Source organism: Ruixingdingia sedimenti, assembly GCF_031432425.1.
Classification (GTDB): Bacteria; Pseudomonadota; Alphaproteobacteria; order Rhodobacterales; family Rhodobacteraceae; genus Ruixingdingia; species Ruixingdingia sedimenti.
Genome location: NZ_JAVKPH010000009.1, coordinates 55,499 through 111,790, shown reverse-complemented (window position 1 = coordinate 111,790; position 56,292 = coordinate 55,499). Strand labels below are relative to the sequence as shown.

Here is a 56,292-nt window from a genome sequence, read left to right as displayed (position 1 = left end):
GCAGGTCGGGATAACCCGGCGCGCCCAGATCGCGGTAGACCAGAACCGACCCCGCCGCCAGCGCCAGAAGCAGCGCCAGCGCCAGCACCCATACCCCCGGCCCCCCGGCCCCCGTTCCCCCCTTGGTCGCCGCCTGCAAGGCGCGGTCGGCGTCGAGCATGCGGCGCGAGATTTCCGTCCGGGTGCGTTCGGCATCGGCGGGCGCGATCAGGCCGCGGGCCAGATCGCGGTCGATCTCGCGCAGCTGGTCGCGGTAGACCTGCAGGTCATAGGCCGCGGCCGGCACGCCCTCGCCCCGCCCGCGCAGCATCGCCCGCAAGATGACGCCCGCCACCGCCGCGAGCATGACCGCCACCGCCACCCAGAACCAGTTCATCCCGCCTCCATTTTCCGCCCCTTGGCATGTAGCCCGCCCAAGGCCCCGGCAAAAGGCCCAAAGCGTCGCATCCGCCCGGCGGTGGTGCGGATGGAGAGTGCGGGAGCCTCCGGCGGGGATATTTAGGGACAGAAAATGAACAGGGTCGCATTCTACTCGGCCCCGTTCATTTTCTGTCCTTAAATATCCCGGGGTCCGGGGCAGCGCCCCGGCGCCGACCGAAGGGCCGGGCGCTACGCCGGAAGGGCGGCCAGGATCCGCGCGGCCTCGGCCCGGGGATCGGCAAGGGGGGCGCGGTCCTCGCCGGGGAAGAAGCGGGCGCGCAGCGCGGTGGGCATCGGTGCGGGTGTTTCGATCACCACGCGCGGGCCGGTCCTGGCGGTTTCCGCCTGCCAGCTGCGGGCCAGCGCGATCTGCCCGGCCTTCGTCGCCCCATAGGCGCCGAAGAAGGCCGCCCCCCCGCGCGGGTCGTCTAAGAACAGCGCCGTCCCGGCAGGCGACGCGCGCAGAAGCGGTTCCACCATCGGGATCAGCATCCCGGTCGCGCGCAGGTTCACGGCCAGCGACTTGTCCCAGTCCTTGGCGTCGACATGGCCGGCGGGCGACAGCGGCGGCGCGTGGATCGCCGTATGCGCCCAGAGGTCCACCCGCCCCCAACGGTCGTGCACCGCGCGGCACAGGTGGCGCATCGCGTCGTCCTGGGTGATGTCCATCGGCGCCAGCGTCGCCGCCCCGCCGCGCGCCTTGATGCGGTCGTCCAGTTCCTCCAGCGCGCCGGTGGTGCGCGCCACGGCGACCACATGCCAGCCCGCGCCCGCAAGCACCTCCGCCAGCGCCGCGCCCAAACCGCGCGAGGCGCCGGTGATCAGCGCGACCTTCGTCTCGCCGCCGCTCATTCCGCCGCCGCCTTCATCTCGAACCCGCGTTCAAGCATGTCCGCGGGCGCGACCGGATAGTCGCCCGAGAAACAGGCATCGCAGAACTGCGGCGCCTCGGGGTTGCGCCCCTTCGCCTCGCCCGCCGCGCGGTAGAGCCCGTCGAGCGAGATGAAGCGCAGGCTGTCCACCCCCAGATAGTCGCGCATCTGGTTCTCGGTCATCGAGGCGGCCAGCAGTTTCGACCGTTCGGGCGTATCCACCCCGTAGAAACAGGGCCAGGCGGTGGGGGGGCTGGCGATGCGGAAATGCACCTCTGCCGCGCCGGCGTCGAGGATCATTTCCTTGATCTTGCGGCTGGTCGTGCCGCGCACCACCGAATCGTCCACCAGCACCACCCGCTTGCCCGCGATCAGCGCCCGGTTGACGTTGAGTTTCAGCCGCACGCCCATGTTGCGGATCTGTTCCGTCGGTTCGATGAAGGTGCGGCCCACATATTGGTTGCGGATGATCCCCATGCCGAAGGGGATGCCCGATTCATGCGCATAGCCGATGGCCGCCGGGGTGCCGCTGTCGGGCACGGGGCAGACCAGATCGGCCTCGACCGGCGCCTCGCGCGCCAGTTCCACGCCGATCTGGCGGCGGGTTTCATAGACCGAGCGGCCGCCGAGGATGGAATCGGGGCGCGAGAAATAGACCTGCTCGAAGATGCAGAAGCGCGATTTGGCGGGGGCGAAGGGGCGGTGGCTGTTGACCTTGCCGTCCTCGATCACCACCATCTCGCCCGGCTCGATCTCGCGCACGAATTCGGCGCCGATGATGTCGAGCCCGCAGGTTTCCGACGACAGCGCCCAGCCATCGCCCACCCGGCCCAGCACCAGCGGGCGCACGCCCAGGGGGTCGCGCACGCCGATCAGTTTCGTGCGCGTCATGGCGATGACGGAAAACGCGCCCTCGACCCGGCGCAATGCGTCCTTCAGCCGTTCGGCGATGGTCTTTTGAATGGACCGCGCCATCAGGTGGATGATGCATTCCGAATCCGACGAGGACTGGAAGATCGACCCGCGCTCGATCAGTTCGCGCCGCAGGGCGGCGGCGTTGGTCAGGTTGCCGTTATGCGCGATGGCGCAGCCGCCCATGGAAAATTCGCCGAAGAAGGGCTGCACGTCGCGGATGGCGGTGGCGCCCTTGGACCCGGCGGTGGAATAGCGCACATGGCCGATGGCGATCGGCCCCGGCAGCGTCTGCATCAGCGAGGCGCGGGTGAAATTGTCGCGCACATAGCCGAATTCGCGCACGGAATGGAAACCGCCCGCAGGATCGTGGCTGACGATCCCCGCGGCTTCCTGCCCGCGATGCTGCAACGCATGCAGGCCGAGCGCCACGAAATTCGCCGCATCGCTGACGCCGACGACACCGAAGACGCCGCATTCCTCGTGCAGGCGGTCATCGTCGAAAGGGTGGCTCAGGAAAGGCTGCATCTGCCGGTCCTCCGGGTACGGGGCGCGCTGGTGCGCCCTCCTTATCGCCTTGTCACGTCAGTGTCACGGGCTGCGGTGCAGCGCCGCGTCAATTGCCGGTGACCGGGGCCGGGGCGGGTGCGGGGGTGACGGGCTGCACGGGCGTGACGGGGGCGGCGCAATCGCCCACCAGCGCCTCGTAGCGCTGCACGATCCAGCCGGGGGCATCCGAGGGGATGTTGCGTTCCAGCCGCTGCTGGAAGCTGGCGAACACCTTGTGCGACCGCGAATCGTTCACCATCGCCACGGTGTCGGACGCCACGGCGCGGTCGTAGACGATGAAGGCCACCGCCACCAGCACCACGCCCCGCAGCACCCCGAAGAGAAAGCCGAGCGCCTGGTCCACGCCGCCGAGGACGGATCGTTGCACGATGGTGGAAAACAGCGGCGTGAACAGCGCCATGATGACAAGGCCGATCGCAAAGACCACGGCGAAGGCCGCGATCAGCGACAATTCGCAACTGTCGGCGAGGAAATCGTTCAGCACCGGGATTTCGCGGATCAGCGGCTGTGCCTGCGGGGCAAAGATATAGGCCAGCACCGCGGCGCCCACCCAGCCCGCGATGGCCAGTGCCTCGCGCACCAGCCCCCGGGAATAGGCGAGAATCGCCGAGAGCACGATCACCGCGGCCACCACCGCGTCGATCAGGGTAAAGCCTTCCATCCGCCTGCTCCTGTCTTCCGGCCGCAGCAGGGGCAGCGGCGGGGGTCAGCCCGCCCCGAACATCTCGCCCACCACCGCGGCGAGATCGGCCATCTCGCGCACCTGCATCCCCTCGGCCCCTCCGGTGCGCGACCGGGCGGGAAGGGTTGCCTGTGTGAAACCAAGTTTCTGCGCCTCTTTCAACCTGTTTTCGGTCTGGCCCACCGGACGCAGGGCGCCCGACAGGCTGATCTCGCCGAAAAGCACCATGTCGGGCGGGATCGCCACATCCTCGCGCGCCGACAGAAGGGCGGCGGCCACGGCAAGGTCGGCGGCCGGTTCGTTGACCCGCATGCCGCCCGCAACGTTGAGGAAAACGTCGAGCCCGGCGAAGGGGATGCCGCAGCGCGCCTCGAGCACCGCAAGGATGGTGGAGAGTCGCCCCGAGTCGAGCCCCACCACCGTGCGCCGGGGCGTGCCCAGAGGCGAGGGCGCGACCAGCGCCTGGATTTCGGTCAGCACCGGCCGCGTGCCCTCGATCCCGGCAAAGACCGCCGATCCGGGCGCGGGCGCGTCGCGTTCCGACAGGAACAGGGCGGAGGGATTCGTGACCTCCGCCAGCCCCGCGCCCGTCATTTCGAACACGCCGATCTCGTCGGCGGCGCCGAAGCGGTTCTTGACCGCGCGCAGGATGCGGAACTGATGGCCCCGCTCGCCCTCGAAATAAAGCACGGTGTCCACCATGTGCTCGACCACCCGGGGGCCGGCGATCTGGCCTTCCTTGGTGACATGGCCGACGAGGATCACCGCCACCCCGCGCCGCTTGGCGAAGGTCACAAGCTCATGCGCCGCCGCGCGGACCTGACTGACGGACCCGGGGGCGCTGTCGACGGTATCCAGCCACATGGTCTGGATCGAATCGATCACGGCAAGGGCGGGGCGTTCGGCATCCAGCGTCGTCAGGATGTCGCGCAGGTTGGTTTCCGCGCCAAGCGCCACCGGCGCATCGGCAAGGCCAAGGCGCTGCGCCCGCATGCGCACCTGCGCCGACGCCTCTTCGCCGGATATATACAGGCACTTCAATCCCTTGCGGGCGAAACTTGCGGTGGCCTGCAACAGCAGCGTGGATTTGCCGATCCCCGGATCGCCGCCCACGAGGATCGCCGATGCCGCCACCAGCCCGCCGCCCAGAACGCGGTCCAGTTCCTCCATCCCCGATGCCGCGCGGGGCGGCGGCGCCTCGGCGCTGGCAAGGTCGGTCAGCGCGATGGCCTTGCCGCGCGTGGCAAGGCTGCGCCCGCCGGGGCCGGCGGACAGGGGGGCCTCTTCGACGATGGTGTTCCAGCCGCCGCAGGATTCGCAGCGCCCCGCCCATTTGCGATGGGACGCGCCGCAGGCCGTGCAGGTGAAGGAGGGGGATTTCGCCATGCCCCTTCATGCCCGCCCCCGCGCGCGGCGGCAAGCCGGTTCAGCGCCGCAGCCGTTCGGTGATCAGCGACAGCGCCAGCGAGCCGACCACGCAGGCGGTGAACAGCCACATGCCCCAGCCGATGGTGATCCGCCCGCCGTCCAGCCCCTTGAACAGCGCCACATAGACCGCGATCAGGAATACATCCGCCATCGCCAGCCGCCCGATGAGGTAGAGCGCCGGTTCAACCCGCACGGACAGAAGGCCGAGATGGATCAGCGCCAGCCCCGAGACCTTCGCCACCGGCGCCAGCACCGCGAAAAAGGTCAGCACCAGCGCCAGCGCCGGATCCGACCCCCAGACCCCTTGCAGGGTGGAGACGACCGACAGATCCGTGCCCTCGGCCCAGAACTTCAGCGTCACCTTCACCGTCATCAGGGGCGCGAACCATGCGACGGGCAGCGCGGCCAGCAGGACCGCATCGGCCAGCAGCAACAGGCGGGGATAGGGGCGGTCGGTCATCGGCACCTCCGGGCAGGGCAGATGTGCCAGCCATGCCGCGCCCCCGCAATGGAAAACCCCGCCCGGGCCGCGCCGGGCGGGGTTTCGGGCCGTGCCTGCGACGGGATCAGTTGTCGAAACCGACCTCTTCCATGATCTTCAGCGCCGTCGGGCGCAGCTTGGCCAGCTCCGTCAGGTTCAGCGCATCCGGCGTGAAGTCGCCCCAGCTTGCCACCAGATCCGACCGTTTCGCGCCTTCCAGCACCGGGAATTCGTGGTTCACCTCGGCATAGATCGCCTGCGCCTCGGGCGAGACGAGGAATTCCATCAGCTTCACCGCCGCGTCCCTGTTCGGCGCCGCCTTGGTCATCGCGATGCCCGAGACGTTCACATGCGTGCCGCCGCCCTCGAAGGTCGGGAACACGATGCGCACCGATTCCGCCCATGCCTTCTGGTCGGGGTCCGCCAGCATCGCGCCCATGTAATAGGTGTTGGTCAGCGAGATGTCGCATTCGCCGGCCCAGATCGACTTGACCTGCGAACGGTCGTTGCCCTCGGGCTTCTTCGCCAGGTTCGCCTTCACCCCCTCGGCCCATGCCCTGGCCTTTTCCGCGCCATCATGGGCGATCACCGCGGCCAGCAGGGCGAGGTTGTAGTCATGCACCCCGGCGCGGGTGCAGATGCGGCCTTTCCATTTCGGGTCGGTCAGATCCTCGTAGGTCGTGACCTCGCCATCGGCCACGCGGTCCTTGCTGGCATAGATCACGCGGGCGCGGGTGGTCAGCGCGAACCACAGGTTGTCGGGGCTTTGCAGCGCCTCGGGCACCGCGGCTTCCAGAACCGCGCTGTCCACGGGTTGCAGCACATCGGCCTCGACGATCTGGTTGAGGTTCGCGATGTCCACCGTCATCACCAGATCGGCGGGCGAACGGTCGCCTTCGGATTTCAGCCGCTCCACCAGCCCCTTCTCGATGAAGGCGAGGTTGACCTTGATGCCGGTTTCCCTGGTGAAGGCCTCCATCACCGGCTCGATCAGGAAGGCCTGCCGGGTGGTGTAGACGTTCACCTCGTCGGCCAGCGCGGGCAGGCCGAGCGCACAGGCGGCGGTGGCCAGCAAAGTGGTGCGGATGGTCATCGTGTCCTCCGGGGTTGGGTTCCTGCCCATAAGCCGGCAAAGGGCGGTTGCGTCAATCCTGAATCTTTCTCTCGGGATCCTGCGGGGCACGTTCCTCTGCCTTGGCGCGGTTCCACAGCGCGTCCATCTCCGCCAGATCGCTGTCGGCCGGGGCGCGGCCGGTTTCGGCCAGCCAGTCCTCGATCCGGGCGAAGCGGCGGGTGAATTTCGCGTTCGCGGCGCGCAGGGCGGCTTCGGGGTCCACCTCCAGATGGCGGGCGAGGTTGGCCATGACGAACAGAAGGTCCCCGAATTCCTCGGCCAGCGCATCGGGGCCGAGGGTGTCGCGCGCCTCGGCCAGTTCGCGCGCCTCTTCCAGCATCTTGTCCAGCACCTCGCCGGTGGTGGGCCAGTCGAAGCCCACCCGCGCCGCGCGCCGTTGCAGCTTGACCGCGCGGGTCAGCGCCGGCAGGCCCATCGCCACACCGTCGAGCACGCGGGCCCGCGCGCCGCGCTCGGCGGCCTTCAGCGCCTCCCAGTCGGCGGTCTGCTGTTCGGGGGTCTTGTCGCGGCTCTCGGTGCCGAAGACATGGGGATGGCGGGCCACCATCTTGTCGGAAATCGCCCGCACCACATCGGCAAGGCCGAACATCCCCGCCTCTTGGGCCATCTGCGCGTGATAGACCACCTGCAACAAAAGGTCGCCCAGTTCGCCCGGCAATTCGCCCCAGGCCCGGCGCGCGATGGCGTCGGCCACCTCATGCGCCTCTTCCAGCGTATAGGGGGCGATGGTGTCGAAATCCTGCGCGATGTCCCAGGGGCAGCCGGTTTCGGGGTCGCGCAGGCGGCGCATGATCTCTGCCAGCCGGTCGATGCCGCCCTCGGGGTCGTGGATCGGGTCGGGTGCGGCGGGGGTATCGGGCATTGCGGCCTCGGGGTTCGGAAGGTTAAGGAGGCATACGCCCGAACCGGAACCGGAGTCCACCATGCCCGTCCTCAACCGCATCGCCGGCCAGACCGCAGAGATGACCGGCTGGCGCCGCCACCTGCACCGCATGCCGGAATTGCAGTTCGACTGCAGCAGGACGGCGGCCTTCGTGGCCGACCGGCTGCGCGACTTCGGCGTGGACGAGATCCACGAGGGCATCGCGCAGACCGGCGTGGTGGCGATCCTGAACGGGCAGGGCGATGGCCCCACCATCGGCCTGCGCGCCGACATGGACGCGCTGCCGATCCTCGAGGCGACAGGGGCGGATTACGCATCCGAAGTGCCCGGCGCGATGCATGCCTGCGGCCATGACGGCCATACGACGATGCTTCTGGGGGCTGCGAAATACCTCGCGGAAACGCGGCGGTTCGCGGGCCGCGTCGCGCTGATCTTCCAGCCGGCAGAGGAAGACGGCGGCGGCGGGCAGGTCATGGTGCAGGAGGGGGTGATGGACCGCTTCGGCATTTCGCGCGTCTTCGGCATCCACAACGCGCCGCATATCCCCTTCGGCCGCTTCGTCACCACGCCGGGGCCCCTGCTGGCCGCGGTCGATACCGCGACGGTGCGCATCTCCGGGCGCGGCGGGCACGGCGGCGCGCCGCACAAGACGGTGGACCCGATCCCGGCGGTGGTGGGGATGGTCGGCGCGTTGCAGACCATCGTCAGCCGCAATACGGCGGCGGCGGAGGAACTGGTGGTCTCGGTCACGCAGATCCATGCCGGAACGGCCTCGAACATCGTGCCGGGCGAGGCGTGGTTCTGCGCCACGATCCGCAGCTTCGACGCGGGCGTGCGCGATATGGCCGAACGGCGGTTCCGGGACATCGTGGCGGGCCACGCGGCCGCCTATGGCGTGACGGCCGACGTTGACTACGACCGCGGCTATCCCCCCACCGTGAACCACCCCCAAGAGGCCGCCTTCGCCGCCGATGTGGCGCGCGAGATCGCCGGCGACGCCATGGTCGAGGCGAACGGCGCGCGCGAAATGGCGGCGGAGGATTTCGCCTATATGCTCCAGGCCCGCCCGGGCGCCTATCTCTTCCTCGGCACCGGCCCCGCCGCGGGCGCCCCCCCGGTCCCCGGCCTGCACCACCCCGCCTATGACTTCAACGACGAGGCTGCGCCCCTGGGCGCCTCGTTCTTCGCCCGGCTGGTGGAACGCGCGCAGCCCCTGGCCTGAGCGCCCCCGCCCGGCGGCGGTGCGGGTGACGGGGGCAGGGGCCTCCGGCGGGGATATTTAAGGGACAGAAAATGTGCGGGATCACGCCCTTCCCCGGCCCCTTCTTCATTTTCTGTCTCTAAATATCCCGGGGTCCGGGGCAGCGCCCCGGCGCTCCCCTGAACGCCCGCACCCCGGCCCGGATCAGAACCCCAGATCCCCCGTGCCCTTCGTCTGCAGGATCGCGCGCGCCTCGTCGGGGGTGGCGATGTCCAGCGACAGCTCGGTCAGGATGCGGCGGATGCGGGCGACCTGATCGGCGTTGCTGCGCGCCAGTTCCCCGCGCCCCAGATAAAGGCTGTCCTCCAGCCCCACGCGCACGTTGCCGCCCAGGATCGCGCCCATCGTCACCATCGGCATCTGGTGGCGCCCCGCCGCCAGCACCGACAGCACCAGATCGTTGCCGAAGAGCCGCACCGCGGTGTCGCGCATGTGCAGCAGATGTTCGGGCCGCGGGCCGATGGCGCCGAGGATGCCGAAGATCGCCTGGACGAAGAAGGGCGGCTTCACCACGCCGCGGTCGACGAAATGCGCGAGGTTGTAGAGATGGCCCACGTCGTAGCATTCGTATTCGAACCGCGTTCCCTGATCGCCCACGCGGCGCATCGCGCCCTCGATCTGGGCGAAGGTGTTCGACATGATGAAATCGGTCGTCCGTTCCAGATAGGGCCGTTCCCAGTCGTAGCGGAACTGTTCCACCCGCCCCGCCGCGCCCGAGATGTTGAAGTTGAACGAGCCCATGTTCATCGACGCCAGTTCCGGCCGCGCCCACAGCGCCGCGGCCAGCCGTTCGTCCATCGTCATCCCGAGACCCCCGCCGGTGGTGATGTTGACGATGGCGCCGCAGCGGTCGCGCACCTGCGGCAGGTAGAGCGCGTAATGTTCCGGCAGCGGCGAGGGGCGGCCCGTGTCGGGGTCGCGGGCGTGCAGGTGGACGATGGCGGCCCCGGCCTCTGCCGCCGCCACGGCCTCGTCGGCGATCTGCTGCGGGGTGACGGGCAGATACGGCGACATCGAGGGCGTGTGGATGGATCCGGTGACGGCGCAGCTGATGATGACCTTGGGCATGGTTCCCTCCGGGATGCGGCGGGGGCAGGCTAGCCGGGCGGGGGCGCGCGCGTCAAAGCCCGAATGGCTGGACAGGCGCGCGCAAAGGCCCGACAAGTCGCAAAGGGGCAGGGGGCGCGGATGGCACTGGAAGATGCGGGCAAAGAGGTGGATGCGGCCTTCACCGCCGGGGGGCTGCGGGGGCTGGCGTTCGAGAATGCCTTCGGGGGTGCGGCATCCTTTCTGCGGCGGCGCTATACCAAGGATCTGACGGGCGTGGATCTGGCGGTGACGGGGGTGGCCTTCGACCAGGCGGTGACGCATCGCGCCGGCGCGCGGTTCGGCCCGCGCGCGATCCGCGAGGCATCAAGCCTGCAACCCTTCGACCCGCCCTGGGGCTGGGGCTATTCGCCGCTCGACGAACTGGCGGTGGTGGACTACGGCGATCTGGCCTTCGACTATGCGAAGGTGGCCGATTTCCCGGCGGCGCTGAGCGCGCATATCCGCGCCATTCTGGCGGCGGGGCCGGGGGTGATCACGCTCGGCGGCGATCACTACATCACCCTGCCGATCCTGCGCGCCTATGCCGAGCGTTTCGGGCCGCTGAGCGTGATCCAGTTCGACGCCCATTCCGACCTGTGGCGCGACGACGACATGGACCGGATCGACCACGGGACGATGATGTACAAGGCCATCCGCGCGGGGGTCGTGGACCCTGCGCACAGCGTGCAGATCGGCATCCGCACCGAATGCGACGACTATCTGGGCATGAACGTGATCGACGCGCGCGCGGTGCACGAACAGGGCCCGGCGGCGGTGGCGGCGCGGGCGCGGGCGATCGTGGGGGACCGGCCCTGCTATCTGACCTTCGACATCGACGCGCTGGACCCGGCCTTTGCCCCCGGCACCGGCACCCCGGTCTGGGGCGGGCTGGCCAGCTGGCAGGCGGCGGCGATCCTGCGGGGGCTGGCGGGGGTGAACCTCGTGGGGGGCGATGTGGTCGAGGTTTCGCCGCCCTACGACACCACCGGCGCCACCGCCATCGCGGGGGCGCATGTGGCGCATGAGCTGATCAGCCTTTACGGCTGGACGCGGCGGCGCTGAACCCCGCCGCGCCCGATGCCTCAGATCAGGCCGAGCGCGCGCATCGCCTCGGCCACGCGGACGAAGCCGGCGATGTTGGCGCCCAGAACATAGTCGCCCGGCGCGCCGTATTCCTCGGCCGTCTCGTAGCAGGCATCGTGGATGCCGCGCATGATGACGGCCAGCCGGGCCTCGGTCTGATCGAAGGTCCAGCTGTCGCGGCTGGCGTTCTGCTGCATCTCCAGCGCCGAGGTCGCCACGCCCCCCGCGTTCGCCGCCTTGCCCGGCGCGAACAGCACGCCCGCCTCCTGGAAGATCTTCACCGCATCGGGGGTGGTGGGCATGTTCGCGCCCTCGCCCACCGCGATCACGCCGTTCTTCACCAGTGTGCGGGCATCCTTGCCGGTCAGTTCGTTCTGCGTGGCCGAGGGCATGGCGACATCGCAGGACACGTCCCAGATCGAGCCGCCGGCGATGTAATGCGCCCCGGTGCCCTTGAGGCGGGCATATTCGGAAATCCGTTCGCGGCGGACCTCCTTGATTTCCTTGACCAGATCCAGGTCGATACCGTTCTCATCGACGACATAGCCGTTGGAATCCGAACACGCCATGACCTTGCCGCCGAAGGACTGGACCTTTTCCATCGTATAGATGGCGACATTGCCCGAGCCCGAGACGACGACCTTGCGGCCCTCGAAGGTCAGGCCGCGGGTGGCCAGCATCGACTGCACGAAATAGGTGTTGCCGTAGCCCGTCGCCTCTTTGCGCGCACGCGAGCCGCCGTAGCTGAGGCCCTTGCCGGTCAGCACGCCCGCCTCGTAGCGGTTGGTCAGGCGCTTGTACTGGCCGAACATATAGCCGATCTCGCGCCCGCCCACGCCGATGTCGCCCGCGGGCACATCGGTGTATTCGCCCAGATGGCGATAGAGTTCGGTGATGAACGACTGGCAGAATCGCATGATTTCCGCATCCGACCGGCCCTTGGGGTCGAAGTCCGACCCGCCCTTGGCGCCGCCGATCGGCATGCCGGTGAGCGCGTTCTTGAACGTCTGCTCGAACCCGAGGAACTTGATGATGCCCACGTTCACCGACGGGTGGAACCGGATGCCGCCCTTGTAGGGGCCGAGCGCCGAGTTGAACTGGACCCGGAAGCCGCGGTTGATGTGCGCGCGGCCCTTGTCGTCGGCCCACGGCACGCGGAAGATGATCTGGCGCTCGGGTTCGCAGATGCGTTCGATCAGCGCCTGTTCGGCATATTCGGGCCGCTTCGCGATCACGCGGCCCAGGCTTTCCAGAACTTCGTGCACCGCCTGGTGGAACTCGGGCTCGCCGGCATTGCGGCGCAGAACCTCGGTCAGGATCGGTTGCAGCTTTTCGTCGAGATGTACCAAGATCGTCTTCCTCTCGGATGCGCACACAGAATCAGCAAAACGCGCATTGCGAGGGCGGTCTAGGACAAATCCTCGGCAGACAGAACAATAAAACGGCAAAACGCGCTATAATTGCGCAGTTTCTTGCGGGGATCCGGGGGGCCGCGCGGCGGCGCGCGAATAGTCTTGCGCGGGCGGGCGGCCGATGGGCCCGGCGACGCCGCCCCTTGACCGCGCCCCGCGCGGGGGGCACATCGCGGGGATGCTTCCGCGCGACAGACTCGACCAGATCACCAGCCGCTTCGAATATCTCGAGGCGCGGCTCGGCGCGGCCCTCGGGCCCGCGGAAATCGCCGCGCTGAGCCGCGAATATGCCGACCTGCGCCCCGTCGTCGCCACCATCGCCGAATGGAAGCGCGCGGAGGCCGACCTGGCCGAGGCCGAGGCCATGCTGGCCGACCCCGAGATGCGCGCGCTGGCCGAGGAAGAGATCCCCCGCCTGCGGGCGCGGCTGCCGGGGCTGGAACAGGCGCTGCGGCTGGCGCTTTTGCCGCGCGACGCCGCCGATGCGCGCCCCGCCATCGTGGAAATCCGCCCCGGTACGGGGGGCGAGGAAGCCGCGCTGTTCGCCGCCGACCTGCTGCGCATGTACCAGCGCCACGCCGAACGGCAGGGGTGGGATTTCCAGCTGCTGGAACTGGCGGAAACCGAACTCGGCGGCGTGAAGGAGGCGATGGCGCGCATCGCGGGCGAGGGCGTGTTCGCGCGGCTCAAGTACGAATCCGGCGTGCACCGGGTGCAGCGGGTGCCGGAAACCGAATCCGGCGGGCGCATCCATACCTCGGCCGCCACCGTCGCCGTGCTGCCCGAGGCCGAAGAGGTCGATATCGACATCCCCGCCGCCGACATCCGCATCGACACGATGCGGTCGTCCGGCGCCGGCGGCCAGCATGTGAACACCACCGATTCCGCCGTGCGCATCACCCATATTCCCACCGGGATCGTCGTCACCTCGTCGGAAAAGTCGCAGCACCAGAACCGCGCCAACGCCATGGCCGTCCTGCGCGCCCGGCTTTACGAGATGGAACGCACCGCCAAGGACGCCGCCCGCGCCGCCGACCGCAAGGCGCAGGTCGGATCGGGCGACCGTTCGGAACGCATCCGCACCTACAACTTTCCACAGGGCCGGATGACCGATCACCGGATCAACCTGACGCTCTACCGGCTCGATCAGGTGATGCAGGGCGATCTGGCGGAAATCATCGACGCGCTGGTGGCCGACGATCAGGCCCGCCGTCTGGCAGAGATGGAGGGATGAGCGCCGCCCCCCCGTCACCGACACCAGCGCTGGCGCTGCGCGCGGCCGTGGCGCGGCTGGCGGCGGCGGGGGTGGCGGGTGCGCCGCGCGATGCGCGCCTGCTGCTGGCCGATGCGATGGGGGTGGATCCGGGGCGGCTGACGCTGCACCTGCACGACGCCTTGCCGCCAGAGGCCGCCGCGCGGTTCGAGGCCGCGGTGGCGGCGCGTGCCGGGCGGCGCCCGGTCAGCCAGATCCTCGGCCGGCGCGCCTTCTGGGGGCGGGATTTCCGCGTGACGGCGGATGTGCTCGACCCGCGGCCCGAAACCGAGGTGCTGGTGGCGCTGGCGCTGGCGGAGCCGTTTTCCTGCGTGCTCGACCTCGGCACCGGCACGGGGGCGATCCTGCTGACGCTGCTGGCGGAACGGCCGGGGGCTGCGGGGGTGGGCACGGATGTGTCGCCGGCCGCGCTGGCGGTGGCGCGGGGGAATGCGGCGGCGCTCGGGGTGGCGGCGGATTTCCTGCTGTCGGACTGGTTTTCCGGCGTGACGGGGCGGTTCGACCTGATCGTGTCGAACCCGCCCTATATCGCGCTGGCGGAAATGGCCGCCCTTTCCCCCGAGGTCCGCGACCATGAGCCGCACCTTGCCCTGACCGATGGCGGCGACGGGCTGGCCGCCTACCGCGCCATCGCGGCGGGGGCGGCGGCGCATCTGGCCCCCGGCGGGCGGATCCTGCTGGAAATCGGGCCTACGCAAGGGCCTGCGGTGGCGGCATTGCTGGCCGGGGCCGGGTTCACGGGCGTCGCCATCCACCCCGATCTCGACGCCCGCGACCGCGTGGTGGCCGCCCGCGCCCCCCTTGCCTGACGTTTCCGCGTCACAATCGCGCGGGATCGGGCATTTTTCCGCACATCGGGCGCAGAATCCGCTTGCGACGACCCGCAGCGCATGTTTATTGCGCATCAGGCGACGCTGCGGGGACCCGCCCCCGGCGCGCTGGCAAGCCGCACATGCAGCCGACAATGACCCCGCGCGGGCCCAGGGTCGGGCGACAGCAGGCAATCCGGGTTGCCGGATTCAGGCCGGAAAACAGGACAGATGAGATCCTCCAAGTCACGTTCGCGTTCAAAGCAGAACCGCCCGCGTTCCATCGGGAACATCATCAACCGGGTCTTTGACAGCTCCGGCCCCGAAGGCAAGGTGCGCGGCACGCCGCAGCAGATCATCGAGAAATATCTCGTGCTTGCCCGGGATGCGCAGCTGTCCAACGACCGGGTGGCGGCAGAGAATTTCATGCAGCATGCCGAGCATTACACAAGGATGCTGGGCGAGGCGCAGCGCGAGATGGCCGCCGAACAGGAGGCCCGGCGCAACAACGGCCAGAACGGCCAGGGCGGCGAACACCGGGGCTATCCGCCCCGCGTGCGCGACGACCGCGAGGAAGACACCGCCGAACGGTCCGAGGGCATGGTCCCCGTGCTGCCCTTCGAGGACGAGCCCGAGGGCGACAGCGGTCTGGTCGAGACGCCGGAAAGCCAGCCCCGCGCGGCCCGGCAGGAACCCCGGCAGGACCCGCGCCCCGAGCCGGAACCGCGAACGGAACGCCCCGAATCCCGGCCCGAACCGCGCCCCGAGGCGAAACCCGATCCCGCGCCCCGCAGCAGGGGCGGCGAACGGCGCAGCGAACCGTCGCGCCGCAGCACCCCGGCCCCGGCCGAACCCGCTGCCGCCCCCGCCGCGCCCGAAGGCGAGGCCGCGGACAAACCCGCCCGCAGCCGCCGCCCGCGCAAACCCAAGGAAGCGGCCTCCGCCCCGTCCAAGGACGCGGCCGCCGAATGATCCCGGCCCCCGGGCTTCGGCCCGGCGGTCAGCCCGCCTGCGCCTTCACGGCGCGGGCCAGCGCGCAGAACGCCTCCAGCGAAACGGTCTCGGCCCGCGCGGTGGGTTCGATCCCGGCGGCGCGCAGCAGATCCTCGATCCCCGGCGCCACGCCCTTCAGGCTCGACCGCAGCATCTTGCGCCGCTGGTTGAAGGCCGCCGCCGTGATCCGCCCCAGAACCGCCGGATCGGCGGGGTAACGGGGCGCGGGCAGGGCGGTCAGATGCACCACCGCCGAATGCACCTTGGGCGCGGGCACGAAGGCCTCGGGCGGCAGGGTCAGGGCGATTTTCGCCTCGGCCCGCCACTGCGCCAGCAGCGCCAGCCGCCCATAGGCGGGGCTGCCGGGGCGGGCCACGATGCGCTCCGCCACCTCTTTCTGGAACATCAGCGTCAGGCTTTGCCAGAAGGGCGGCCAGTCGGGCGGGGTCAGCCAGCGCACCAGCAGTTCGGTGCCCACATTGTAGGGCAGGTTCGCCACCACCCGCACCGGGGGCGTCAGATGCGCCGCCACGTCCAGCGCCAGCGCGTCGCCCGCGACCACCGTCAGCCGCCCGGGATAGGCGGCGGCGATTTCCGCCAGCGCGGGCAGGCAGCGCGCGTCCTTTTCCACCGCCAGCACATGGCGCGCGCCCTCGGCCAGCAGGCCGCGCGTCAGCCCGCCGGGGCCGGGACCCACCTCCAGCACGTCGCAGGCACTCAGATCGCCCGCCACCCGCGCGATGCGGGCGGTCAGGTTCAGGTCCAGCAGGAAATTCTGGCCGAGGCTCTTCTTCGCCGCCAGCCCATGCGCCGCGATCACTGCCCGCAGCGGCGGCAGTCCGTCAATCGCGGCCATGCGCGCCTCCTTCGACGCAAGCCCCGCGCCTGCGCCACTTTCTGTCTCTAAATATCCTCGGGGGGGCGCCGGCTGGTGCGCCACTGGTTCGAGAACCAGCCGGCGCGGGGCAGACAGCCCCCCGGCGCCGACAGCAGCCACAAACCCAATCCTCACCCATGCCGCCCCGCCATCCCCGCCGCCATCCGCAGCGCCGCGATCAGCGACGACGGATCCGCCACCCCCTTGCCCGCAATGTCGAAGGCCGTGCCGTGGTCGGGCGAGGTGCGCACGAAGGGCAGGCCGAGCGTCACGTTCACCCCGCCGGCGAAGTCGATGGTCTTGATCGGGATCAGCGCCTGATCGTGATACATGCAGATCGCCGCATCATAGCGCGCCCGCGCCGCCGGATGAAACATCGTGTCGGCCGGCAGCGGCCCGGCGATCGCCATCCCCCCGGCCCGCAGCCGGTCCAGCAGGGGCGCGATCAGCGCGATCTCCTCGCCCCCCATCGCGCCGCCCTCGCCCGCATGGGGGTTGAGCCCGGCGACGGCAAGCCGCGGCGCGGGCAGGCCGAAATCGCGGATCAGCGCGGCATGGGTGATGCGGATCGTGGCCTCCAGCCCCTCGGCGGTCAGGGCGCGCGGCACCTCGGCCAGCGGGATATGGATCGTCGCGGGCACCACGCGCAGCCCCTCGCAGGCCAGCATCATCACCACGCGGTCCACCCCCGCCAGATGCGCGAGGTATTCGGTATGGCCCGGAAAGGCGAAACCCGCGCCGTCCTTCAGCGCCTTCTTGTGGATCGGCAGGGTGCAGACCGCCCCGGCCGCCCCCGCCTGTACCAGATCCACCGCCCGGGCGATGGCGGCGATCACGCCCGCCGCATTTTCAGGGCGCGGCTCGCCCGGGATCGCGGGGCCCGCAAAGCGCAGGGGCAGGACGGGCAGCAGATCGCCCGGCACCTCGGCCGCCGCGGCGGGCGTATCGACCGCCTGCCAGCGCGCATCCCCGGGCAGGTGCCGGGGATCGCCGATCCAGACGAAGGGCAGCGCCGCCCCCAGTACCGCGCGGGCCTTCAGCGCGATTTCCGCACCGATGCCGGCGGGTTCGCCGCAGCTGAGCGCGACGGGAAGCGGGCGGGGGCCGGCCATGGGCTCAGGGCCGGCGGATATGGGTGTTGGCGCGCAGCTTTGCGAGATAGATCTCTGCCATCGCCGACAGGCGTTCGTTCATGATCCGCTCGCGCACCGCGTCGCGGTCGGCGGGGATGGCGCTGGCCACGCGCTGCGAACACAGCATCAGCAGCACCGTATACCCCCCCCGCACCAGCGCCAGCGAGGATTCGCCGGGGTCGAGTTTCGCCAGTTCCGCCGCCACATCGGCGGGCAGGGCGGGTCTGGCCACCTTTTCGCGGATCAGCCGTTCCGGCGGCAGGCCCCTGGCGACGGCATAGAAGTCGTCGCAGGCATCCACCTGCGCGCGGATGCGCAGCCCCTCGGCCAGCGCCTCGGGCGTGCGCGCGCCGGGGATCAGGAACATGGCGTAATCGACCTCGGTCAGGCCCGGGGTCACGGCGTCGTGCTGTTCCAGCCCGCGCAACTGGTAGACGGCGATGCCCTCGGCCACCCGGACCGGCTGCGACACCGCGCCGACGCCGAGGCCCGACAGCTGCGCCACCACCGCCTGCGGCAGGTTGCCCGCGGGCACCCAGCCCACCAGCCCGCCCTTTTCGGCGCTGTCGGCAATCGAATGTTCGCGCGCGGCGGCGGCGAAGGCGGCCTCGCCCCGCACCGTATCGGCCAGTTCCTGCGCCAGTTTCGTGCGCGTCGAGGGCAGGACGATTTCGGCGATCTCGGCCCGCATCAGGGGGCCCTTCTGCGCATCGACCGACAGCGCGCGGTCGATCTCCGCCTCGCTGACGGACCCCACGCTGCCGGAAAACCGGCCGCGCACGATCTCGCGCCAGATCACCCCGGCGGCGACGAAATCGCGGAAGGTCTGCGCCGCGACGCCGTTTTCTTCCAGCGCGGCCACGAATTCCTCTGCCGTCAGCCCGGCGCGGCCGGCGAATTCCTCCATCCCCGCGCGGATCGCCTCGGGCGAGGGTTTCAGGTCCACGCGGCTGGCGTCCAGCATGCGCAGCCGGTCCTCGATCAGCGCGGTTTCCGCCATCTCGTCCAGATCGCCCTGCGCACCCAGAAGTTCCAGGAACCGGCGGCGCTGGTCGAATTCGAACCGGGTGATGACGCTTTCGCCCACCAGAAGCCGCGGCGCGAAGGGGTTGGCGCGGACGGGGGCGGGCAGGGTGGTGCCCAGAAGGCCCAGGCCCAACAGGGCGGCGGAAAGGATGTTAAGGCGCATCTTGTCGTTCTGCTCGCATTCCGTCTGTGCCCCGGGGGGCTTTGTCTGACCACGGGGCCCGGGCGGGCCCGCGGTGCCTGCGGCGGGTCATCCCCGGCACGCCCGGCCTGCGGGTCCGGCCGCACTGCCCGCGCCGAACCCCACGAGATCGACCGAAAGGCCGAAATCGGTGGACGCCCGTACACTAGTCGAGGACGTGAAGCGACGCGAGAGAGAAAGATCGACCCGCAGGCATTCGTTGGCGAATTCCAGCCCCAGACCGGCCTCCGTCGCGCGGTCGGCGGCCAGATCGTAGCGCCCCGACACCCGCGCCGCCCAGGTCGAGGACATCTGCCAGCGCCCGTCCACCACCCATTCCGAGGTTTCGCGCAGCCGGTCTTCGGCCGCATCCGCCGCCGCCCAGACCCAGGCCGTGGCCAGACCATAGCGCGACCGTTCCAGCCGCAGGCGCAATTCGCTGCGCGACAGTTCCACCTGGTCGTCGAAGGCCACCCGCCCCTGCACCGCCAGCCCCCCGGGGGTGCTGACGAACATCGACACCAGCCAGTCCGACCGCGCGCCGCCAAGGCCCGAGGCGCGGGTGAACTGGCCCCGGTCGTCGGCGCGCAGCACCCGGCCCACCAGCCCGCCGAAGCTCAGCCCCTCGCCCGTCAGCCGGCTGTAGCCGAGGCCGAGGTTCAGCCGCGTGCCCTGCTCGCGCCGTTCGGCGCCGGGAAAGCGGTTGAAGGCGAACAGGTTGCCCTCGTCGAATTCCAGAAGGCGGCTGTCCTCGTTCGGCACCGTGCCCTGGATATGGCTGCGGCTCCAGACCAGTTGGGCCACGGGTTCGATCACCTCGACGCCGCCATCGGCGCGCCCGCGCGCCCAGGGCCAGCGCAGTTCGGCCATCGCCGCCGGGGTTTCCACCCGCGCGCTGCGCCCCAATGCGCCGGACCCGAGCCCATAGCGGTAGTAATCCGCGCTCGCCCGCAGTTCGGCGGCGGCCAGCAACCCGCCGGGCAACAGCCAGTCGCGGCGCCAGTCGGCCTCGATGGTCAGCCGGCGCAGGCCCGCGCCCGCCACCTGCTGGCTGGCCGAATAGCCCCCGCCCTGCAACCGCAGCCCCAGAACGCCCATCCCCCGCGGCAGGGCGAAACGGCGGCGCAGGTCCACGTCGCCCACCACCGCGGGCAGGCTGTTGTTCGCCTCGCCCTCGCGGATGGAATGGAAATGCACCAGCCGCGCCATGACATATTCGTCGCGCCGGATGCGCCCGACCGAGACGCGGCTTTCCAGCCGGTCGGTGTCGGACAGGCCGTAGTCGGCCAGATAGCCCCGGTCGCTGACGGTTTCGGCATCGAAGCGCAGCACATAGCCGCGCCCCAGATCGAACCGCCCGGCGGCGGTGGCATGGCCGCGCTGCCCTGGCACCAGCCCGTCATGCGCGGTGGTGCCGGTCAGTTCGATCTCGCCGTTCGCGAAAGCCTGCCGGTAGCGCAGCCCGAAGGCGCGGGCGCCCTTGGTGGACAGGAACGGATAAAGGGTGACATCGCGCGTGTCGCCGAGGCGGATGAAATAGGGCGTGCCGATCCCGAAGCCTAGGCCCGAGGTGCTGCGCATCACCGGCATCAGAAAGCCCGTCGCCCGTTCCAGCGTCGGGTCCGGCATGCGCAGGCGCGGCAGCCAGGCCACCGGCAGGCCGGCGATGCGGAATTCGGCGTTCTGGAAATAGATCTGGCGTTCCTCGGCGTCGTGGATCACGCGGCGGGCGCGGATTTCCCACAGCGGCGTTTCCGACCCCGCGCAGACCCGGCAGGACGACGCGACGACGCGGCTGGCCTGGGTATAGCGCCCGCCGACGCGGCGCAGTTCGGCCGCGGCGATCTGCAACTGGCGGTCCAGCACCATCCGCGCGCTTTGCAACAGCCCCTCGCGCAGGTCGGACGACAGTTCCCCGGCATCCGCCAGCACGATGGTGCCGCCCCCGGCCTCGGTCAGCACGATCGGGCCTTCGATCGCCAGCGTCCCGGCCGTGCCGTCATAGCTGACGCGCGCCGCGCGCAGGCGGCTGCCCTGATAGAGCACCTCGACCGCGCCGGTGGCCACCAGCAGATCGCCGCGCTGCAATTCCACCCGGTCGGCGACCAGCGTCGCCGGCCCCTCTGCCGCCGGCGCCGGCACGGGCAGGGCAAGCGCCGCGGCCAGCAGCAGCGCCTTGACCCTTCGGAATGCGGGGCGCGGGCGGGGGGTCATCCTTCCTCCAGATGCAGCAAAAGCGACAGCGCGAACAGGATCGCCACCACCGGCGGGCTCCATGCCGCAAGCGCGGGGGGGATCTGGCCGTTCTCGCCCAGGATCTGCGCGAAATTGCGCAGGAAGAAAATGGCAAATCCCGACAGCACCGCCAGAAGCACCAGCACCCCCATGCGCCCGAACCGCACATGGCGCATGGTGAACCCCGCCGCCACCAGCACCATCGCCGCCAGCAGCACCGGCAGCGCCAGTTCCATCTGCAACCAGACCCGGTGTTTCTGCGAGGTGAAGCCCGCGCGTTCCAGCCCGGCGATGAATTCCGGCAGATCCCAGATCGGGATCGCGGCGGGGGTGCCGAAACTGTCGCGGATCGAATCGACGGTCAGGTTGGTGGCCAGTTCGGCGGTCTCGTAAAGGCGGGCGGACACCTCGGGGTTGTCCTCGTTCAGGTGCCATTCCTTGGCCCCGGCCAGCCGCCAGCGCCCGGGTTCCAGCACGGCTTCCTCGGCCTCGATCCGGGTGACGGGCAGGCCGCCCTCGTCGAAGGCGAGGAAGGTGACGGCGAACAGATGCGTGCCGTCGCGGCTGGCGCGGGCGGCGCGGATCACCGTCTGGCCATCGGGGTTGCCCTGACGCAGCCACATCCCCTCTTCGCTGATCGACAGCACGCTTTGCGGCCCGCGGCGCAGTTCGGCGGCATATTGGTCCGACGCGCGCCCCGTCGCCGCGACCAGCGGATTGATGAGCGCGACCCCGACCGCCCCCAGCACCAGCGCCGCCGCCACCGGCGACACCAGCGCGCCGAGCGCCGACCGCCCGGCGGCGCGGGTGACGACCAGTTCGCTCGACCTTGCCAGCGCGAGGAAGAGCGCGATGGAGCCCAGCATCACCACCAGCGGCAACACACGGTAGAGCGCGCCGGGCATGTTCAGCAGCGCCAGCTGCGCCGCCTGGCCGAGGCTCAGGTCGCTGCCCGCATAGCGGCGGATCTGTTCCACCATGTCGATCAGCATCAGGATCCCGGCAAAGACCGCCAGCACCACCCCCACCGTCAGCGCGAACCGCCGCGCGAAGTAAAGCCACAGCGTCATGCCGCCGCCTCCGGCGCGACGGCGCGGCCCGCCCGCCACCAGCGCGGTCCGCGCGGGCGCTGCGCCAGCGCCAGCAGCACCACCACGACCGCCGCCCCCAGAAGCGGCGCCGCCCAGGCCAGCGGCCACAGCCGCTCGTCCCGGATCCCGAGGTTTTCGGCCGCGTTCGCCGTGAACTGCAACAGCACCAGCAGCAGCGTCGCCCCCAGCAACTGCCGCCACAGGCCGAACCGGCTGAACGCCCCCAGAAGCAGCGTGGCAAAGCCGATCAGCCCCGCCACCGTCGCGAGGAAGGGCTGCGCAAGGCGGTTGTGCCCTTCGTAGAGCAGCACGGCGCGCGGGCGGCCCGTTTCCGTCAGCACCTCGGGCGTGGGGGACAGCAGCAACCGGGTGGGCAGCGACGCCTCGTCCCGCCGGCTGAGCGTGCCCGGCGCCAGGAGCGCGCCGATGTCATAGCTGAAATCGGCAAAGCGCGTGACCGACAGCCGCCTGTCCGCCAGCGTCAGCCGCTGCGCCATGCCGTCGAACAGCAGCAGCCGCGGCCCCGAGTCCGTCCGCATCAGCAGGGCGCTGCGGGCGGTATAGGTCACGCGGCTGCCCGCGTCGCGGCCGTCCGACAGGAAGATGTCGCGCAATTCGCCCGTCTCGTCGATCTTGCGGATGTAGAAACCCACGCCGTCGGCGGGAAACTGGAACACGCCCTCTTGCAGGAACCGCGCGGTCATGTCCTGGGCGATGTCGGCCTGGCGCTGGTTCAGCGCGGTGCGGCTGGCGGGAACCAGCACATGCATCAGCACCGCCATCATGCCCGCCACGATCAGCCCGTAGACCAGCACCGGCCGCGCCAGCCGGAAGGCGGAAAAGCCGGTGGCCTGCATCACCACCAGTTCGGATTCGGTCGTCAGCCGGTTGGTGACATAGGCGGCCGCGGCAAAGGCCGCCACCGGCAGCACCAGCCGCATGACATTGGGCAGCGTCAGCGCGGTCAGTTCGAGGAACACCAGCGCCGACTGGCCGTCGCCGATCAGCCGGTCGAACAGCGACACGGCGCGGTTCACCCAGTAGACCGCCACCAGCACCAGCGCGAAGAACCCGAACAGCGTCAGCAGCTGCGACAGGATGTATCGGTCGAATCGCGACACCCCCGCACCTCCCTGACCGGCCGCCCCTCGGGCGCGGACCCTAGACCAAATATCCGGGCGGGAAAACTGCCATCTGGTCATCGCGCGGGGCGGCGGCTAACCTCCGCCCCGGCGCCGGCCCGGTGCCGCACGGCCCTTTCCAGCGGAGACACAGATGACCCATCCCGTCGCGATCCATTTCAAGGCCCCCGACCTGACCCAGCTTCCCGACCTGCCCGGACGGCTGGTGGTGCTGGTCGGCGCGGACGGCAGGATGGGGATGGGCGCGCGGGCGGTGAACCGGCTGACGCGCGGCGCGCTGGCGCGGTTCGCGGGCTCGCCCGCCTTCGCGCGGCTGAAACCGGCAGAGGCGGCGGACCTTGCCTTTCCGGCCGGGCTTGCCTGCGAGGCGGTGCAGGTGGTCAGGATCGACCGCACCGCCGATGCCGCGACCGCGCGGCGCGCCGGCGGCGCCATCGGCGCGAAACTGACCGAGGCGGGGGCCTGCGTGCTGGCCGACGGGCTCGTGCGGGCGGCGGATCTGTCCTTCGGGATCGCGCTGCGCGCCTATGCCTTCACCGCACACAAGACCGGCGAGACGAAGACCCCCGGCCCCGTCACGCTGATGGTGCGCGAACCCGAATCCGTCGCCGCCGCCGCGCAGCCCATGGCGGCGCTGGCCGAAGGCGTGTTCTTCACCCGCGATCTGGTGAGCGAACCGGCCAACGTGCTGACCACCCACGATTTCGCCGCCCGGCTGGCGGCGATGGGGGAACTGGGCCTCGATGTCGAGATCCTCGAGGAAGAAGACATGATGCGCCTCGGCATGCAGGCGATGCTGGCCGTGGGGCAGGGGTCGGAAAGCCCCTCCAAGCTGGTGGTCATGCGCTGGCGGGGCGGCGGGGACGAACCGCCGCTGGCGCTGGTCGGCAAGGGGGTGGTGTTCGACACGGGCGGCATTTCCATCAAGCCCGCCGCGGGCATGGAAGAGATGACGATGGACATGGGCGGCGCGGGCGTCGTCGCCGGGGTGATGCGGACGCTGGCGCTGCGCAAGGCGCGGGCGAATGTCGTCGGCGTCGTGGGTCTGGTGGAAAACATGCCCGACGGGCGCGCGCAACGCCCCGGCGACATCGTGAAGTCGATGAAGGGCGACACGATCGAGGTCATCAACACCGACGCCGAGGGCCGGCTCGTGCTGGCCGATGTGCTCTGGTACACGCAGGACCGCTTCGCCCCTTCGGGCGTGATCGACCTCGCGACGCTGACCGGGGCGATCATCATCGCGCTCGGCAACGACAACACGGGCGTGTTTTCCAACGACGACGCCTTCTGCAACGCCTTCCTGCGCGCGGCGGCGGCAGAGGCCGAGGGCGCCTGGCGCATGCCGCTGGCCGAAAGCTATGACGCCAAGCTCAAGTCCGATCTCGCCGACATGAAGAACGTGGGCGGGCGCGAAGCGGGGTCCATCACCGCGGCGCAGTTCCTGCAACGCTTCGTCAAGCCCGGGACGCCCTGGATCCACCTCGACATCGCGGGCACGACGCTGGCCAAGGCCGACGGGCCGCTCGCGCCGAAGGGGGCGACGGGGTGGGGGGTGCGCGCGCTCGACCGGCTGATCCGCGACCGCTACGAGGGCTAGGGCGCTTGGGCACCGCGATGTTCTACCACCTGACGCGCTCGGCCCCCGAGGCGCTTTTGCCGCAGCTGATCGGGCGGGCGCAGGGGGCGGGATGGCGCGTGGCGGTGCGCGGGCGCGACCGGGCGCGGCTGGAATGGCTGGACGAACGGCTGTGGCTGGTGCCCGAGGACGGGTTCCTGCCCCATGGCATCGCGGGCGGGCCGCATGATGCCGACCAGCCGGTGCTGCTGACCGACCGGGCCGACATCCCCAACGGCGCCGCCTGCCTGATCGCGCTCGATGGCGCCGAGGTGGGGGCGGCAGAGGCGGCGGCGCTGGAACGGGTCTGCATCCTCTTCGACGCCGCCGACCCCGCGGCGCTGGCCACCGCGCGCGACCAGTGGCGCACCCTGACCGGCGCCGGGATCAAGGCGCAATACTGGTCCGAGGAAAGCGGCCGGTGGGAGAAGAAGACCGAACGCTAGGCCCGGCGGAACGGGCAGGGCCGGGGGCCAGCCCCCGGACCCCCGGGATATTTGGGGACAGAAAGGTGAACGGTTTCGATAAGCGCCCTTGCAGCTTCATCTTTTCATAAATACTCCGGGGTCCGGGGCAGCGCCCCGGCGCCGCGCTTTCCCCCGGCACTGCCCCCCGGGTCAGCGCGTCAGCACCAGCCGGCCCGCCGCGATTTCGATCCGGCTGAAACGGTTCAGGTAATCCATCCCCAGAAGCGACATGCCGAGCGGGCCGTCGCCCACCGAGGCGGCGATGCGGCCCTCGGGGAAGCCGTCCAGCGTCACTTCGTCGAGCCGCACCCGCGCGGTGCGGATCACGCCGTTCGCCGTCTGTGCCCGGCCGGTGAAGACCAGCGTTTCCGGGTCGATCCCGAGCCGGCGCGCGTCGCGGTCCGACAGCACCACCTCGGTCGCGCCGGTATCGACCATGAAGCGTACGGGCGTGCCGGCGATGTGCAGGGTCAGGTAATAGTGGCCGTCCGGGGCGCGGGGCAGTTCGATCTGCGTGCCCGCCTCCATCACCGACTGGCGCGGGGCGACCTGGGTGCGGATGTCGGACCAGAGCCCATAGGCCGCGACCACCCCCAGGAACAGAAGCCCCCAGGCCAGCAACTGCCGCAACGCCGCGCCGATCCGTCCGCGGTGTTCCACCACCAGCCAGCCGCCCACCGCCACCAGCAGCAGCCCCAGATAGACCAGCCGCCCGAATTCCCATTCGCCCATCGCCGTCCTCCTGCCGCTTGCATATGGGGGCGGGGGCGGTGCGATCACAGGGGGCCCCGCCCGCGGCCGGAGAAGCGGGGCCGCCCCGCCGGTTCACGCCCGGCTGTCCGCCGGGCCGGGGGGGCGTGCGGGGCGGGGGGCTCAGCCCTCCGCGCCCGTTTCGCCGCCCGCGTCGGTGTCGGGGGCTGCGTCTTCCTCGGCCTGTTCGGCGATGCGGGCGACCGAGGCGACTTCCTCGCCCGAGCCGTTGAGGTCGAGCACCTTCACCCCGCCCCCCGTGCGGCCGAGGAAGCGGATGCCCTCGACCGGCACGCGGATCGACTGGCCGGAGCTTGTCACCAGCATCACCTGGTCGCCGGTCTCGATCGGGAAGGCCGCGACCAGCGGGCCGCCGCGCATCGCGGCGTCGGTGGCGCGCACGCCCTGGCCGCCGCGGCCCGTCACGCGGTAGTCGTGGCTCGACGTGATCTTGCCGAGGCCCCCGGCGCTGATGGTCAGGATCAGGTCTTCGGCGGCGGACATTTCGGCATAGCGTTCGGGCGACAGCTGCCCGGCCTCGATGCCGTCATCCTCGTCGCCCTCGGTGGCGTCGTCCAGCGATCCCGCGACAAGGCGGCGCTGTTTGAGATAGGCCGCGCGTTCCTCTGGCGTCGCGTCGAAATGGCGGATCACCGCCATCGAGACCACGCGGTCGTCGCCCGCCAGCCGCACCCCGCGCACGCCGGTGGAATCGCGGCCCTTGAACACGCGCACATCGGTGGTGGCAAAGCGGATCGCCCGGCCCTGCGCCGTGACCAGCAGCACGTCGTCGCCCTCGTCCGCGATGCGGGCGTTCACGAGGCTGACGCCCTCGGGCAGTTTCATCGCGATCTTGCCGTTGCGCTTGATCCCGGTGAAATCCGACAGCGCGTTGCGGCGCACGTCGCCGTCCGAGGTGGCAAAGACGATCTGGAGATCGTCCCATTCGGTTTCCGGCACGTCCACCGGCATCAGCGCGGCGATGGAAATGCCGGGCTCGATCGGCAGGATGTTGACGATGGCCTTGCCCTTGGCGGTACGGCCCGCCAGCGGCAGGCGCCAGCATTTCATCTGATAGGCCATGCCGTCGGTGGTGAAGAACAAAAGCGCGGTGTGGGTATTGGCCACGAACAGAGTGGTGACGACATCGTCCTCTTTCGTCGCCATGGACGACAGGCCCTTGCCGCCGCGCCGCTGCGACCGGAATTCGGCCAGCGGCGTGCGCTTGATGTAGCCGCCCGAGGTGATGGTGACCACCATGTCCTCGCGCTCGATCAGGTCCTCGTCGTCCAGGTCGCCGCCCCAGTCCACGATTTCCGTCCGGCGGGGAACGGCGAACTGGTCCTTCACCTCGCGCAGTTCGGCAGAGATGATGGCCATGATCCGGTCGCGCGAACCGAGGATGGCGAGGAAATCCTTGATCTTCGCGGCGAGGTCTTCCAGTTCGTCGGTGACTTCCTTGACGCCCATCTGGGTCAGGCGCTGCAACCGCAGTTCCAGAATGGCGCGGGCCTGGGTTTCCGACAGGTTGTAGGTGCCGTCGGCGTTCATCGTATGCGACGGGTCGTCGATCAGCTTGATGTAATCGGCGATGTCGGCGGCGGGCCAGCGGCGGGTCATCAGCCGTTCGCGCGCCTCTGCCGGGTCGGCGGAGGACCGGATGGTCGCCACCACCTCGTCCACGTTCGACACCGCGACCGCCAGACCGCACAGAAGATGCGCCCGTTCGCGCGCCTTGCGCAGTTCATAGGCGGTGCGGCGGGCCACCACCTCTTCGCGGAAGGTGACGAAATGGGCAAGGAAATCGCGCAGCGTCAGCTGTTCCGGCCGGCCGCCGTTCAGCGCCAGCATGTTGCAGCCGAAGCTGACCTGCATGGGCGAGAAGCGGTAAAGCTGGTTCAGCACCACATCCGGCGTCGCGTCGCGCTTGAGTTCGATCACCACGCGCACGCCGATGCGGTCGGATTCGTCGGCGACCCCGGCGATGCCCTCGATCCGCTTTTCGCGCACCATTTCGGCGATCTTCTCGATCATCGCGGCCTTGTTCACCTGATAGGGAACCTCGTCCACGATGATGGCGAAACGGTCCTTGCGGATTTCCTCGATCCGGGTTTTCGCGCGGATGATGACGGAACCGCGACCCTCCAGATAGGCCTTGCGCGCGCCGGACCGGCCGAGGATCACGCCGCCGGTCGGAAAGTCGGGGGCGGGGATGTATTCCATCAGCCGTTCGGTCGACAGGTCGGGGTTCTCGATCAGCGCCAGCGTGGCGTCCACGACCTCGCCCAGGTTGTGGGGCGGGATGTTGGTCGCCATCCCCACCGCGATCCCGCCCGCGCCGTTGACCAGCATGTTCGGGAACCGCGCCGGCAGCACCGTGGGCTCGCGGTCCTTGCCGTCGTAGTTATCCTGGAAGTCGACGGTGTCCTTTTCGATGTCCGCCATCAGGAAGGCGGCGGGCTTGTCCATCCGCACTTCGGTATAGCGCATCGCCGCCGCGGCATCGCCGTCCATCGAGCCGAAGTTGCCCTGACCGTCCAGCAGCTTGAGGCTCATGGAAAAGGGCTGCGCCATCCGCACCAGCGCGTTGTAGATCGCGCTGTCGCCGTGGGGGTGGTATTTCCCCATCGTGTCGCCCACGGGCCGCGCCGACTTGCGGTAGGACTTGTCGTGCGTGTTGCCGGATTCGTGCATCGCGTAGAGGATCCGCCGGTGCACGGGCTTGAGCCCGTCGCGCAGGTCGGGGATCGCGCGCGACACGATCACGCTCATCGCGTAGTCCAGATAGGCGGTCTTCATTTCCTCGGCGATCGACACCTGGGGCCCGTGATGGGCCGGGCGTTCGGGGATTTCCTGAGGGTTGTCAGTGTCTTCCGGGCGATCGTTCACGAGGGTTCCGCTTTCTGTCGGGGGCATGTCCTGCCCCGGAGATGGGTTGGCCGGGTTATAGCGCATCCGCTTTGCCCGGTGCAATGGCCGGGGGAAAGGCGGCTATGAGCAGCCATCACGGATGAGTGACAACACACTGTTTTCATTGATAATTAACAGGGCCGTGGCATCATGGGTCGATAAGCCAGGAAAACTGGAGGACATGATGACACAGGCACAGAGCGAAACCGAACTGATGCTGAAGGGCTACGGGCTGACCACGGCGGAATTCTTCTACCGCCTGCCGGACTACCGCCATGTGCTCAACAGCTTCGTCTGGCAGGACTACGATCTGGCCCCGGATCACCCGCGGCTCTTCCGCTTCATCGAATACTGGCAGAAGAACATCGAGGGGCCGCTGCATTCCGTCCGCTTCACCCACCGCAAGCTGATCGGGCCGGGGGAATGGCGCAATGTGGTGGGCGAGTTCACGCTGCACTAGGGTTGGCCGGCCTTCGGCGGCCGGAGCGATGGGGCGCCCTACGCGCGCCGCCGCGCCGCCGCCACCCAGACGGCGACCAGCGCCAGCGACAGGATCATGTTCCACGACGCCATCGACAGGGTCAGGAACTCGAACGCCACCTCGTCGCAGCGCACGGGGGCGGCCACCGGGACCGTGGGGTCCAGCAGCGCCTGGGGCGAAAGCGCGGTGACGCCCGGGCCGCCCGAACAGCTTTCCAGCCCCTTCCACCAGCCGCGTTCGACCCCGGTGTGGAACAGCCCGATTCCGGCCGTCGCCAGCGCCGCCAGCGCGCCGAGCCAAGGCAGGAGCCGCCCCGCACCGCCGCGGGGCAGGGCGAGCGCCAGCGCCCCGATCAGCACCGCCGCCAGATGCGGCCAGCGTTGCCACAGGCACAGCACGCAGGGATAAAGGCCGAAGCCGTATTGCGACACCAGCGCGCCGGCCAGCAGCAACGCCGATCCGCCCGCCGCGATCACGATCAACATGCTGCGCGTCATCGCCCGCCCTTTCCGCCATCCGCCGCCACCCTTGCGCATCGCGCCGGGCGGACTCAACCCCCCTCTCACCCCCCCTGCGTTCACCATCGCGTGCCGCCGCGCCGCCGAGCGCGATTGACGCCGCACCCGCCCGCCGCTAAGCACGGCTCCGGGCCCGAGTGGCGGAATGGTAGACGCAGGGGATTCAAAATCCTCCGCCGCAAGGCTTGCGAGTTCGAGTCTCGCCTCGGGCACCACCCAAAGGGGGCGTATCTGCCACGCTCCCACCTCCCCGCCACCTTTCCGTCATATTGCGTTCTTCACACGTTCAGGTTGTGCCCGCTCGCGCGCAGGATGTCGAATGTGGCGAAACGGGGGCAATTGTGGCGCGGGCGATTCGGGCCCCGCGGGACGAAACGGCCCGGAATGTTTCACAAATCCCGCCGCGGTGGCGCCATTGGTGCGCCCGGGGCAACATCGCCACATTTCGGCCATGATGGGGTCGCAGGTTTTTCGCTGCCCGGGGCGAAATGCGGCAAGATGGTTGATTGTCGCCGATCCGGCGACAGGAACCGCCGCAACCCGGCGAAAATCGGCGCTTTCCGCCGCGAACAGCCCTCATCCGTTGCGCAGAGGGAAACGGAGACCCCTCGCCGCTGCCCCCGGATCGGCACAAACCTGCCCCGGAACGGGCCCGAGTTTGACACCTCTTCGCCTTTTTTGCTTCCCCGCAAGGCTAACGGCGGATAAATGATAACTGTCTTGCTGGGTAAGACACATGGCCGTGGGGGCGGCCGTTCGGAAGTGATGCGCCGCAAGGCGCAAAGTGGTGTCGCGTATCGCCTTCGCGCTTGCCCGTGACGCATCCGCCAACGGATGCGGCCTCAGGGGTATTGCCGCACTGCCGGGATGCGACCCGCGCGCTTCGGAACGGTTTGGTCGAGTGTGCGCCTGGCCCGCGGGTCTGGCGCAGTCTGCCGGTGCCTGTCCGGGCGCCGACGGATCTGTGGGTCGGACTTGGGGGCAGGCGCGCCCCGGAATTTGAAGGAATTGAAGATGGCGGTGCTGGGCCTTTACGATTTCAACGACACCGATACGACGGCCCGCGACTCGGCGCTCGACAACGGGGCGCAGAACGGGGTCTACCTGAACGGCGCGACGGCCTCGAACGGCGATCTCCTGCTCGACGGGATCGACGATTACGTCCGCATCGACCCGTCCGACGACTTCCAGCTTTCCCGCGGGCAGATCGACATCAAGTTCAGCCAGGCCGCCCATGTCGGCACCGGCCCCAACACCGTATTGTCGCGCGACGTCGCGGGCGACGTGCCGGGCGGTTTCCGCATCGAGGTGCTGGCCGACGGTTCGGTCCGCGCGCTGCACGAAACCGGCAGCGGGACCGAGACGTTCAGCACCGCCGCGGGCTTCTTCGCCACGGGCGATCTGGTGCGCGTGCGCTATTCTTGGGATCAGAATGGCGCCGGCGGCTATTACACCGTGGTCAACATGACCACCGGCACCGACTATATCGCCCGCGTGCCCGATACGCTGAGCATGGACCAGGGCGACCTCAACGCCCCCTGGATCATCGGCGCCGGCAGCGGCAACCAGCAGCCCGGCGACACCGGCGGGATCGACCAGCATTTCCAGGGCATGGTCCGCTATTTCCAGGTCTCCGACGAACTGAACCCCGGCAGCGGCAGCGACGGGATCGTCTGGGGCACCGACGGGGGCGACCTGATCGACACCGCCTATACCGGCGACAACGACGGCGACATGATCGACGCCGGCGACGCGATCCTGCCCGGCTTCGACCCGGACGGCGACTATGTGCGCGCCGGCGCCGGCGACGATACCGTCCTTGCCGGCGAGGGCCATGACCTGGTGTTCGGCGGCGACGGCAACGACCTGATCCATGGCGGCGAGGGCGGGGACCGGCTGTCGGGCGACCGCGGCGACGACACCATCCACGGCGATGGCGGCAACGACCATATCGAGGGCGATTCCGGCGACGACGTGCTCTATGGCGGCGATGGCCACGACCGCATCTATGGCGGCGTGGGCAACGACACGATCTACGGCGGCGCGGGGCTCGACCGGCTTTACGGCGGCGACGACCGCGACACCTTCTTCGCCGGGGCGGGCGATGTCGTGCGCGGCGGTTCGGGCGGCGACGATTACGACACGCTCGACCTGCGCGGGCAGGGGACCTTCCGCATCGTCGATCGCACCACCGACAGCGACGGCAACGGCTGGGACGGACGGGTGGAATTCCTGGACGGCGACGGCCGGGTCACGGGCGAACTGACGTTCAGCAATATCGAGAACATCGTTCCCTGCTTCACCCCCGGCACGCTGATCGCCACGCCCAAGGGCGAGCGCCCGGTCGAGGATCTGCGCCCCGGCGACAAGATCATCACCCGCGACAACGGCATCCAGGAAATCCGCTGGACCGGCCGCAAGGACATGGACTGGAAGGCGCTGGCCGCGAACCCGCATCTGAAGCCCGTACTGATCCGCCAGGGCAGCCTGGGCCATGGCCTGCCGGAACGCGACATGCTGGTCAGCCCCAACCACCGCATCCTGGTGGCGAACGACCGCACCTCGCTTTATTTCGACGAGCATGAGGTGCTGGTGGCCGCCAAGCATCTGGTGGGCGAGGGTGTGAACAACATCGAAAGCATGGGCACCAGCTATATCCACTTCATGTGCGACCGGCACGAGGTGGTGCTGTCCAACGGCGCCTGGACGGAAACCTTCCAGCCCGGCGACTACACGCTCAAGGGCATGGGCAACGCGCAGCGCAACGAGATCTTCGAACTGTTCCCGGAACTCAAGACCGAACAGGGCAAGAACGATTACGTCGCCGCGCGCAAGACGCTCAAGCGGCACGAGGCGCGGCTTCTGGTGAAGTAGGCGGTGGCAGTCCTTCCGTAGCAGTCCTTCCGTAACGATAACGCTGGTTATGCAGCACGCCCGGGGCCAGCCCCCGGGCGAACGGCGGGGGCCCTTCCGGCCCCCGCCGCCTTGCATTTGACGAAATCTTTCATCTTTTTCGCCCAATCCGACCACCGCGCCGCCGTTTTCCGGCACCACAAGCGGCCTGACGGCCCTGTCTGCACAGGGCTGCCCCGACCTGTGGTTTACGAGTGGAGGCCGCCATGCCGACCTATACGGGCAACGGATTGAGCAACAGCCTGACCGGCAGCAGCTCCAGCGACGTGATGTATGGCGGGGGCGGGAACGACACGCTGCGCGGTCAGGGCGGGCACGATTCGCTCTACGGCGGGACGGGCGCCGATGTGCTTTACGGCGGGGACGGCAACGACACCCTTTTCGGCGAGGACGGCAACGATTCGCTTCTGGGCGATGCGGGCGACGACCAGCTGTTCGGCGGTGCGGGCAACGACACGCTTACCGGCGGCGACGGCAGCGATACGCTCGCGGGCGGGGCGGGGGCCGACCGGCTCGACGGCGGCGCGGGCATGGACTATGCCGACTACAGCGCCTCGGGCGCGGGGGTGAACGTCAACCTGACCACCGGCAGCGGGTCGGGCGGGGACGCGCAGGGCGACACCTATGCCGGCATGGACGGGGTGATCGGGTCGGCCCACAACGACACGATCATCGGTTTCGACAACTACAGCCTCACCGGGTCGGACATCTATACCAACCACCTCTACGGCGGGGGCGGGAACGATTACATCGACGGGCGCGACGGCCCCGACCAGCTTTACGGCGGGACCGGCAACGACACGCTGATCGGCGGCCTGGGCGACGATTCGCTCTATGGCGGGGATGGCCAGGACAGCATCGAGGGCGGCGCCGGTGCGGATCTGATCCATGGCGAGGCGGGCAACGACACGATCCTCGGCGGCGACGGCAACGACAGCATCCTGGGCGGTGCGGGGGCCGACCGGCTCTTCGGCGACGCCGGGAACGACACGATCCTCGGCGGCGACGATGGCGACCATATCGAGGGCGGCGCGGGGGCGGACCGCATCTTCGGCGATGCCGGCAACGACACCCTCTATGGCGACGACGGCAACGACAGCATCGAGGGCGGCACCGGCGACGATGTGCTCTACGGCGGGGCGGGCAACGACACGCTTCTGGGCGGGGCGGGGCGCGATACCCTGCGCGGCGGCGCGGGGGCGGATGCGCTTTATGGCGGCGACGACGACGATCTGTTCATCATCGACACCGCCGCCGACAGCATCGGCGACACGATCTTCGGCGGCGCCGGGATCGACGCGCTCGACCTGTCCGGCGCGGGGCCGCTGCGGGTGGTACGCGATCCGGGCGATCCCTCGAACGGCGTGGTGCAGTTCCTGGATGCCAACCGCCAGGTCATCGGCACGCTGAGTTTTTCCAGCATCGACACCGTTGTCCCCTGTTTCACCCCCGGCACGCTGATCGCCACGCCGGGCGGCCTGCGGGCGGTGGAAACGCTGGCGCCGGGGGATCTGGTGGAAACGCTGGACCGCGGGCCGCAGGTGCTGCGCTGGATCGGGCGGCGCGATCTGGGGGCGGCCGATCTGCTGGCCGCGCCGCATCTGGCGCCGGTGCGGATCGCGGCCGGGGCGCTCGGCCCCGGGCTGCCGGCGCAGGATCTGGTGGTCTCGCCCCAGCACCGGGTGATGGTCGCGGGCGCGCGGGCGGAACTGCTGTTCGGCGAGGACGAGGTTCTGGTCGCCGCCACCCATCTGGCGGGCCGGCCGGGCATCGCGCGGGTCACGGCGGGGCCGGTGAGCTATATCCACCTGCTGTTCGACGGGCACGAGATCGTGTCGTCGAACGGGCTCTGGACCGAAAGCTTCCAGCCCGGGGGGCAGGTGCTGGACGGCATGGACCGCGCGGCGCGGGACGAGATCCTGACGCTGTTCCCCGAACTGGCGCAAGGCGGCACCTTTCCGGCAGCGCGGCGCACCCTGCGCGCGCGCGAGGCGCGGGTGCTGCTGGCGGCGTGAAGGGGATATCCAGCCTTCCGGCCTGTCTGGCGAAGGCGCGTGCCTTCGCCACATCCCGCCCTCGCCGTTGCCCCGGCCGGGGGCCCCAAGCCCCCGGCCAGCGCCCGCCCCGCCCATGGCGGGCGCTTCTCGCCCGCCGGGGCAGGCGCCGGCCTCTCGTTGCTGGGGCGTCACGGTTTCCAGTGGCACCGCCGCGCGACGGGCGGGGGAAACGCAATGCGTTTCCTCATCCCGCCCGGCCCGGCCGGACGCTGCCCTAAGGAAGATCCAGAACCGGCCAGTGGCCCAGGCGGTTGCGCATCCAGGTGCGTTGCCGCTTGGCATATTGCCGGGTGGCGATGCGCGCGGCCTCCAGCGCCTCGGCGAGCGTGTTCTCGCCGCGCAGATGGGCGGCGAATTCCGCCGCGCCGATCGCCCGGGTCCAGGGCGCGCCCTCCTGCCACCGGGGCAGGGCGGCGGCGACCTCTGCCAGCGCGCCCCCGGCCACCATCCGGTCGAGCCGCGCATCGATTCGCGCCCCGAGCCACGCCGGATCGGGCCGCAGCACCAGCGCATGCGCCGCCGCAAGGGGCAGGACCGGCGGGCCGGTTTCCGCCTGCCATGCCGCCAGCCCCCTGCCTGTGGCCTGCAACACCTCCCACGCGCGCTGGATGCGGGCGGGGTTCTGCACGTCGATCCGCGCCCGCGTCTGCGGGTCGAGCGCCGCCAGCAACGCCCCCGCGCCTGCGCGCAGACGGATCGCATCGCCCTCGGCCCGCACCTCTGGCGGCGTGGGGGGGATTTCCGCCAGCCCCTCGGTCAGCGCGGTGAAATAGAGCCCCGTGCCGCCCACGATCACCGGGCGGGGGTCGCGCGCCAGAATCGCCGCCACCGCGCGCAGCCAGTGGCCCACCGACCAGTCCGCCCCGATCGGCACATGACCGTAAAGCAGATGGGGCGCCTCGGCCTCCTCTGCCTCGGTGGGCCGCGCGCTCAGCACCCGCCAGGCGGCATGGACCTGCAACGCATCGGCATTCACCACCGTGCGCGCCTGCCTCCGCGCCAGCGCCAGCGCCAGCGCCGACTTGCCGCTGGCCGTGGGCCCCGCGATCAGCACCGGCCGGTCCGCCGGCACCCGTTCCAGCCAGTCCTGCATCACCCCGCCCCTTCGCCGTTGAACCCGGCGGCGTTTTCCGACATTTTGCGCGCCAGTCAAAGGCCGGATCGGGCCGGCCGCCGCGCCGCGCCCTCCGCAGGCCGGAATTGCAACGAATGGGGACACAGATGCAGGACGCAGCCGGTCAGGGCAGAAGCGGGTCGGACAAGAGTGGCGCAGACCGGGGCGGCGTGGCCTATTCGCGGGTGATGCTGAAGATCTCGGGCGAGGCGCTGATGGGCGATCAGGGCTATGGCCTGCACCCGCCGACCGTCGCGCGCATCGCGCAGGAAATCAAAAGCGTGCACGAACTGGGCGTCGAGATCTGCATGGTCATCGGCGGCGGCAACATCTTTCGCGGCCTCGCCGGGTCGGCGCAGGGGATGGAACGGACGACCGCCGACTACATGGGGATGCTGGCCACGGTAATGAACGCGCTGGCGATGCAATCGGCGCTGGAACAGATCGGCGTCTTCACCCGCGTCATCAGCGCGATCCCGATGGATCAGGTGTGCGAACCCTACATCCGCCGCCGCGCCGTCCGGCATCTGGAGAAAAAGCGCGTCTGCATCTTCGCCGCCGGAACCGGCAACCCCTATTTCACCACCGACACCGCGGCGACGCTGCGCGCCAACGAAATGGCCTGTCAGGCGATCTTCAAGGGCACCAAGGTGGATGGCGTCTACGACAAGGACCCGAAGAAACACGCCGACGCGAAACGCTACGACCGGGTGAGCTATGACGAATGCCTCGCCAAGCATCTGGGCGTGATGGATGCCTCGGCCATCGCGCTGGCGCGCGACAACAACCTGCCGATCATCGTCTTTTCGCTGGACGAACCCGGCGGGTTCCGCACCATCCTGCGCGGCGAGGGCACCTATACCCGCGTGCACGGCTGACCTATACCCAAGCGGGCCCGCACCTGCTATAGACCCCCACGGCGCCCGCGCCGCATGAAGGCATGAGAGAGGACAGCATGGCAGAACAGGACCTGGACATCGACCTGGACGATCTGGAACGCCGCATGGACGGCGCGATGGGCGCGCTGCGCACCGAATTCGCCTCGCTGCGCACGGGCCGCGCCTCGGGCGCCATGCTGGAACCGATCCAGGTCGACGCCTATGGCCAGATGACGCCGATCAACCAGCTCGGCACCGTCAACGTGCCCGAACCCCGGATGGTGACGATCAACGTCTGGGACAAGGGGATGGTGTCCAAGGTGGAACGCGCGATCCGCGATTCGGGCCTGGGCATCAACCCGCAGCTGAACGGCACCATCATCATGCTGCCGATCCCCGAACTGAACGAGGAACGCCGGCGCGAACTGACCCGCGTCGCGGCGCAATATGCCGAACATGCGCGCGTGGCGATCCGCAACGTGCGCCGCGACGGCATGGACCAGATCAAGAAGGCCAAGGCCGCCGGCATGGCCGAGGACGACCAGAAGATGTATGCCGACGAGGTGCAGGCCCTGACCGACAAGGCCATCGCGCTGGTGGACAAGGCGCTCGAGGCCAAGCAGCAGGAAATCATGCAGGTCTGACGGTGGCGATGGCGGGCGGCCCTTTGCGGTGCCGCCCGAAAAATTTTCCGCGAAAATCTTTCTTCCAAGGGGCAGCGAGGGGCGGCAATTGGCTTCAGGCGATCCATCCGGCAGCGGCGCCCCCAAGGGGGTCGAACATGTCGCCATCATCATGGACGGCAACGGCCGGTGGGCGACGGCGCGAGGCTGGCCGCGGCTGGTGGGCCACCGCAAGGGGGCCGAACGGGTCAAGCAGATCGTCCGCGCCGCGCCCGATCTGGGCATCCGCTGGCTGACGATCTACGCCTTTTCCACGGAAAACTGGAAGCGGTCCACCGAAGAGGTCCTGGGCCTGATGACGCTTTTCGCCCGCTATATCGAACGCGAGGCGGACCGGCTGTCGGCAGAGGGCGTGCGGATGCGCTTCATCGGCGACCGGTCGCGGCTCGACGCCAAGCTGCAACGGCTGATGGCGGGGATCGAGGCGCGCACGGCGGCGAACACGCGGCTGAACCTGACGGTGGCGATCAACTATGGCGGGCGCAACGAACTGGCGCGCGCGATGCGGGTGCTGGCCGAACGCGCGGCAAGGGGGGAGCTTGACCCGGCGGCGCTGGACGAGGGCATGGTGGACGCCACGCTGGATACCGCCGACATCCCCGACCCCGATCTGGTGATCCGCACCTCTGGCGAGACGCGGGTGTCGAACTTCCTGCTGTGGCAGGCGGCCTATGCGGAATACGAATTCACCCCCACGCTCTGGCCCGATTTCTCGCCCGCGGAACTGGCGGCGATCCTCGAACGGTTCGACGGGCGCGAACGGCGCTTCGGCGGGGTGCGCGGGGCATGAGCGCGGTTTCGGGCCGATGGGGCGACCTGAAGGCGCGGGTGCTGTCGGCGCTGGTCATGGTCGCGGTCGGCGCGGTGGAAATCTGGCTCGGCGGGCTGCCCTTCGCGGCGCTGGTGCTGCTGGTGACGGGCGCGATGGTGTGGGAACTGGCGCGGATGACCGGGCGGCCGGGGCAGGGCGCGATGCCGCTGGCGCTGGCGGCGCTGGCGGTGGCGGCGCTGGCCGGGGCGCTGTGGCTGCCGTCGGACCATGCCGAACTGCTGCTGGCGGCGCCCGCGCTGGCGCTGGCACTGACGCCGCGGCGCGACCGGCGGATCGCTACCGTCTACGGCCTTGCGATGCTGATGGCGGGCTATGGGCTGATCGAACTGCGCGATCTGGGGATGGTCGCGCTAATCTGGCTGGTGGCGGTCGTCGTCGCCTCTGACATCTTAGGCTATTTCGCCGGCCGCATCCTTGGCGGGCCGAAGTTCTGGCCCGCGATCAGCCCCAAGAAAACCTGGTCGGGCACCGCTGCCGGATGGCTCGGCGCGGCGCTGGTGGGCCTTGGCTTCGTGGTCTGGGCCGGGGCCGGGTGGGGGCTGGTGGCCCTGTCGCCGCTGGTCGCCTTTGCGGGCCAGATGGGCGACATCGCCGAAAGCTGGATCAAGCGCCGGGCGGGGGTGAAGGACAGTTCCAACCTGATCCCCGGCCATGGCGGGGTGATGGACCGTTTCGACGCCCTGACCGGCGCGGTCGTGGTGGTGATCGCGCTCGGGCTGGTGCTGCCGCTGCCCCTGCCGGGGGTGTGACATGCGGCGGATCAGCATCTTCGGCGCCACCGGGTCCATCGGGGAAAACACCGTCGACCTGATCGCCCGCGACCCCGGGGCCTATCGGGTGGTGGCGCTGACCGGCGGGCGCAACGTGGCGCGGCTGGCGGCGCAGGCACGCGCACTGGGCGCGGAAATCGCCGTCACGGCGCATGACGACTGCCTTGCCCCCCTGCGCGCGGCCCTTGCGGGCACCGGGATCGCGGCCGCCGCGGGCGCCGATGCGATTGCCGAGGCCGCGGCGCGCCCGGTGGACTGGGCCATGTCGGCCATCGTCGGCGCGGCGGGGCTGGTGCCGGGGCTGCGGGTGCTGGAACAGGGCGGCACGCTCGCGCTCGCCAACAAGGAATCGCTCGTCTGCGCGGGGGCGCTGGTGATGGGCACCGCCGCCGCCAGGGGGGGGCGGGTGCTGCCGGTGGACAGCGAACATTCCGCCGTCTTTCAGGCCCTGCGGGGCGAGGACATGGCGGCGGTCGAACGCATCATCATCACCGCCTCGGGCGGGCCGTTCCGCGACTGGCCGGCCGAGCGGCTGGCCACCGCCACCCCCGAACAGGCGGTGGCGCATCCCAACTGGGCGATGGGCCAGCGGATCAGCGTCGATTCGGCCTCGATGTTCAACAAGGCGCTGGAACTGATCGAAACGCGCGAGTTCTTCGGCATCGACCCCGACCGGATCGAGGTGCTGGTGCATCCGCAATCCATCGTCCATGCGATGGTGGGTTTTGCCGATGGCGGGCTGATGGCGCATCTGGGCCCGCCCGACATGCGCCACGCCATCGGCCATGCGCTGCACTGGCCCGACCGCCGCGCGCTGCCCGTCGAACGGCTGGACCTCGCGCGCCTCGCCCGCCTCAGCTTCGAGGCCCCCGACCCCGCGCGCTTTCCCGCGCTGCGGCTGGCGCGCGAGGTGATGGCGGCGGGCGGCCTTGCGGGGGCGGCCTTCAACGCGGCCAAGGAAGTGGCGCTCGATCACTTTCTCGACCGGCGGATCGGCTTTTGCGACATGGCCGTGGTCGTGGAGGCCACACTTGCCCGGCTTTCGGGCGAAAGCGGCCTTCAATTCGCCCCGGATACCCTTGAGAAGGTTCTGGCGATGGACCATCTGGCAAGGCAGAGGGCGCGCGAGGTGATCGGTTCGCGGTACGGGTAGAGGTAAGACATTTGGACATCATCGGACTGATCCCCTCTTTCGGGGGACTGATCTGGACGGTCGTCGCCTTCGTGGTGGCCCTTTCGATCATCGTCGCCGTGCACGAATACGGCCATTACATCGTCGGCAGGTGGACCGGGATCCACGCCGAGGTCTTTTCCATCGGCTTCGGCCCGCAACTGTTTTCCTGGGTGGACCGGCGCGGTACCCGCTGGCAGGTCGCGGCGCTGCCTTTCGGCGGCTATGTGCGGTTCCTGGGCGATGCCGATGCGGCATCCAGCCCCGATGGCGCCGCCGTCGCCCGCATGACGGCAGAGGAACGCCGCCACACGATGCAGGGCGCCCCCCTCTGGGCGCGGGCCGCGACGGTGGCGGCGGGGCCGGCGTTCAACTTCATCATGTCGGTGCTGGTCTTTGCCGGGTTCTTCCTGGCGCAGGGGGTGGCGACGGAACAGCCCGTGGTGGGCGCGCTGAAACCCCTGCCGCAGGCGGTGGCGCTGGAACCGGGCGACCGGGTGGTGGCGCTCGACGGCCAGCCGACGCCGGACCTGACCGCCTTCTTCACCGTCGCCAACGCCCTGCCGCCCGCGCCCGCGGTGCGCTACAGCGTGGAACGCTACGGGCAGGCGATGGAACTGGACGGGCCCTTCCCCTTCCCGCCGGTGGCCGATGGCGTGTCGCCGCAATCGGCGGCGCAGGCGGCGGGGCTGCTGCCGGGCGATGTGGTGCTGGCGGTCGACGGCGCGCCGATCCATGCGTTTTCGCAGCTGCGCCGCATCGTCGGGGAATCGGAGGGCCGGGACCTGCGCCTGACCATCTGGCGCGCGGGCACCACGCAGGACGTGACGCTGACCCCGCGCCGGCAGGATCTGCCGCGCGCCGAGGGCGGGTTCGAGACGCGCTGGCTTCTGGGCCTGACCGGCGGGCTGGTGTTCGTGCCGGAAACCCGCACGCCGGGGCCGCTGGAATCGGTGCAACTGGGCGCCTCGCAAACCTGGGCCATCGTGCAGACCTCGCTGTCGGGGCTCTGGCACATGGTCACGGGGGCGATCAGTTCGTGCAACCTGACGGGCCCCATCGGCATCGCCGAAACCTCGGGCGCGGCGGCGGCGCAGGGGGTGGCGAGCTTCATCTGGTTCATCGCCATGCTGTCCACGGCGGTGGGGCTGCTGAACCTGTTCCCCGTGCCGGTGCTGGACGGCGGCCATCTGGTGTTCCACGCTTGGGAAGCCGCGACGGGCCGCCCGCCGAGCGACCGGGCGCTGCGCATCCTGATGACGGCGGGGCTGGCGCTCTTGCTGACGCTGATGGTCTTTGCGCTGTCCAACGACCTCTTCTGCCCCTGAACCGCGCCGCCCGCGCCCCACTTCGGCCATATTCGGCCCGCAGGAAGGGGGCGGTGCTGCCCGCTGCCCGGGCAGGCAATGGCGGAGGATGCGATGCAGGCGATCCAGAGCGGCTACAGGGGCCTTTCGCTGCTGGTCAACATCAACTGGGACATGCTGTTCACGTTGGGGACCATCGTCGTCGGTCTGCTGGCCGGGGCCTTCCTGGGCCAGGCGCTGACCGCATATTAGGCAGCGGAAAACCGAAGCGGCGGCAAGGCGCGTCCGGGAAGCCGGGCGCGCCTTCTGCCTTTTGACAAGCCCGGCCAATGCCGCTAGTCAGGTTCCGGGATACCGACAGCCGGGGGGTTTTTCCGATGCAGCGTGATGTGGGCGGCCGGAAAGCGGCGATGGGATGGCGGCGCGCCGCGGCCGGCATGGCGACCTCGGCGCTGGTGGCGGCGACGGTGCTTGCCCCTGTCGGCACAGGGCCCGCGGTGGCGCAGAGCTATCGGTTCAACGCCGTCGACATCCAGGGCAACCAGCGGATCGAACAGGCCACCATCCTGTCCTATGCGGGAATCGCCCGGGGCCAGTCGCTGTCGGCGGCCGAACTCAACGACGTGTATCAGCGGCTGATGGGCTCCGGCCTGTTCGAAAGCGTCTCGATCGAGCCGCGCGGCGGCACGCTGGTGATCGCGGTGCAGGAATTCCCCACCATCAACGTGATCTCGTTCGAGGGCAACAAGCGCATCAAGACCGAGGATCTGCAAAAGATCATCAAGTCGCAGTCCCGCCGGATCTATTCCCCCAGCCAGGCAGAGGCCGACGCCGCGCTGGTGACCGAGGCGTACAGCGTCCAGGGCCGCATGGCCGCGCGGGTGACGCCCAAGATCATCCGCCGGTCCGACAACCGCGTCGATCTTGTGTTCGAGATCGCCGAGGGCCGGGTGACGGAGATCGAGCGGCTGAGCTTCGTCGGCAACCGCGCCTTCACCGACCGCCGGCTGCGGCAGGTGCTGGAAACCAAGCAGGCGGGGCTTTTGCGCAACTTCATCCGCCGCGACACCTATGCCGCCGAACGGATCGAGATCGACAAGCAGATGCTGCGCGATTTCTACCTGTCGCGCGGCTATGTGGATTTCCAGGTGCTCGACGCCACCGCAGAACTGCAACCGGGCCGCGACGGGTTCTTCCTGACCTTCAGCGTGCGCGAGGGCCAGCAGTTCCGCTTCGGCCGCATCGGCACCGTCAGCGAGATCCCCGAGGCCGATGCCGATGAATTCGGCCGCCTCGTGCGCATCCGCGAGGGCAGCGTCTACACGCCGCTCGATATCGAGAACGCGATTTCGCGCATCGAGTCGCTGGCCCTGCGCAAGGGCATCAACTTCCTGCGCGTCGATCCGCGGGTGACGCGCAACGACCGCGACCAGACGCTGGATGTGACCTTCGCGCTGGTGCGCGGCCCGCGCGTGTTCATCGAACGCATCGACATCGAGGGCAACGCCACCACGCTCGACCAGGTGATCCGGCGGCAGTTCCGCACCGTCGAGGGCGACCCCTTCAACCCGCGCGAGATCCGCGAAGCCGCCGAACGCATCCGCGCGCTCGGCTTCTTCGAGACGGCGGCGGTCGATACCCGTCAGGGCACCGGCCCCGATCAGGTGATCGTCAAGGCGCAGGTGGAAGAAAAGCCCACCGGCTCGCTGACCTTCGGGGCGAGCTTCGGCAGTTCCTCGGGCGGCGGCGCGGTGGTGGGGCTGTCGGAATCGAACTTCCTCGGGCGGGGGCAGTTCCTCAGCCTCGACCTGAACTTCGGCGCCGACAACGCCACCTCGTCCTTCACCTTCACGGAACCCGCGTTCCTGGGCCGGGACCTGTCGTTCACCTTCGGCGCGCTCTACCGCGAGACCGAGGCGAACTATGCCACCTTCGACACGCGCGAGGCGCATATCCGCCCCTCCATCGGCTTCCCCACCGGTGAACGCACCCGGCTGGACCTGCGCTACACGCTGGCCGAAAGCAAGATCTACCGGGTGGATCCCGTCGAGTCCTCGGCCATCCTCGTGCGCGAGGAAGGGATGGGCGGCGTCAAATCCTCCGCGCTCGGCTATGCCTTTTCCTGGGATACGCGGCGCAGCGGGCTGACCGACCGCAACGCCTTCGTCCTCAAGTTCGAGCAGGATTTCGCCGGCCTCGGCGCGGATCAGAAATACATCCGCTCCATCGCCTCGGCGATTGCGGAAACCAAGGTCTGGAACGAGGAAGTGACCCTGCGCGCCACGCTGGAGGGCGGGGCGCTCAACATGCTGTCGGGCGGCACCAGCCGCGTGGTGGACCGTTTCGAGATGTCGGGCCGCATGCGCGGGTTCGAACCCTATGGCCTCGGCCCCCGCGACCTGCGCGCCACCAACGAGGATCCCCTGGGCGGCAACATGTTCGTGGTCGCCCGCTTCGACGCCGAATTCCCGCTCGGCCTGCCCGAGGAATACGGCATCCGCGGCGGGGCCTTCCTCGATGTCGGCTCTCTCTGGGGGCTCGACGACACCGATGGCGGCGGGGTGGACGATTCGTTCAAGCTGCGTTCCGCCATCGGCGTGTCGCTGCTGTGGGATACGCCCATCGGCCCGCTGCGGTTCAACTTCGCCCGGCCGATCAAGAAGGAAACCTACGACAAGAAGCAGACCTTCGATCTGTCCATCTCGACCCGGTTCTGAGATGGCGGCGATGCGCGGGGCGGTCCGGGCGCTGGCGCTGGTGCTGGGTCTGGGGGCCGGCCCCGCGGCGGCGCAGGAGGCGGCAGCCGTTCCCAAGGCGCCGATCCTGACGCTGGATCAGGACCGGCTGTTCGCCGCATCGGCCTTCGGCAAGCGCGCGCTGGCGGATCTGGAAACCGCGCAGGCCGCGCTTCTGGCGGAAAACCGCGAGATCGAGGCGCAGCTGATGGCCGAGGAACGCGCGCTGACCGAACGCCGCGCGACGATGACGGCAGAGGCCTTCGCCCCGCTGGCAGAGGAATTCGACCGCCGCGTCACCGCCTTCCGCAGCGCGCAGGATGCGAAAAGCCGCGACCTGCTGAAAAAGCGCGACGAGGAACGCCAGCGGTTCCTGCAGGCCGCGGTGCCGATCCTGGGCGAACTGATGCAACAGGCGGGTGCGGTCGCGATCCTGTCGGAAGAGGCGATCGTGCTGGCCTTCGGCGGGATCGACATCACCGATGCGGCGATCGCGCGGCTGGATGCGGTTCTGGGGCCCGGCGCGGCGCCCGCAACCCCCATGCCCGACCCGGCGCCGGACGCAGCACCCGAACCCGCGCCCGAACCCGCACCGCAACAGGCCCCCGGGACCGCCCCCTGACATGCGGGCCCGGCCCGAGCCCTGCCCGAGCCCTGCTTGTCACCCCGCGCCCGAGTTGCTAGCAAGTCCAAGGCCGGCGCGCGCGTCCGGTCCTGCCAGAAGGAACCCCATATGACCCAAGCGCCCGTGACAGAGGCCGACCTGACGCTCATCAAGCGCCTGATCCCGCACCGCTATCCCTTTCTGCTGGTCGACAGGGTGCGCGACATCCGGGTCAACGAGTCCTGCGTGGGCATCAAGAACATCACCAACGGCGAACCCGTGTTCGAGGGTCATTTTCCCCAGATGCCGATCTTTCCCGGCGTGATGATCATCGAGGCGATGGCGCAGACCGCGGGCGTTCTGGTGGGCATGTCGATGGATCTCGCCGACAAGAACACGCTGGTCTATTTCATGGGCGTCGAAAACGCCAAGTTCCGCCGCAAGGTGGTGCCGGGCGACGTGCTGGAACTGCATGTCAAGGCGCTGCGCGGCGGCGGCAAGGTGTGGAAGTTCGAGGGCCGCGCGATGGTGGGCGACGAACTGGCGGCAGAGGCGACCTATACCGCGATGATGGATTTTTCGAGGGGATGAGGCCATGACCATCGACCCCGGCGCAAGGGTGCATCCGTCGGCCATCGTGGAACCGGGGGCCGTGATCGGCCCGGGGGTGGACATCGGCCCCTTCGCGGTGGTCGGGCCGGAGGTGCGGCTGGCCGAGGGCGTGGTGGTGAAAAGCCATGCCGTCGTCACCGGCTGGACCGAGGTGGGCGCGGGCACGGTGATCTTTCCCTTCGCCGTGGTGGGCGAGGTGCCGCAGGACCTGAAATACCGGGGCGAGCGCACGCGGCTGGTCGTCGGCGCGCGCTGCCGCATCCGCGAGGGCGCGACACTGAACACCGGCACCGAGGGCGGGGGCGGCGTCACCCGGGTGGGCGATGACGTGCTGATGATGACCGGCGCGCATGTGGGCCACGACGCGCAGGTGGGCGACCGCGTGGTGCTGGCCAATCAGGCCGCCATCGCCGGGCATTGCCAGATCGGCGACGATGTGATCGTGGGCGGGCTGTCGGGCGTGCACCAATGGGTGCGCGTGGGCCGCGGCGCTATCATCGGCGCGGTGACGATGGTGACGAACGACGTGATTCCCTATGGCCTCGTGCAGGGGCCGCGGGGCGAACTCGACGGGCTCAACCTCGTGGGGCTGAAGCGGCGCGGGGTGGACCGGGCGGAAATCACCGCCCTGCGCGCCGCCTATCAGGCGCTGGCGCAGGGCGAGGGCGCGTTTCTCGACCGCGCGCGGCGGCTGGCGGAGACCACCGAGAGCCATCATGTGCGCGAGATGACGGGCTTCATCCTCGGCGCGTCGGACCGTTCGTTCCTGACGCCGCGATGACGGGGGGCAAGGTCGCCATCATCGCCGGCGAGGGTGCGTTGCCGCTGGCGCTGGCGCGCGCGCTCGGCCCCGATGCGCCGGTGCTGGCGCCCGAGGGGCTGGCGGTCGCGGTTCCCGCCGAACGCTTCCGGTTCGAGCGGCTGGTGCCGATGCTCGACGGGCTGGTGGCGCGCGGGGTGCGGGCCGTGGTTCTGGGCGGCGCGATGCGGCGGCCGCGGCTGGACCCGTCGCTGTTCGACCCGGCGACGGCGCAGGCGGTGCCGCGGCTGATCGCGGGCATGCAGGCGGGCGACGACGCCACGCTGCGGGTGGTGATCGAACTGATCGAGGATTGCGGCTTGCAGGTGGTGGGCGTGGCCGATGTGGCCCCCGGCCTGATCCCGGCCGAAGGCGTGCTGACCCGGGCCGAACCCACCGCCGCCGACCGCCGCGATGTCGCGCGCGCGGCGCGGATCGTTGCGGCGCTTGGCGCGGTGGATGTGGGGCAGGGCGCGGTGGTGGCGCAGGGCCTGTGCCTGGCGGCGGAATCGCTGCCCGGCACCGATGCCATGCTGGACTGGGTGGCGCAGGTGGCGGGCGGGCTGCGGCCCGACCCCAAGGGGGCGAAGGGCGTGCTCTACAAGGCGCCCAAGCCCGGGCAGGAACGCCGGGTGGACCTGCCCGCCATCGGCCCCGACACGGTGGAACGCGCCGCCGCCGCCGGGCTGGCCGGCGTGGCGTGGGAGGCGGGGGGCGTCCTGCTGCTCGACCGCGACGCGGCAGTGGCCGCCGCCGACCGGCTCGGCCTTTTCCTCTGGGCGGCAGCACCATGAAGCTGTTCCTCGTCGCCGGAGAGCCTTCGGGCGACAGGCTCGGCGGCGCGCTGATGGCGGGGCTGCGGCGACTGGCCCCCGGGGTGGCCTTCGCCGGCGTGGGCGGCACCGCGATGCAGGCCGAGGGGCTGGACAGTCTGTTTCCGATGGAGGAACTGTCGGTCATGGGCATCCTCGAGGTGCTGCCGAAATACCGGTCGCTCAAACGCCGCATTGCGCAGGTGGCGGCGGCGGTGCTGGCCTCCGATGCGGCGGCGCTGGTGACGATCGACAGCCCGGATTTCAGCCTGCGCGTGGCGCGGCTGGTCAAGGCCGAACGGCCCGGTTTCCGCACCATCCATTATGTCGCGCCCTCGGTCTGGGCCTGGCGGCCGGGGCGGGCGGCGAAGATGGCGCAGGTGGTGGACCATGTGCTGGCCCTTCTGCCCTTCGAGCCGCCCTATATGCAGGCCGCGGGGATGAGCTGCGATTTCGTCGGCCACCCGGTGGTCGCCGAACCCCGCGCCAGCGCGGCAGAGGCCGCGGCCTTCCGCGCCACGCTCGGCCCCGGGCCCTGCGTGCTGGTCCTGCCCGGGTCGCGGCGGGGCGAGGTGCAGCGGCTGGCGCCGGTGTTCGGCGCGGCGGTGGGCGCGCTGGCGGCGGAACGCGGGCCGGTGAACGCGGTGCTGCCGACGCTGCCCGCCATCGCGGGGCTGGTGCGGGCGCTGGTGGCGGACTGGCCGGTGGTGCCGCATGTGGTGGTGGACCCGGCGGCGCGGCTTTCTGCGTTTGCCGCTGCCGATGCGGCGCTGGCGGCATCCGGCACGGTGTCGCTGGAACTGGCGGCGAACGATGTGCCCATGGTCATCGCCTATGACATGAACCCGGTCAGCCGGTTCCTGATCGGGCGCATGTTGCAGGTGGACACGGTGACGCTGGTGAACCTTGTCAGCGAAACCCGCGCGGTGCCCGAATTCCTCGGCCCGCGCTGCCGGGCCGATCTGATCGCGCCCGCGCTGGCGCAGGTGCTGGCGGGCGATCCGGCACAGCAGGCGGCGATGCGGCTGACGATGGAACGTCTGGGGCAGGGTGGTGAGCCCCCGGGCCTGCGCGCGGCACGGTCGGTGCTGGCGGCGGTGGGGTAGCGCCAGAATTTTTCGGACGAAAAATTCTGGCGCGCCCGGGCCGCGTCAGCGGCCGCGCCAGATCCAGCCGCCGCCCAGAACCCGGGTGCCCTCGGGCGCATAGAACACGCAGGCCTGACCCGCGCTGACCCCATCCTCGGGCGCGATCAGTTCCACCGCCGCCTCGGTGTCCGATACGGGGCGCAGGATCGCCGCGCGCGGGGGGCGGGTGGAGCGGACCTTGACCATCACCTCCCATTCCGCCCGCGCGGTCAGGGGTTCGTCGCCCAGCCAGTTCACCTCGCGCACCGGCACGATCCGGGTCGACAGCGCCTCTTTCGGCCCCACCACCACGCGGCGGGTTTCCGGGTCGAGCCGCACGACATAGAGCGGTTCCGCCAGCCCGCCGATGCCGAGGCCCTTGCGCTGGCCCACGGTGTAATGGATCACCCCGCGGTGGTCGCCCAGAACCCGGCCCTCCATGTCCACGATCTGCCCCGGGTCCGCCGCGCCGGGGCGCAGCTTTTCGATCACCGCGGCATAATCGCCGTTGGGCACGAAGCAGATGTCCTGGCTGTCGGGCTTGTCGGCCACCGGCAACCCGTACCGCAGGGCCAGCGCCCGCGTTTCCGCCTTGGATTTCAGATGGCCGAGCGGAAAGCGCAGATAGGCCAGCTGTTCGGCGGTGGTCGAGAACAGGAAATAGCTCTGGTCCCGTGCCGGATCGGCGGCGCAATGCAGCTCCGGCCCCGCCAACCCCATCCTGCGCTGGATGTAATGGCCGGTCGCCATGCAGTCGGCATCCAGATCCTTCGCCGTGTTCAAGAGGTCCTTGAACTTCACCCGTTCGTTGCAGCGGATGCAGGGCACCGGCGTCGCGCCCGCCAGATAGGCATCGGCGAATTCGTCGATCACCGCCTCGCGGAAGGTGTTCTCATAATCCAGCACGTAATGCGGAAAACCCATCGTTTCCGCCACCCGCCGCGCATCATGGATGTCGCGCCCCGCACAGCAGGCGCCCTTTTTCGCCAGCGCGGCGCCGTGATCGTAAAGCTGCAAGGTGACGCCCACCACGTCATAGCCTTCCTCGGCCAGCATCGCGGCCACGACCGAACTGTCCACGCCTCCCGACATGGCGACCACGACGCGCGTGGCCGAGGGGGGCTTGGGCAGGCCAAGCGAGTTGAGCGGGTGATCGAGTGACATCGGTGCCTCCGGGGGAACCAGCGGAATATAGGAAAATGCAAGATACTCTCAACCCCCGGCTTCACCGCCCGTTAAGGCTGCCGCAGCAGGATCGGCGCGAAGGATGAGGGAAACCCATGTATCTCAAACGTGTCGACGGGCCGCGTCAGGTGACATTGCCGGATGGCAGCATCCTGACCCGCGCCGATCTGCCGCCCCCCGATACCCGCCGGTGGGTGGCCAGCCGCAAGGCGGTGGTGGTCAAGGCGGTGATTCACGGCCTTTTGCCGCGGGCAGAGGCGCTGGACCGCTATGGCCTGTCCGAGGAAGAGTTCGACCTGTGGCTGCGCGCCGTGGAATCGCATGGCGAAGCGGCGCTGAAAGTCACGGCGATCCAGAAATACCGACAACTTTAAGTTGTATTCCGTGAATGTTCTGCCAGAGTAACCATGGGTTAACCAGTTGACCCACAGTGTGGTGTTACAGAGTGCCAGCGCGGAGATTTCGGAATGCGGATACTTCTTGTCGAGGACGACCCGGCGACCTCGCGCAGCATCGAACTGATGCTGACGCATGCGAACCTGAACGTCTATTGCACCGACCTCGGGGAAGAGGGGATCGACCTTGCAAAGCTTTACGACTACGACCTGATCCTGCTGGATCTGAACCTGCCCGACATGAACGGGCACGAGGTGCTGCGGCAGTTGCGCCTTGCGCGGGTGGACACGCCGATCCTGATTCTGTCGGGATCCGACGATACCGAAAGCAAGATCAAGGGATTCGGCTTCGGCGCCGACGACTACCTGACGAAACCCTTCCACCGCGAGGAACTGGTGGCGCGCATCCATGCGATCATCCGCCGGTCCAAGGGCCATGCGCAATCGATGATCCGCACCGGGCGCATCTGCGTGAACCTCGACGCCAAGACGGTGGAGGTCGCGGGCAAGACCGTGCATCTGACGGGCAAGGAATACCAGATGCTGGAACTGCTGTCCCTGCGCAAGGGCACCACGCTGACGAAAGAGATGTTCCTCAACCATCTCTACGGCGGCATGGACGAACCCGAACTCAAGATCATCGACGTGTTCATCTGCAAGCTGCGCAAGAAACTGGCAGAGGCGACGGGCGGCGAAAGCTATATCGAGACCGTCTGGGGCCGCGGCTATGTGCTGCGCGATCCGATGCCGGTTGCGGGCCGCATGGCCGTGGGTGCCTGACGAGGCTGGACGGAACCGCGACGCTTGCCTAAACCGAAACCGGCAATGGCGGAGGCGGGCATGGCGGAACAGGTCGCAGTGGACATGCTGACCGAGGATCAGGCGCGCGCGGAACTCGCGCGGCTGGCGGCGGCGATCGCACGCGCCGACCGGGCCTATCACGCCGAGGACGCGCCCGAGATTTCGGATGCCGACTATGACGCGCTGAAACGCCGCAACGCCGGGATCGAGGCGCGGTTCCCCGCGCTGATCCGGCCCGACAGCCCCTCGGCCCGCGTCGGCGCGGCGCCGGCAGAGGGGTTTTCGACCCTGCGCCATTCGGTGCGGATGCTCAGCCTTTCCAACGCCTTCGCCGACGAGGATGTGGCGGAGTTCGACGACCAGATCCGCAAGTTCCTGAACCTTAGCGCGCAGGACATCGCCTATACGGCCGAACCCAAGATCGACGGGCTGTCGCTGTCGCTGCGCTATGAGGGCGGGCGGCTGGTGCAGGCGGCGACGCGGGGCGATGGCGAGACGGGCGAGAACGTGACCGCCAATGCCCGCACCATCGCCGACATCCCCGCCCATATCCCCGGCGCGCCCGATGTGCTGGAGGTGCGGGGCGAGGTCTACATGCGCCACGCCGATTTCGCCGCGCTGAACGCGGCGCAGGCCGAACGCGGCGACAAGATCTTCGCCAACCCCCGCAACGCCGCCGCCGGCAGCCTGCGCCAGTTGGACCCGACGATCACCGCCGGGCGGCCGCTGCGGTTCTTCGCCTATGGCTGGGGCGCGCTGTCGGCCCCGCTGGCCGACACGCAGCAGGGCGCCATCGCGCGGCTGGCGGGTTTCGGCTTCGCCACCAACCCATTGATGCGCCTCTGCCACGGCCCGGCGGAACTGCTGGACCAATACCGGCTGATCGAGGCGCAGCGCGCCACGCTCGGCTATGACATCGACGGCGTGGTCTACAAGGTGAACGACCTCGGGTTTCAGGCGCGGCTCGGTTTCCGTTCCACCACGCCGCGATGGGCGATCGCGCACAAGTTTCCCGCCGAACTCGCCTGGACACGGCTGGAACGGATCGAGATCCAGGTCGGCCGCACCGGCGCGCTGTCGCCCGTCGCCCGCCTGACGCCGGTGACGGTGGGGGGCGTGGTGGTGTCGAACGCCACCCTGCACAACGAGGATTACATCGCCGGCCGCGACAGCCGGGGGCAGGAAATCCGCGGCGGCAAGGACATCCGCGAGGGCGACTGGGTGCAGGTCTACCGCGCGGGCGACGTCATCCCCAAGGTTGCCGACGTGGACCTGTCGCGCCGCAATATCGACGCGCAACCCTATGTATTCCCGGAAAAATGCCCCGTCTGCGGGTCCGACGCCATCCGCGAGGAAGGCGACTCCGTGCGCCGCTGCACCGGCGGGCTCATCTGTGCCGCGCAGGGCATGGAACGGCTGAAGCATTTCGTCAGCCGCGGCGCCTTCGACATCGAGGGGCTCGGCGCGAAACAGGTGGAGATGTTCTGGGCCGACGACCAGCTGCCGATCCGTACCCCCGCCGACATCTTCACCCTCGAATCGCGCGATGCGGCCAATTTCACGAAGCTTCGCAACCGCTTGGGATATGGCGATAAATCCGCGGCCAACCTGTTTGCTGCGATCCGCACGCGGCGCCGGATCGAACTGCACCGGCTGATCTTCGCGCTTGGCATCCGGCATGTGGGCGAAACCACCGCCGGGATCCTGGCGCGCCACTACGGCACATGGGAAGCGTTCGAGGCTGCGATGACCGGCGCGCAGGTGGGCGAGGGGCCGGAATGGACCGACCTGATGACCATCGACGGCGTGGGCAAGGTGCTGGCCGCGTCGCTCGTCACCGCGTTTCACCAGCCGGCCGAACGCGCCGCCATCGACGCGCTGGTCGCGCATCTCGACGTGATCCCGGCCGAACGCGCCGCCAGCGAAAGCCCCGTGGCGGGCAAGACGGTGGTCTTTACCGGCACGCTGGAACGGATGACGCGGGCAGAGGCGAAGGCCCGGGCGGAGGCGCTTGGCGCCAAGGTGGCGGGGTCGGTATCCGCCAAGACCGATTATCTGGTGGCCGGCCCCGGCGCGGGGTCGAAGGCCGCCAAGGCCGCCGAACTCGGCATCATCGTGCTGGACGAGGACGCCTGGATGACCCTGATCGGCGCGGCATGAGCAGCCGGCCGGAGCCGCTATACCCCCTCTTCGCGGGGCTGGAGACGCTGCCGGGTATCGGCCCGCGGCTGGCGCAGGCGTTCGATGGCCTCAATATCGAACGCCCGCGCGATTTGCTGTTCCTGCTGCCGCATTCGGGGGTGGACCGGCGGCGGCAGGACAGCATCCGCGCCGTCACCCCGCCCGCCACGGTAACGGTCGAGGTTGAAATCGACGGTCATTTCCCCCCGCGCCGCAAGGGCGGGCCCACGCGGGTGATGGTGCGGGATGCGGAAACCGAATTCCCGCTCGTATTCTTCCACGCAAGGGGCGATGCCTTGCAGCGGCTGTTGCCGCCGGGGGAACGGCGGGTGGTGTCGGGCAAGCTCGAATTCTTCGACGGCATCGCCCAGATGGTCCACCCCGACCACGTTCTGCGCCCCGAGGAGGCCGGCGACCTGCCGGTTTACGAACCCGTCTATCCCCTCACCGCCGGGATCACGCAGCGGGTGGTGGCCAAGGCGGTGGCGGGGGCGCTGGAACGTGCGCCGGATCTGGCGGAATGGATCGACCCGCATCTGAAGGCGCGCGAGGGCTGGCCCGGCTGGCGCGCGGCGCTGGCGGCGGTGCATGCCCCGCAGGGCGCGGCGGATCTGGCGCCCACCGCACCCGCGCGCGCGCGGCTGGCCTATGACGAGATGTTCGCGCATCAGCTGACGCTGGCGCTGGCCCGCGCGCGGCTGAAACGGGCGAAGGGCCGGGTGACGGCGGGCGACGGCCACCTGCGCGCCCGCGTGCTGGCCGGTTTGCCCTATGCGCCCACCGGCGCGCAGACCCGTGCGGTGGGCGAAATCGAGGCCGATCTGGCCGCGCCCTACCGGATGAACCGCCTGCTGCAGGGCGATGTGGGCGCGGGCAAGACGCTGGTCGCCTTCCTCGCGCTGCTGATCGCGGTCGAGGCCGGGGGGCAGGGCGTGATGATGGCGCCGACAGAGATCCTCGCGCGGCAACATCTGGAGGGGCTGCGGCCGCTGGCCGCCGCCGCCGGGGTGCGGCTCGACCTGCTGACGGGGCGCGACAAGGGGGCGGAACGGGCGGCGAAGCTCGCGGCGCTGGCGGGCGGCGAGATCGCGGTGCTGGTCGGCACCCATGCGGTGTTCCAGAAGGATGTGGAATTCCGCGACCTGCGGCTGGCGGTGGTCGACGAACAGCACCGTTTCGGCGTCGCGCAGCGGATGGAACTGGCCGCCAAGGGCCATGGCACGGACGTTCTGGTGATGACCGCGACGCCGATCCCACGCAGCCTGTCGCTGGCGCAATACGGCGACATGGATGTCTCGGTGCTGGACGAAAAGCCCCCGGGGCGCAAGCCGGTGACGACGGCGCTGATTTCCACCACCCGGCTGGACGAGGTGGTGGCGCATCTGGCCCGCGCGGTGGCGGAGGGGCGGCAGGCCTATTGGGTCTGCCCGCTGGTCGAGGAAAGCGAGGTGCTGGACCTGACCGCGGCCGAGGACCGTTTCCGCGCCCTGCGCGCGGCGCTTGGCGAGGGCGTGGTGGGGCTGGTCCACGGCCAGATGCCGCCTGCGGAAAAGGACGCGGCGATGGCGGCCTTCGTGGCCGGCGACACGCGGGTTCTGGTCGCGACCACGGTGATCGAGGTGGGGGTGAACGTGCCCAATGCCTCGATCATGGTGATCGAACGGGCAGAGATCTTCGGGCTCGCGCAGCTGCACCAGCTGCGCGGCCGCGTGGGGCGGGGGGCGGCGGAATCGACCTGCCTGATGCTCTACCAGCCGCCCCTGAACGAGGGCGGGCGACGGCGGTTGCAGGTGCTGCGCGATACCGAGGACGGGTTCCGCATCGCCGAGGAGGATCTGGCGATGCGCGGGGCGGGCGACCTGATCGGCACCGCGCAATCGGGCCTGCCGCGGTTCCGCATCGCCGATCTGGAACGCCAGGCCGGGCTGATGGCGATGGCGCAGGACGACGCGCGCGCGCTGCTGGCCGCCGACCCCGACCTGACCGGCCCGCGCGGGCAGGCGGCGCGGGTGCTGCTGTGGCTGCTGGATCAGGACCGGGCGATCCGGCTGATCGGGGTCGGTTAGCGCAATGTTCGCTTAAGTTCTTAAAAAGTTCTTTACTTGCATCCAACGTCATGAGAACAAATTGGCAACAACACAGGAGGTTGCCATGCTGGCCGACATCAAGGACGTGCTGACCCAATCCCGTGCGACGCTGATCGAGGATGCGGTCGGCGTGGCGGTGCTGTTCGGGGCGCTGATGGCGCTGTTGTCGCTGCCACTCTGACGGCGGTGCCGGTGGAGGGGGCGGCGGCCTCCGGCGGGGATATTTGAAGGACAGAAAGTGACAGGGCCGCGGCCCTTCTTCATTTTCTGTCCTTAAATATCCCGGGGGTCCGGGGGCTGGCCCCCGGCGCTGCGTGTGCGATCCCTGCCGTGCGATGGGACGCAGGGCAGGGCGCCGCGATCACTGGTGGCGCAGCGCGTCGATCGGGTCCAGCCGGGCGGCGCGGCGGGCGGGCATGTAGCCGAACAGCACCCCCACCAGCCCCGAGAACACGAAGGCCAGCGCCACGATCCCCGCGCTCGGCGCGAAGGGGATCGCCATGATGCCGGAGGCGATGGCGGCGATGCCGAGGCCGGTGGCCACGCCGATCACGCCGCCGATCACCGACAGCACCACCGCCTCCACCAGAAACTGGGTCAGCACCTGCCGCGCCGTCGCCCCCACCGCCAGCCGGATGCCGATCTCGCGCGTGCGTTCGGTGACGGAGACCAGCATGATGTTCATGATCCCGATCCCGCCCACCAGCAGGCTGACCGCGGCGACCGAGGACAGAAGCCCGGTGAGGACATTGTTCACCGAACTCAGCATGCTGGCGATCTGCGCCATGTCCATCACGGTGAAATTGTCCTCGGATCCGGGTGCGACGCGGCGGCGTTCGCGCATCAGCGTCTCGATGTCGCGCTGGCCGCGTTCGGTGCCGACGCCCTGCGCCAGCGCCACCTGCATGCTGGATACATCGGGCGAACCGGCCAGCCGCCGCTGCACCGCGCGGATCGGCATCACCACCAGATCGTCCTGATCCTGCCCCATCGCGCCTGCGCCCCTGGCCTCCAGCAGCCCGGCCACCGTGCAGGACACCTTGCCGATGCGGATCACCGTATCCACCGGGTTGCTGCGGCCGAACAGCTTGCTGCGCACCGTCTGGCCGATGATGCAGACGGCGGCGCCGCTGTCTTCCTCGGCCTCGGTGAAGGCGCGGCCGCTGGCGATGGTCCAGTTGCCGACGGTCAGGAAGGCGTTGGTGCTGCCGGTGACAGAGGTCGCGGCATTGGCATTGCCGTAGACGGCGACCTGCGGGCTGGTGCGGATCGGGGCGACCGCGCCCACGCTCGACAGTTCCGCGACCGCGGCCACGTCGCGCAGGGTGAAGGCGGGCGCGCGCATCCGTTCGCCCCCGGGGCCCATGAAGCGCCCGCCGCTGCGCACCATCAGCACATTGGTGCCGAGGCTCGCCACGCTGGCCGTGACCTGACGCGAGGATCCCTCGCCGATCGTCACCATCGCGATCACCGCGGCGACGCCGATCACCACGCCGA

The 56,292-nt window shown here is 69.7% G+C and carries 50 protein-coding genes and 1 tRNA gene (2 of these 51 only partly in view); 29 read left to right on the top strand and 22 right to left on the bottom strand.

Annotated elements, in window-relative coordinates:
* From ccmI to mazG, 8 genes are all read right to left on the bottom strand, one after another.
* Positions 1–376: the beginning of a c-type cytochrome biogenesis protein CcmI gene (gene ccmI, locus RGD00_RS10255; RefSeq protein ID WP_310457231.1), read on the bottom strand. 854 nt of this gene lie to the left of the window's left edge; 376 of the gene's 1,230 nt are visible here — the first part of the coding sequence; the start codon lies at positions 374–376; the stop codon falls past the left edge of the window.
* Between the two features lie 233 nt (positions 377–609).
* The gene (locus RGD00_RS10250; RefSeq protein WP_310457230.1) at positions 610–1,272 is read right to left on the bottom strand and encodes an SDR family NAD(P)-dependent oxidoreductase; all 663 of its coding nucleotides are present in this window, start codon (positions 1,270–1,272) and stop codon (positions 610–612) included.
* Positions 1,269–2,732, bottom strand: coding sequence for an amidophosphoribosyltransferase (gene purF, locus RGD00_RS10245; RefSeq protein ID WP_310457229.1), 1,464 nt, complete (start codon positions 2,730–2,732; stop codon positions 1,269–1,271). Before purF ends, RGD00_RS10250 begins: the two co-directional genes overlap by 4 nt.
* Before the next feature lie 88 nt (positions 2,733–2,820).
* Positions 2,821–3,435, bottom strand: coding sequence for a CvpA family protein (locus tag RGD00_RS10240; RefSeq protein ID WP_310457228.1), 615 nt, complete (start codon positions 3,433–3,435; stop codon positions 2,821–2,823).
* A 45-nt stretch (positions 3,436–3,480) separates the two neighbouring features.
* Positions 3,481–4,842, bottom strand: a complete 1,362-nt coding sequence (gene radA / locus RGD00_RS10235; RefSeq protein ID WP_310457227.1) for a DNA repair protein RadA — start codon at positions 4,840–4,842, stop codon at positions 3,481–3,483.
* Positions 4,843–4,882: 40 nt separating this feature from the next.
* Entirely contained in the window at positions 4,883–5,344 is a 462-nt protein-coding gene (locus tag RGD00_RS10230; protein WP_310457226.1) for a paraquat-inducible protein A, read from the bottom strand.
* A gap of 106 nt (positions 5,345–5,450) precedes the next feature.
* Positions 5,451–6,458, bottom strand: a complete 1,008-nt coding sequence (locus RGD00_RS10225) for a Fe(3+) ABC transporter substrate-binding protein (protein WP_310457225.1) — start codon at positions 6,456–6,458, stop codon at positions 5,451–5,453.
* 52 nt (positions 6,459–6,510) lie between these two features.
* The gene (gene mazG / locus RGD00_RS10220) at positions 6,511–7,362 is read right to left on the bottom strand and encodes a nucleoside triphosphate pyrophosphohydrolase (protein WP_310457224.1); all 852 of its coding nucleotides are present in this window, start codon (positions 7,360–7,362) and stop codon (positions 6,511–6,513) included.
* A 61-nt stretch (positions 7,363–7,423) separates the two neighbouring features.
* On the opposite strand from mazG, the gene RGD00_RS10215 reads away from it, so the two are divergent.
* A complete protein-coding gene (locus tag RGD00_RS10215) occupies positions 7,424–8,605 on the top strand; it encodes a M20 aminoacylase family protein (protein WP_310457223.1) in 1,182 nt (393 codons plus the stop codon).
* A gap of 183 nt (positions 8,606–8,788) precedes the next feature.
* On the opposite strand, the gene kce is transcribed toward RGD00_RS10215, so the two are convergent.
* Complete coding sequence (kce, locus tag RGD00_RS10210; protein ID WP_310457222.1) at positions 8,789–9,712, bottom strand: 3,5-dioxohexanoate:acetyl-CoA acetone transferase; 924 nt, start codon at positions 9,710–9,712, stop codon at positions 8,789–8,791.
* 120 nt (positions 9,713–9,832) lie between these two features.
* Between kce and speB the strand changes: the two genes are divergently transcribed.
* The gene (speB, locus tag RGD00_RS10205; protein WP_310457221.1) at positions 9,833–10,795 is read left to right on the top strand and encodes an agmatinase; all 963 of its coding nucleotides are present in this window, start codon (positions 9,833–9,835) and stop codon (positions 10,793–10,795) included.
* A gap of 20 nt (positions 10,796–10,815) precedes the next feature.
* Here speB and gdhA read toward each other — a convergent pair whose 3' ends face one another.
* Positions 10,816–12,165 (bottom strand): NADP-specific glutamate dehydrogenase, encoded by a 1,350-nt coding sequence (gene gdhA, locus RGD00_RS10200; RefSeq protein WP_310457220.1) that lies wholly within the window; start codon positions 12,163–12,165, stop codon positions 10,816–10,818.
* Positions 12,166–12,406: 241 nt separating this feature from the next.
* Here gdhA and prfA point away from each other — a divergent pair, with 241 nt between their 5' ends.
* From prfA to RGD00_RS10185, 3 genes are all read left to right on the top strand, one after another.
* Positions 12,407–13,462, top strand: coding sequence for a peptide chain release factor 1 (gene prfA / locus RGD00_RS10195; protein WP_310457219.1), 1,056 nt, complete (start codon positions 12,407–12,409; stop codon positions 13,460–13,462).
* Positions 13,459–14,310: a peptide chain release factor N(5)-glutamine methyltransferase gene (gene prmC, locus RGD00_RS10190; RefSeq protein ID WP_310457218.1), complete on the top strand. Its 852-nt coding sequence runs from the start codon at positions 13,459–13,461 to the stop codon at positions 14,308–14,310. The genes prfA and prmC overlap by 4 nt, the downstream gene beginning before the upstream one ends.
* A gap of 231 nt (positions 14,311–14,541) precedes the next feature.
* Positions 14,542–15,282 (top strand): DUF4167 domain-containing protein, encoded by a 741-nt coding sequence (locus RGD00_RS10185; RefSeq protein WP_310457217.1) that lies wholly within the window; start codon positions 14,542–14,544, stop codon positions 15,280–15,282.
* Between the two features lie 28 nt (positions 15,283–15,310).
* On the opposite strand, the gene rsmA is transcribed toward RGD00_RS10185, so the two are convergent.
* The 6 genes from rsmA to lptF form a co-directional block, all read right to left on the bottom strand.
* On the bottom strand, positions 15,311–16,159 hold the full coding sequence (gene rsmA, locus RGD00_RS10180; RefSeq protein ID WP_310457216.1) for a 16S rRNA (adenine(1518)-N(6)/adenine(1519)-N(6))-dimethyltransferase RsmA: 849 nt from the start codon (positions 16,157–16,159) through the stop codon (positions 15,311–15,313).
* A 152-nt stretch (positions 16,160–16,311) separates the two neighbouring features.
* Positions 16,312–17,292, bottom strand: a complete 981-nt coding sequence (gene pdxA / locus RGD00_RS10175) for a 4-hydroxythreonine-4-phosphate dehydrogenase PdxA (protein WP_310457215.1) — start codon at positions 17,290–17,292, stop codon at positions 16,312–16,314.
* 4 nt (positions 17,293–17,296) lie between these two features.
* Positions 17,297–18,502 carry a peptidylprolyl isomerase gene (locus RGD00_RS10170; protein WP_310457214.1) on the bottom strand — a complete coding sequence of 402 codons (1,206 nt, stop codon included), beginning with the start codon at positions 18,500–18,502 and terminating at the stop codon, positions 17,297–17,299.
* 87 nt (positions 18,503–18,589) lie between these two features.
* Entirely contained in the window at positions 18,590–20,734 is a 2,145-nt protein-coding gene (locus RGD00_RS10165) for an LPS-assembly protein LptD (RefSeq protein WP_310457213.1), read from the bottom strand.
* Positions 20,731–21,825 carry an LPS export ABC transporter permease LptG gene (lptG, locus tag RGD00_RS10160; protein WP_310457212.1) on the bottom strand — a complete coding sequence of 365 codons (1,095 nt, stop codon included), beginning with the start codon at positions 21,823–21,825 and terminating at the stop codon, positions 20,731–20,733. Before lptG ends, RGD00_RS10165 begins: the two co-directional genes overlap by 4 nt.
* Positions 21,822–22,967, bottom strand: coding sequence for an LPS export ABC transporter permease LptF (gene lptF, locus RGD00_RS10155; protein WP_310457211.1), 1,146 nt, complete (start codon positions 22,965–22,967; stop codon positions 21,822–21,824). The genes lptG and lptF overlap by 4 nt, the downstream gene beginning before the upstream one ends.
* Before the next feature lie 154 nt (positions 22,968–23,121).
* Between lptF and RGD00_RS10150 the strand changes: the two genes are divergently transcribed.
* Together RGD00_RS10150 and RGD00_RS10145 are read left to right on the top strand one after the other, a co-directional pair.
* Positions 23,122–24,588: a leucyl aminopeptidase gene (locus tag RGD00_RS10150; RefSeq protein WP_310457210.1), complete on the top strand. Its 1,467-nt coding sequence runs from the start codon at positions 23,122–23,124 to the stop codon at positions 24,586–24,588.
* A 5-nt stretch (positions 24,589–24,593) separates the two neighbouring features.
* Positions 24,594–25,052 carry a DNA polymerase III subunit chi gene (locus tag RGD00_RS10145; protein WP_310457209.1) on the top strand — a complete coding sequence of 153 codons (459 nt, stop codon included), beginning with the start codon at positions 24,594–24,596 and terminating at the stop codon, positions 25,050–25,052.
* A gap of 171 nt (positions 25,053–25,223) precedes the next feature.
* Here RGD00_RS10145 and RGD00_RS10140 read toward each other — a convergent pair whose 3' ends face one another.
* Positions 25,224–25,805 carry a retropepsin-like aspartic protease family protein gene (locus RGD00_RS10140; RefSeq protein WP_310457208.1) on the bottom strand — a complete coding sequence of 194 codons (582 nt, stop codon included), beginning with the start codon at positions 25,803–25,805 and terminating at the stop codon, positions 25,224–25,226.
* A gap of 141 nt (positions 25,806–25,946) precedes the next feature.
* Positions 25,947–28,712, bottom strand: coding sequence for a DNA gyrase subunit A (gene gyrA / locus RGD00_RS10135; protein WP_310457207.1), 2,766 nt, complete (start codon positions 28,710–28,712; stop codon positions 25,947–25,949).
* Between the two features lie 205 nt (positions 28,713–28,917).
* Here gyrA and RGD00_RS10130 point away from each other — a divergent pair, with 205 nt between their 5' ends.
* A complete protein-coding gene (locus tag RGD00_RS10130; protein ID WP_310457206.1) occupies positions 28,918–29,193 on the top strand; it encodes an usg protein in 276 nt (91 codons plus the stop codon).
* Between the two features lie 38 nt (positions 29,194–29,231).
* Here RGD00_RS10130 and RGD00_RS10125 read toward each other — a convergent pair whose 3' ends face one another.
* Positions 29,232–29,711 carry a disulfide bond formation protein B gene (locus RGD00_RS10125; protein ID WP_310457205.1) on the bottom strand — a complete coding sequence of 160 codons (480 nt, stop codon included), beginning with the start codon at positions 29,709–29,711 and terminating at the stop codon, positions 29,232–29,234.
* A gap of 152 nt (positions 29,712–29,863) precedes the next feature.
* On the opposite strand from RGD00_RS10125, the gene RGD00_RS10120 reads away from it, so the two are divergent.
* The 3 genes from RGD00_RS10120 to RGD00_RS10110 all read left to right on the top strand — a co-directional run bounded on the left by RGD00_RS10120 (position 29,864) and on the right by RGD00_RS10110 (position 34,660).
* A tRNA-Leu gene (locus tag RGD00_RS10120) sits at positions 29,864–29,947 on the top strand.
* Positions 29,948–30,746: 799 nt separating this feature from the next.
* Positions 30,747–32,606 carry a Hint domain-containing protein gene (locus tag RGD00_RS10115; RefSeq protein ID WP_310457204.1) on the top strand — a complete coding sequence of 620 codons (1,860 nt, stop codon included), beginning with the start codon at positions 30,747–30,749 and terminating at the stop codon, positions 32,604–32,606.
* Positions 32,607–32,851: 245 nt separating this feature from the next.
* Positions 32,852–34,660, top strand: a complete 1,809-nt coding sequence (locus RGD00_RS10110) for a Hint domain-containing protein (protein ID WP_310457203.1) — start codon at positions 32,852–32,854, stop codon at positions 34,658–34,660.
* A 256-nt stretch (positions 34,661–34,916) separates the two neighbouring features.
* Here RGD00_RS10110 and miaA read toward each other — a convergent pair whose 3' ends face one another.
* Complete coding sequence (gene miaA / locus RGD00_RS10105) at positions 34,917–35,795, bottom strand: tRNA (adenosine(37)-N6)-dimethylallyltransferase MiaA (RefSeq protein WP_310457202.1); 879 nt, start codon at positions 35,793–35,795, stop codon at positions 34,917–34,919.
* A gap of 209 nt (positions 35,796–36,004) precedes the next feature.
* Here miaA and pyrH point away from each other — a divergent pair, with 209 nt between their 5' ends.
* The 13 genes from pyrH to lpxB all read left to right on the top strand — a co-directional run bounded on the left by pyrH (position 36,005) and on the right by lpxB (position 48,125).
* Positions 36,005–36,694 (top strand): UMP kinase, encoded by a 690-nt coding sequence (gene pyrH / locus RGD00_RS10100; protein WP_310457262.1) that lies wholly within the window; start codon positions 36,005–36,007, stop codon positions 36,692–36,694.
* 77 nt (positions 36,695–36,771) lie between these two features.
* Positions 36,772–37,338 carry a ribosome recycling factor gene (frr, locus tag RGD00_RS10095; protein WP_310457201.1) on the top strand — a complete coding sequence of 189 codons (567 nt, stop codon included), beginning with the start codon at positions 36,772–36,774 and terminating at the stop codon, positions 37,336–37,338.
* Between the two features lie 151 nt (positions 37,339–37,489).
* Positions 37,490–38,167, top strand: coding sequence for a polyprenyl diphosphate synthase (gene uppS, locus RGD00_RS10090; RefSeq protein WP_425603405.1), 678 nt, complete (start codon positions 37,490–37,492; stop codon positions 38,165–38,167).
* The gene (locus RGD00_RS10085) at positions 38,164–38,958 is read left to right on the top strand and encodes a phosphatidate cytidylyltransferase (RefSeq protein WP_310457199.1); all 795 of its coding nucleotides are present in this window, start codon (positions 38,164–38,166) and stop codon (positions 38,956–38,958) included. Before uppS ends, RGD00_RS10085 begins: the two co-directional genes overlap by 4 nt.
* A gap of 1 nt (position 38,959) precedes the next feature.
* Positions 38,960–40,132 (top strand): 1-deoxy-D-xylulose-5-phosphate reductoisomerase, encoded by a 1,173-nt coding sequence (dxr, locus tag RGD00_RS10080; RefSeq protein ID WP_310457198.1) that lies wholly within the window; start codon positions 38,960–38,962, stop codon positions 40,130–40,132.
* A gap of 11 nt (positions 40,133–40,143) precedes the next feature.
* Entirely contained in the window at positions 40,144–41,478 is a 1,335-nt protein-coding gene (gene rseP / locus RGD00_RS10075) for an RIP metalloprotease RseP (RefSeq protein ID WP_310457197.1), read from the top strand.
* 93 nt (positions 41,479–41,571) lie between these two features.
* A complete protein-coding gene (locus tag RGD00_RS10070) occupies positions 41,572–41,709 on the top strand; it encodes a hypothetical protein (RefSeq protein ID WP_310457196.1) in 138 nt (45 codons plus the stop codon).
* A gap of 125 nt (positions 41,710–41,834) precedes the next feature.
* Positions 41,835–44,174 (top strand): outer membrane protein assembly factor BamA, encoded by a 2,340-nt coding sequence (bamA, locus tag RGD00_RS10065; protein WP_425603402.1) that lies wholly within the window; start codon positions 41,835–41,837, stop codon positions 44,172–44,174.
* 1 nt (position 44,175) lies between these two features.
* Positions 44,176–44,814: an OmpH/Skp family outer membrane protein gene (locus tag RGD00_RS10060; RefSeq protein WP_310457195.1), complete on the top strand. Its 639-nt coding sequence runs from the start codon at positions 44,176–44,178 to the stop codon at positions 44,812–44,814.
* A gap of 111 nt (positions 44,815–44,925) precedes the next feature.
* Positions 44,926–45,387, top strand: a complete 462-nt coding sequence (fabZ, locus tag RGD00_RS10055) for a 3-hydroxyacyl-ACP dehydratase FabZ (protein ID WP_310457194.1) — start codon at positions 44,926–44,928, stop codon at positions 45,385–45,387.
* A 4-nt stretch (positions 45,388–45,391) separates the two neighbouring features.
* Complete coding sequence (gene lpxA / locus RGD00_RS10050; protein ID WP_310457193.1) at positions 45,392–46,189, top strand: acyl-ACP--UDP-N-acetylglucosamine O-acyltransferase; 798 nt, start codon at positions 45,392–45,394, stop codon at positions 46,187–46,189.
* Positions 46,186–47,001: a UDP-2,3-diacylglucosamine diphosphatase LpxI domain-containing protein gene (lpxI, locus tag RGD00_RS10045; protein ID WP_310457192.1), complete on the top strand. Its 816-nt coding sequence runs from the start codon at positions 46,186–46,188 to the stop codon at positions 46,999–47,001. Before lpxA ends, lpxI begins: the two co-directional genes overlap by 4 nt.
* A complete protein-coding gene (gene lpxB, locus RGD00_RS10040) occupies positions 46,998–48,125 on the top strand; it encodes a lipid-A-disaccharide synthase (RefSeq protein WP_310457191.1) in 1,128 nt (375 codons plus the stop codon). The genes lpxI and lpxB overlap by 4 nt, the downstream gene beginning before the upstream one ends.
* Before the next feature lie 45 nt (positions 48,126–48,170).
* On the opposite strand, the gene mnmA is transcribed toward lpxB, so the two are convergent.
* The gene (gene mnmA / locus RGD00_RS10035) at positions 48,171–49,310 is read right to left on the bottom strand and encodes a tRNA 2-thiouridine(34) synthase MnmA (RefSeq protein ID WP_310457190.1); all 1,140 of its coding nucleotides are present in this window, start codon (positions 49,308–49,310) and stop codon (positions 48,171–48,173) included.
* A gap of 116 nt (positions 49,311–49,426) precedes the next feature.
* On the opposite strand from mnmA, the gene sciP reads away from it, so the two are divergent.
* The 5 genes from sciP (at position 49,427) to RGD00_RS10010 (ending at position 54,976) form a co-directional block, all read left to right on the top strand.
* Positions 49,427–49,705 carry a CtrA inhibitor SciP gene (gene sciP, locus RGD00_RS10030; RefSeq protein WP_310457189.1) on the top strand — a complete coding sequence of 93 codons (279 nt, stop codon included), beginning with the start codon at positions 49,427–49,429 and terminating at the stop codon, positions 49,703–49,705.
* A 93-nt stretch (positions 49,706–49,798) separates the two neighbouring features.
* Complete coding sequence (gene ctrA, locus RGD00_RS10025; protein WP_310457188.1) at positions 49,799–50,506, top strand: response regulator transcription factor CtrA; 708 nt, start codon at positions 49,799–49,801, stop codon at positions 50,504–50,506.
* A 60-nt stretch (positions 50,507–50,566) separates the two neighbouring features.
* A complete protein-coding gene (gene ligA / locus RGD00_RS10020) occupies positions 50,567–52,687 on the top strand; it encodes an NAD-dependent DNA ligase LigA (RefSeq protein ID WP_310457260.1) in 2,121 nt (706 codons plus the stop codon).
* Complete coding sequence (gene recG / locus RGD00_RS10015) at positions 52,684–54,774, top strand: ATP-dependent DNA helicase RecG (RefSeq protein ID WP_310457187.1); 2,091 nt, start codon at positions 52,684–52,686, stop codon at positions 54,772–54,774. The genes ligA and recG overlap by 4 nt, the downstream gene beginning before the upstream one ends.
* Positions 54,775–54,835: 61 nt before the next feature.
* Complete coding sequence (locus tag RGD00_RS10010) at positions 54,836–54,976, top strand: hypothetical protein (RefSeq protein WP_310457186.1); 141 nt, start codon at positions 54,836–54,838, stop codon at positions 54,974–54,976.
* 180 nt (positions 54,977–55,156) lie between these two features.
* Here RGD00_RS10010 and RGD00_RS10005 read toward each other — a convergent pair whose 3' ends face one another.
* On the bottom strand, positions 55,157–56,292 hold the 3' portion of the coding sequence (locus RGD00_RS10005) for an ABC transporter permease (RefSeq protein WP_310457185.1). Its footprint extends 73 nt past the window's final position; only the last 1,136 of its 1,209 coding nucleotides appear in the window; its start codon lies off the right edge, out of view; its stop codon occupies positions 55,157–55,159.

Excerpts from the sequence above, each read along its gene's own strand:
- RGD00_RS10250 (WP_310457230.1), bottom strand. The coding sequence starts at position 1,272 with ATGAGCGGCGGCGAGACGAAGGTCGCGCTGATCACCGGCGCCTCGCGC.
- purF (WP_310457229.1), bottom strand. The coding sequence starts at position 2,732 with ATGCAGCCTTTCCTGAGCCACCCTTTCGACGATGACCGCCTGCACGAG.
- RGD00_RS10240 (WP_310457228.1), bottom strand. The coding sequence starts at position 3,435 with ATGGAAGGCTTTACCCTGATCGACGCGGTGGTGGCCGCGGTGATCGTG.
- radA (WP_310457227.1), bottom strand. The coding sequence starts at position 4,842 with ATGGCGAAATCCCCCTCCTTCACCTGCACGGCCTGCGGCGCGTCCCAT.
- RGD00_RS10230 (WP_310457226.1), bottom strand. The coding sequence starts at position 5,344 with ATGACCGACCGCCCCTATCCCCGCCTGTTGCTGCTGGCCGATGCGGTC.
- RGD00_RS10225 (WP_310457225.1), bottom strand. The coding sequence starts at position 6,458 with ATGACCATCCGCACCACTTTGCTGGCCACCGCCGCCTGTGCGCTCGGC.
- mazG (WP_310457224.1), bottom strand. The coding sequence starts at position 7,362 with ATGCCCGATACCCCCGCCGCACCCGACCCGATCCACGACCCCGAGGGC.
- RGD00_RS10215 (WP_310457223.1), top strand. The coding sequence starts at position 7,424 with ATGCCCGTCCTCAACCGCATCGCCGGCCAGACCGCAGAGATGACCGGC.
- kce (WP_310457222.1), bottom strand. The coding sequence starts at position 9,712 with ATGCCCAAGGTCATCATCAGCTGCGCCGTCACCGGATCCATCCACACG.
- speB (WP_310457221.1), top strand. The coding sequence starts at position 9,833 with ATGGCACTGGAAGATGCGGGCAAAGAGGTGGATGCGGCCTTCACCGCC.
- prfA (WP_310457219.1), top strand. The coding sequence starts at position 12,407 with ATGCTTCCGCGCGACAGACTCGACCAGATCACCAGCCGCTTCGAATAT.
- prmC (WP_310457218.1), top strand. The coding sequence starts at position 13,459 with ATGAGCGCCGCCCCCCCGTCACCGACACCAGCGCTGGCGCTGCGCGCG.
- RGD00_RS10185 (WP_310457217.1), top strand. The coding sequence starts at position 14,542 with ATGAGATCCTCCAAGTCACGTTCGCGTTCAAAGCAGAACCGCCCGCGT.
- rsmA (WP_310457216.1), bottom strand. The coding sequence starts at position 16,159 with ATGGCCGCGATTGACGGACTGCCGCCGCTGCGGGCAGTGATCGCGGCG.
- pdxA (WP_310457215.1), bottom strand. The coding sequence starts at position 17,292 with ATGGCCGGCCCCCGCCCGCTTCCCGTCGCGCTCAGCTGCGGCGAACCC.
- RGD00_RS10170 (WP_310457214.1), bottom strand. The coding sequence starts at position 18,502 with ATGCGCCTTAACATCCTTTCCGCCGCCCTGTTGGGCCTGGGCCTTCTG.
- RGD00_RS10165 (WP_310457213.1), bottom strand. The coding sequence starts at position 20,734 with ATGACCCCCCGCCCGCGCCCCGCATTCCGAAGGGTCAAGGCGCTGCTG.
- lptG (WP_310457212.1), bottom strand. The coding sequence starts at position 21,825 with ATGACGCTGTGGCTTTACTTCGCGCGGCGGTTCGCGCTGACGGTGGGG.
- RGD00_RS10150 (WP_310457210.1), top strand. The coding sequence starts at position 23,122 with ATGACCCATCCCGTCGCGATCCATTTCAAGGCCCCCGACCTGACCCAG.
- RGD00_RS10140 (WP_310457208.1), bottom strand. The coding sequence starts at position 25,805 with ATGGGCGAATGGGAATTCGGGCGGCTGGTCTATCTGGGGCTGCTGCTG.
- RGD00_RS10130 (WP_310457206.1), top strand. The coding sequence starts at position 28,918 with ATGACACAGGCACAGAGCGAAACCGAACTGATGCTGAAGGGCTACGGG.
- RGD00_RS10125 (WP_310457205.1), bottom strand. The coding sequence starts at position 29,711 with ATGACGCGCAGCATGTTGATCGTGATCGCGGCGGGCGGATCGGCGTTG.
- RGD00_RS10115 (WP_310457204.1), top strand. The coding sequence starts at position 30,747 with ATGGCGGTGCTGGGCCTTTACGATTTCAACGACACCGATACGACGGCC.
- RGD00_RS10110 (WP_310457203.1), top strand. The coding sequence starts at position 32,852 with ATGCCGACCTATACGGGCAACGGATTGAGCAACAGCCTGACCGGCAGC.
- miaA (WP_310457202.1), bottom strand. The coding sequence starts at position 35,795 with ATGCAGGACTGGCTGGAACGGGTGCCGGCGGACCGGCCGGTGCTGATC.
- pyrH (WP_310457262.1), top strand. The coding sequence starts at position 36,005 with ATGCTGAAGATCTCGGGCGAGGCGCTGATGGGCGATCAGGGCTATGGC.
- frr (WP_310457201.1), top strand. The coding sequence starts at position 36,772 with ATGGCAGAACAGGACCTGGACATCGACCTGGACGATCTGGAACGCCGC.
- uppS (WP_425603405.1), top strand. The coding sequence starts at position 37,490 with ATGGACGGCAACGGCCGGTGGGCGACGGCGCGAGGCTGGCCGCGGCTG.
- RGD00_RS10085 (WP_310457199.1), top strand. The coding sequence starts at position 38,164 with ATGAGCGCGGTTTCGGGCCGATGGGGCGACCTGAAGGCGCGGGTGCTG.
- dxr (WP_310457198.1), top strand. The coding sequence starts at position 38,960 with ATGCGGCGGATCAGCATCTTCGGCGCCACCGGGTCCATCGGGGAAAAC.
- RGD00_RS10070 (WP_310457196.1), top strand. The coding sequence starts at position 41,572 with ATGCAGGCGATCCAGAGCGGCTACAGGGGCCTTTCGCTGCTGGTCAAC.
- bamA (WP_425603402.1), top strand. The coding sequence starts at position 41,835 with ATGCAGCGTGATGTGGGCGGCCGGAAAGCGGCGATGGGATGGCGGCGC.
- RGD00_RS10060 (WP_310457195.1), top strand. The coding sequence starts at position 44,176 with ATGGCGGCGATGCGCGGGGCGGTCCGGGCGCTGGCGCTGGTGCTGGGT.
- fabZ (WP_310457194.1), top strand. The coding sequence starts at position 44,926 with ATGACCCAAGCGCCCGTGACAGAGGCCGACCTGACGCTCATCAAGCGC.
- lpxA (WP_310457193.1), top strand. The coding sequence starts at position 45,392 with ATGACCATCGACCCCGGCGCAAGGGTGCATCCGTCGGCCATCGTGGAA.
- lpxI (WP_310457192.1), top strand. The coding sequence starts at position 46,186 with ATGACGGGGGGCAAGGTCGCCATCATCGCCGGCGAGGGTGCGTTGCCG.
- lpxB (WP_310457191.1), top strand. The coding sequence starts at position 46,998 with ATGAAGCTGTTCCTCGTCGCCGGAGAGCCTTCGGGCGACAGGCTCGGC.
- mnmA (WP_310457190.1), bottom strand. The coding sequence starts at position 49,310 with ATGTCACTCGATCACCCGCTCAACTCGCTTGGCCTGCCCAAGCCCCCC.
- sciP (WP_310457189.1), top strand. The coding sequence starts at position 49,427 with ATGTATCTCAAACGTGTCGACGGGCCGCGTCAGGTGACATTGCCGGAT.
- ctrA (WP_310457188.1), top strand. The coding sequence starts at position 49,799 with ATGCGGATACTTCTTGTCGAGGACGACCCGGCGACCTCGCGCAGCATC.
- ligA (WP_310457260.1), top strand. The coding sequence starts at position 50,567 with ATGGCGGAACAGGTCGCAGTGGACATGCTGACCGAGGATCAGGCGCGC.
- recG (WP_310457187.1), top strand. The coding sequence starts at position 52,684 with ATGAGCAGCCGGCCGGAGCCGCTATACCCCCTCTTCGCGGGGCTGGAG.